The sequence below is a fragment of the Pseudooceanicola nanhaiensis DSM 18065 genome (assembly GCF_000688295.1).
Taxonomy (GTDB): Bacteria; Pseudomonadota; Alphaproteobacteria; order Rhodobacterales; family Rhodobacteraceae; genus Pseudooceanicola; species Pseudooceanicola nanhaiensis.
In genome coordinates, this window is record NZ_JHZF01000011.1 from 336,967 (window position 1) to 394,129 (window position 57,163).

Here is a 57,163-nt window from a genome sequence, read left to right on the forward strand (position 1 = left end):
CAGCAGCGCCAGCCCGCGGAAGGCGTCGATCCGGGGATCGCGCGGCCGCCGGAGCGGCTGCTTGGTGCCCTTCGGGAAGGACAGGAGCTTGGCGTCAGGCTGCGACATCGCGGGCCTCTCCTTGATCGGCGGTCGCGGGGGCGGTCCAGCGGTCGCGCACGGCACGGTAGGCCGCGACGACCTCGGGGCGGGCGCCTTCCTCGGGCACCCGGAAGAAGGCGAGCCCCGTCGGCTGCGAACTGGCCGCGATGATGAGCGGCGCCAGCATCATCGGCAGGCACACGGGCAGCAGCCACGGCGCGAGCGCGGGCGCGAACCAGAGCGTGGCGCCGAAGGTCACGACGCCGGTTACCGTCAGCCAGAGCCCCGCCCGCAGCGACTGGCCGAGCGTCAGCCGCCCTTCGCCGCGCGCGTTGGCAGGCCAGCCGCCGTCCTGTCCGGCGAGGACCTGCAGCACGGCGCGGCTCTGGTAGAGCATCATGATCGGGGCGAGGATCGAGGTCAGGATGATCTCGGTCACGACCGAGGCGAGCGCGCCGAAGACGCCGCCGAAGCCGCGCGCCCGTCCGGTCAGGGCCGCCTCGGCGAGGATGGCGAACTTGGGCAGGATCAGGAGCCCCACGATCCCGAGCGCCAGCGCCGTCAGCTCGCGGGTCCGGTCGTCGGGGAAGACGGGGAAGAGCTGATAGGCGTCGGGGAAATAATCGGGCTCGGTGATCGTGACCGCCGCCACGACGGAGGCGACGAGGAAGCCCGCCCAGAGCAGCGAGACGAGGTAGGCGAAGATGCCCTGCAGGAAGACGAAGCGGCTCCACGGGGCGAGGCCCGGCGCGAAGAGGAGCCGGGCGTGCTGCAGGTTGCCCTGGCACCAGCGGCGATCGCGCTTGGCGAAGGCGAGCACGTTTTCCGGGCCTTCCTCGTAGGAGCCCTCGATCGTGCCGTCGACCTCGACTTTCCAGCCGTTCCGGGCCAGAAGCGCCGCCTCGACGTAATCGTGGCTCAGGATGTGGCCGCCGAAGGGCGCGCGGCCCTTCAGCTCGGGCAGGGCGCAGCTCTGCGCGAAGGCGCGCACGCGCACGATGGCGTTGTGGCCCCAGAACGGGCCGGTGACGCCCTGCATCCGGGCCAGCCCGCGGGTGAAGACGGGTCCGTGGAAGGCGGCCGAGAACTGCATCGCGCGACCGAAGAACGACCGCGCGGCCACGATCCGGGGCAGGGTCTGGAGCAGCCCGAGCTCGGGGTCGGCCTGCATCCTCGCGATCATGGTGCGGATCGCGGCGCCTTCCATCAGGCTGTCCGCATCGAGGATCACGGCAAGGTCGTAGGCCGCGCCCGAAGTGCGGAAGAACTCCTCGACGTTGCCGGCCTTGCGGCCCCGGTTGTCCTCCCGGCGGCGATAGAAGATGCGGCCCGTCCCGCCGGTGGTCTCCAGCAGGCGCACGAAGGCGTCGCGCTCGCGCTTGGCGGCCAGCGCGTCGCGCGTGTCGGAGAGGATGGCGAAATCGGCCTCCACCCCCGCGGCCTGCACCGAGGCGTCCATCGCGGCGATCCGGGCGAAGGTCTCGACCGGGTCCTCGTTGCAGATCGGCACGAGGATCACGCTGCGCGGCTGCGGCAGCACCATCTCGGGCGGCGCGCGGCGCCGCGCGGGGGGCAGGCCGGTGAAGGCCAGCGCCGCACCCCATGCCAGCCAGGCGGTCGTCACGAAGATCAGGCTGCTCCGGACGAGGTCCATCGTGTCGAACCCGTCGAGGATCACCGCTTCGGCCAGCAGCCCCGCGGCAAGGCCCGCGGCCAGCACGGCGCAGACCAGCGCGATGGCGCGCAGGCGGCGTGTGGCAGCGGTCGGGGCGGGGCGGGCGGACATGGCCTCAGCCGCGCAGGGGCGTGAAGATCAGGCGGAAGAGGGTCGCGAGGACCCCTTCCGCGGCGCGTTCGCGCTCGAGCGCCTGCCGCGGCATCGCCAGCGGCGCCTCGGGCGGCAGCCACGCATCCGCCTCGGTCGAGGCCGCGGCGGGAGAGGATTGGACAGTGCTCATTCCTTGACCCATTGATAGACCCAGGTTTCCGTCAGCACCCGGCCGTAGCCGGTCAGCAGCGCCTTGAGTTCGACGGTCGCGCCCGCTTCGCCGCGGGCCTCGATCACCAGCCGCCAGACATCCGTGCCCGGCACGCGGGACAGGACCTTCTCGACGATCTCGCCTCGGGAGGCGCTCACTTCCGGCGTAACCTCGCCTTCCGCGGGAAGTTCCGCCAGCAGGCCGCCTTCGAAGTCGATCACGAATTTTCGCGTGTCGGTCTTGTCCTTGACCCCGGAAACGCCGCCTTTTCCGGCGCGCGTGCGCACGACGTGGGCATGTTGCGAAGACCCGTCACCCTGCGGCGCCGCGCCCCAGTGCTGGCGATACGAGATCTCGAGCTGGTCGCCCGCGCGGGCTGGCTTCTCGGGGATCCAGTAGGCCACGATGTTGTCGTTGCCTTCCAGATCCGAGGGGATCTCCATCAGCCGCACGATGCCGCGGCCCCACTGGCCGATCGGTTCGATCATCAGCGAGGGGCGCGTCTCGTAGCGGGCCTGCGCGTCGAGGTAGTTCTCGAAATCGCGCTCGCGCTGGACGAGCCCGAAGGAGACCGGGTTCTCGGCCGAGAAATACGACCCCGCCAGCCGCGGCGGGTTGTTGAGCGGACGGAAGAAGGTCTCGCCCGAGGCCATGTTGACCACCAGCGCCTCGCTGTCATGGACGGCGGGGCGGTAATCGTCGAACGGGCCCTGATCGGCGCCGCCGAAAAGGAACATCGAGGTCAGCGGCGCGATGCCGAGCTGTTCGATGTCGCTGCGGAAGAAGAGCCGTGCGGTCACGTCCACGGTGGTCGTCTCGCCGGGGTTCAGCACGAAGCGATAGGCGCCGGTCAGGCTCTCGCTGCGCAGGGCGGCGTAGATCGTCACCGTCTCGGATCCGGGGGCGGGACGTTCGAGCCAGAAGTCGGTGAAGACGGGGAATTCCTCGCCGTCGGGCTGGCCGGTGTTGACCGAGAGGCCGCGGGCCGACAGCCCGTAATGGGTGTCGCGGCCGAGCGCGCGGAAGTAGCTTGCGCCGAGGAAGGCCGCCACCTCGTCGTGGCGGTCGGCGCGGTTCAGCGGCGCGAGCACGCGGAAGCCCGCGACGCCCGGCAGGTCGAAATCCTCGGGGATCTCCTGCTCGAGCCCGTGATATTCGAAATCGGCCGTCGAGAAGCTCATCCCGTGCGCCTTGCCATCCTCGACCTCGTGCAGGTGCACCGGCTCCTTGAAGAGCCATCCGAGGTGGAAGGCGTTGACGCGGAAGCCGCCCTCGCCGGTGTCGGCCCAGCGGGTGCGGTCACGGTCGAAGGCGATGCGCTGGTAGCCGTCGTAATCGAGCTCGGCGAGGAAGCCGCCGACCTGTTCCGGCGTCTTCGGCTCGCCCTTGCTGGCGGCAAGCATCCACTCGCTCAGGATGTCGAAGGAAAACGCCTCGCCTTCCGGCGCGGTCGGCGCGGCGGCGTCCTGGGCGAACAGACGGGCGGGCGAAAGAAGCATGGGCAGCGTCAGGGACCCGCCGAGACCACCGAGGAAGGCACGGCGGTGCGGCGGGCGCGGGGAGCGCACGGGGTCGTGGGCTTTAGGCAAGTGAGTCTCCTGTCCGAAACTGGACAAGAGATGTGATTGCCGCGATGCGGAAATCAATGCTGCACGTGCAGCAAGGGCGAGCGCTCGCCAAAAAAAATCGTTTGATAGGCGGTGTTTCGCCCAAAGATCTGACGGAGGGCGCGAACCGGCGGAACCCGAAGGCTCCGCCGGGGATTGGTCAGGGTTTGGCCCTCCGCGGGCCGGTTCAGGCGTGGGTCTCGTCGGGCGCCTTGGGCAGCAGGGGCCGGACCAGCCTCAGGAAGCCGTCCACGTAGGTCAGCAGCACCGGCACCACCACCAGCGTCAGCAGCGAGGACGAGATCAGCCCGCCGATCACCGCGTGGGCCATCGGCGCGTTCTGCCCCGAACCACCGTGCAGGTTGAGTGCCAGGGGCAGCATCCCGAAGATCATCGCCAGCGTCGTCATCACGATGGGCCGGAACCGCGTGCCGCCCGCCTCGATCAGCGAATCGTAGAGGTCCATCCCCGCGCGCCGGTGCTGGTTCGAGTTGTCGACGAGCAGGATCGCGTTCTTCACCACGAGCCCCATCAGCATCACGAAGCCGATGATCGAGAACATGTTGAGGGTGGAGCCGCCGACCAGCAGCCCGCCCATCACGCCGATCAGGGCGAGGGGGAGGGAGGACATGATCGCGACCGGCTGGACGAAGCTGCCGAACTGCGAGGCAAGCACGAGGTAGATGAAGACCACCGCCAGCGTCAGGGCGGCCCCGGCCGAGGCGGCGGATTCGGCGATCTGCTCGGCGTCGCCCCCGGTGCCGAGGTGATAGCCCGGCGGCAGGGCGAGGCTGTCCTTGGCCTCGGTCAGCGCGGGGTCCACGGCGCGGATGTCGACGCCGTCCAGCCCCGCCGTCACGCTGACCGAGCGTTCGCGGTTCTCGCGGTTTATGACGCCCGGGCCCACCGAATGGGTCACGCTCGCCAGCTGGTCGAGCCGGACGACCCCGGTCCCGTCGGCATTCGCGGCCACGGGCAGCGAGCCGAAGACGGCCGGATCGTTGCGCGCCGCTTCGGGCAGCCGCAGCACGACGTCGTAGGTCTCGCCGTCGGGGGCGGTCCAGTCCGACACCGTCTGGCCCTGGATCATCGGCGACAGCGCGTTGCCGACCTGCGCCACGGTCACGCCGAGGTCCGAGGCCGCCTCGCGGTCGACCTGCACCCCGATCGTCGGCTGCGGATCGTCGAGCGAGGTGCGCACGTCCACCATCCCCTCGATCTGCGACATCTTCGCGGCAAGATCATCGGCGAGGCGTTCCAGCACGTCCAGATCCTCGCCGTAGATCTTCACCTCGATCGGCGTGGCGACACCGCCGCCGAAGCCGCCCGAGGCGCCGACGCGGAACTTGGCGCCGGGGATCGCCGCGAGCGCCTCGCGGATCGGCGCGGCAAGCTGGGTCGGGTTCTGCTCGCGCTCGGTCGGGCCGGTCAGCTTGACGATGATCGCGGCCGAGTTCTCGCCCGAGTTGGTGCCCGAGTTGACGGTGGCATAGGTGCCCAGCACGTAGGGGAAGCCTTCCAGCGCCGCATCCACCTGCGCGATCTTCTCGGCGGTCCGGGCGAGCGGCGTGCCGACCGGCATCTCCATGTCGATCTGGACCTCGGAATTGTCCTCTGGCGGGACGAATTCGGCGCCGATGAACGGGAACAGGGCGAGCCCGCCGACAAAGGCCAGCACGGCGACGAGCAGCGTCGTCTTGCGCCAGTTCAGGCACCAGACGAGCAGGGCGCGATAGCGCCGGCCGACCCAGTCGAAGAACCGTTCGAACTGTGCCACGGCACGGCCCAGGGGCCCGCGCTTCGCGTTCTCGTCCGCCGCCGGGTCGTACCAGACCGAGGACATCATCGGGTCGAGCGTGAAGGAGACGAAGAGCGAGATCATCACCGCGACCGAGACCGTCACCCCGAACTGCAGGAAGAAGCGGCCGAGGATGCCCTCCATGAAGGCCACGGGCAGGAACACCGCGACGACGGAGAGCGTGGTGGCGAGCACCGCGAGGCCGATCTCGTTGGTGCCGTCGAGCGCGGCCTGGTGGTGCGACTTGCCCATCTGGAGATGGCGCATGATGTTCTCGCGCACCACGATGGCGTCGTCGATCAGGATGCCGACGGCGAGCGACAGGGCCATCATCGTCATCATGTTGAGCGTGAAGCCGAGGAAGTAGATCGCCGCCATGGTGCCGATGATCGAGATCGGCAGCGTGAGCCCGGTGATGACGGTCGAGCGCCACGAGTTGAGGAACAGGAAGACGATGATCGTGGCCAGCAGCGCGCCCTCGATCAGCATCGACTGCACGGATTCGAAGCTCTCTTCGACCGGCACGGCATTGTCGCGGATGATCTGGAAGGTGATGCCCTCGTAGAGCGGGTCCTCGCCCAGCTTCACGATCTCCTCGCGGATCGCCTCGGCCACCGCGACGGTGTTGGCGCCCTGCGTCTTGACGATGTCGACCGCCAGCGCCGGCGCGCCGTCGAGCATGGCGAGGCTGTCCTGTTCGGCAAGCTCGGGGCCGGTCCGGGCGACGTCGCTCAGCCGCACCGGATAGCCGCCGCGGCGCGCGACGATGATGTCGTCGAAGGCGCGCACTTCCTTCAGGCGCCCCTCGACCTGCACCGATTGCTTGGCGCCGCCCTCGGTCACCGAGCCGGCGGGCAGGTCGGTGTTCTCGCTGGCCAGCGCCTGCGCGATCTCGGGCGCGCCGATGCCGAGCGCGGCCATGCGGTTCGGGTCCAGCAGAACATGGATCTCGCGCGGGATGCCGCCCACGACAGAGGCGCGGCCGACGCCGGTGATGTTCGACAGGCGCGTGGCCAGCTGGTCCTCGGCCAGCGCGGTCAGCGTGCCGGCGTCGTAGCGGTCCGAGACGACCGCAACCGACATGACGGGCAGCTCCGATGGGTCGAACCGCAGGATCTGCGGGTCTTCGGCATTGTCCGGCAGCGTGCCCGAGATCTGCGCGATCCGGTCGCGCACATCCTGCGCGGCGACCGAGCTGTCGACCTCGAGATCGAACTGGATCAGCACCATGGAGGAGCCGGTCTGCGCCGTCGAGGTGATCGTGTCGATGCCGGACAGGGTCGATATCCCGTCCTCGATCGGCTTGATGATGTCGGCCTCCACCGCCTCGGGCGTCGCCCCGGGGTAGGAGGTGACGACGGCCACGACCGGGAAGTCCACGTCGGGCAGCTGCTCGACCGGCAGGCGGGTGTAGGAGAACAGGCCGATCACGAAGATCGCCACCATCATCATCGTGGCGAAGACCGGCTGGCTGACGGAGATGCGGGTGAGGATCATCGGCCTAGTTCCCGATCACGGTGATGGTCGTGCCGGGGTCGAGCCGCTCGAGCGCGCTGGCGACGATCACGTCGCCCGCGGCGAGGCCCGAGGTCACCTGATAGACTTGGCCGCCGTCCCAGGTCCGCGCCAACTCGACCGGCTGGCGGACGACCTGATCGCCCTCGACCTTCAGCACGTATTGCCCCTCGTCATCCTCGCGCAGGGCCGCGACGGGGATGCCGATCGCGTCCTCTGCCGCGTCGAGGATCAGCACGCCCGAGGCGAACATGCCGCCGCGCAGGGTGCTGTTGGAATTCTCGACCGTCGCGTAGATCGGCAGCATCCGCGTTCCGGCCTTCGCCACCGGCGAGACGCGGTCCACGGTGCCGGTGAAGACCTGATCGCCCAGCCCGTCGACCGAAACCTCGCCGGTCTGCCCGACCCTGATCCGCGGCGCGTAGATCACCGGGACCACCCCCTCGAGCGTCAGCGACGACAGGTCCACGATGGTCATCAGCGGCGTGCCGGGGCTGACGTAGGTGCCCGGATCGACCGCGCGTTCCGACACGGTGCCGGCAAAGGGCGCGGTGATCGTCGCCTTCTCGAGCGATTGCTCGGCATTCGCGACCTGCCGTTCCTGAACGGCGAGATTGGCCTCGAGCTGCCGCACCTGCGCCGCCTGGCTGTCGAGGGTCGAGACGCTGGCGACGCCCCGGTTCACCAGGCTCTGCGTGCGTTCGTATTCCGATTGCGCCAGTTCGAGCTGGGCGCGCGTGGCCTCGGCACTGGCGCGCTGCTGCTCGAGCTGGTTGGTCAGCGTCTCGATGTCGATCCTGACCAGCACCTGCCCCTGCTCGACGGGATCGCCGGGCTGGAGCGTGACCTCGTCCACCCGGCCCGCGACCTCGGCCGGGATCTCGAGCTTGTTGGCCGGATCGAGCGAGCCGGTGATCCGCGTCGTCTCGCGCAATTCCCCGGCCTCGACTTCGTGGAGCTCGGTCGACAGGACCTGCATCACGACCTCGCGTGCCTCCGCGGGCTCGGCCGGCGCGGCGGTCTCGGGATCGGCGCCGGTCAGCGCGTCCTCGCGGCCGAGCACGAGGTAGGCGGCCACCGCGGCGACCGCCACCAGGATCAGCAGCGGGGCCAGCCAGCGCCGCCGCTTGCGATAGGGCGGGGCCGCGCCGGAGGCCTCGTCGGCGCCCGCGGCGCGCTGCGCCCATTTCGGTTTCCGGGGATCGTTCGTCATCCGTGTGCCGCTCTCAGTTTGTCTCGGGGGAGGGGTCGGCCATGGCGGTGAGCCGGGCGGACCATGCATCGAGGAACTCTGCCGAATCGTCGTAGAAGGCCGCGAACCGCGCGATCTTGGCACGTTTCGCTTCCTCTTCGGGCGGGAATGTCCTGGCGACGCCCTGCACCGCGCGGGCGTGTTCGCGGAACCGCTCCGCCAGCGCGGGCAGCACGCGGCTCTGCGGATCGGGGTCGGCCTCCCAGAAATCCTGCCGTCCGCCGCCCCGCGTCTTCGAGGCCATGCCGCGCCGTTCCAGCAGGCGCGTGTTGGTCGAGGCGGAGGCCTTCGAGATCCCGAGCCGCCCGGCGATCTCGGCCAGGCTCATCGGCCGGTCGGACATCAGCAGCAGCGCGAGGATCATCCCCGCAATGCGCGGCGCGCCCTCGGACTGGTAGATCAGGCCGAGGGTCTCGATGAAGCGGTCGGTGGGCGTTTCGGACATGCAGGGGCCTTGGGTCGTTTCCGTTCAATTTGGATTGAACGTGACGCCATGCAAGTTCCGTCGCGACGGTGACGTTGGGTCATGCGGCGGGCAGGCAGCCCCGCCGCCCGCCCGGCGCGTCAGGATCGTCCGCGGCCGATGTCCTGAAACGGGACGTCCTTGTCGACCCGCGGATCGCCGGGCAGGCCCAGCACCCGCTCCGCGATGATGTTGCGCAGGATCTCGGAGGTGCCGCCCGCGATCCGCTGTCCGGGGGCGGCCAGCAGCGATTGCTGGAAGCTGCCCGCGCGCAGCGCCGTCTCGGGGTCCGAGACCATGCCGCCCGCACCCATCAGTTCCAGCGCGAGCCGCGCGATCTCCTGCTGTTTCATCGCGTTCACCAGCCGCCCGATGGAGGCCTCGGGCCCCGGCGTCTCGCCCCGCGACAGCGCGGTGATGGCGCGGAACCGCGCGCTCTTCACCCCGGCGGAGCGGGCGTAGATATCGGCCAGCCGGTCGCGGACCACGGGCGTGCGGATGGCGGGCACGCCGTCGATCTCGAATTCCTCGAGGAAGGCGATCAGGTCCTCGACATCGGGCCGCGGCTCGTCCCCGACCGCGAGGCGTTCGTTCATCAGCGTGGTCAGCGCCACCCGCCAGCCGTCCCCGACCGCGCCGAGGCGATGCGCGTCGGGCACCCGCAGGTCGGTGAAGAAGACCTCGTTGAAATGCGAGGCGCCGGACATCTGGTGGATGGGCCGGACCTCGACGCCGGGGGCGTGCATGTCGATGAAGAACATCGTGAGCCCCTTGTGCTTCGGCACCGTCGGATCGGTCCGGGTCAGCAGGATGCCGTAATCCGACAGATGCGCGCCCGAGGTCCAGATCTTCTGCCCGTTGATGACCCATTCGTCGCCGTCCCTGACCGCGCGGGTCCGGAGCCCCGCGAGGTCCGAGCCCGAGGCGGGTTCGGAAAAGAGCTGGCACCAGACCTCCTCGCCGCGGAGCGCGGGGCCGGTGTAGCGTTCGAGCTGCTCCTTCGTGGCATAGGCGATCATCGTCGGCAGGCACATGCCGAGGCCGATCTCGAAGACGCCGCGGGGGACGGTGTATTTCGCCTCCTCCTGGGTATAGATCACCTCCTCGATCGGCCCGCCGCCCTGGCCGCCCCATTCCTCGGGCCAGCGGATGCCGGCAAAGCCCGCCTCGGCCTTCTTCGCCTGCCAGGCCTTCGCGCGGGTCAGAGCCTCCGCGTCGATCCCGCGCGAGGGCGCAGGGGCCGCGCCGCGCACCCGCTTCTCGGCATGGGCGTCCAGGAAGGCGCGGACCTTCGCGCGGTACTCGGCTTCCGCTTTCGTGTCTTCGAGATCCATGTCGTTCCTCCCCTCAGGCCGCGTCGCGGCGTTCGAGCGCCGTGACCAGCCGGTCCTTCCAGAACCCCAGCGTGCCGTTCGTGAGCGCCAGCGCCCCCGCCCGGCGGTAATAGAGCTGCGGATCCGCCTCCCAGGTGAAACCGATGCCGCCGTGGGTCTGGATGTTCTCGGACGCGGCCAGCGTGAACGCCTGGATCGAGGAGACCCGCGCGGTGGCCGCGGCCAGCGTCAGGTCCCGCTCGCCCGAGGTCAGGCCGAGCGCGCCCATGTAGGCGTTGGACCGCGCCAGCTCGAGCGCCACGAAGACATCCGCCAGCTTGTGCTTGATCGCCTGGTTCGATCCGATGGGCCGCCCGAAGGCCATCCGCTCCTTGGCATAGGCAGTCGCCATGTCGAGGCAGGCCTGCGCGCCGCCGACCTCTTCGAAGGCGGTCAGGATCGCGGCCCGGTCGAGGAGGGAGAGCACCGTCTCCCACGGATCCTCGTTGGACTGGAGCACCTGCGCCGGCGCGCCGTCGAAATCGAGCCGGGCCTGCGGGCGGGAGGGGTCGAGCGTGTCGAGCGTCCCGCGCGTCACACCCTCCGCGCCCAAGTCCACCAGCACCTGCACGATGCGGCCGTCCGCGTCCCGCGCGGCGACGATGGCGATGTCGGCGGTGTCGCCGTCGGGCACCGGCCACTTGGTCCCGCTGAGCCTGCCGTCCGCGAAGCGCGCCTTCACCGCGCCGGGGGCGATCGCGCCCGGCCCCTCGGACAGCGCGAAGGTGCCGGTGGCCTCTCCGGAGGCGAGTTTCGGCAGCCAGGCCTCTTTTTGCTCCTCGGAGCCCGCGAGCATCAGCGCCTCGGCGGCGAGGAAGGCGGTCGAGGCGAAGGGCACGGGGGCGAGGGACCGGCCCAGTTCCTCGGCGATGACGCAGAGCGCCTCGTAGCCGATGCCATGACCGCCGTATTCCTCCGGGATTGCCGCGCCGGTCCAGCCCTGGGCGACGATGCCCTGCCAGAGCGCGGCGTTGTCGATCCCGCCGCCGTCGAGCGCGGCGCGCACCTTGGGCAGGCAGGTCTGCCCGGCCAGGAACCTGCGCCCCTGGTCCCTGATCTCGAGGCTCTCCGCAGAGAATTCCAGGTTCATCCGATGACCTCCCGTCCGTGTCCCATGTCCCCGCTCAGGCGGGCGTCTGTTCCCAATAGGGCGCGCGGAGCACCTTCTTGTAGAGCTTGCCATTGTCGCCGCGCGGCATCTCGGCGATGAACTCCACGCTCCGCGGGCATTTCACGTGGCTGAGGTTGGCGCGGCAGAAGGCGCTGATCTCGGCCGCCAGCGCGTCCGAGGGCACGACCCCCGCCTTGGGCTGGACCACCGCCTTCACCTCCTCGCCGAAATCCTCGTTCGGCACGCCGAAGACGGCGGCGTCCTCGATGTCGGGATGGGTGAGCAGCAGCGCCTCGACCTCCTGCGGGTAGATGTTCACCCCGCCGGACAGGATCATGAAGCTCTTGCGGTCGGTGAGATAGAGGTAGCCCGCATCGTCCACGTATCCGACATCGCCGATGGTCGACCAGGTTTCGGTCGGATGCCGGGACTCGGCGGTCTTGCCGGGGTCGTTGTGGTATTCGAACGGCGCGCCGCCCTCGAAATAGATCGTGCCGATCTCACCGGCGGGCAATTCGCGCCCGTCCTCGTCGCAGATGTGGAGCGTGCCGACCTTGGCCTGCCCGACCGAGCCGGGGCGCTCGAGCCATTCCTCGGAGGTGATCGAGCACTGGCCGTTGCCTTCGCTGCCCGCGTAATATTCCTGGATCACCGGCCCCCACCAGTCGATCATCGCGCGCTTGACGTCATGCGGGCAGGGGGCCGCGGCGTGGATGGCGCATTGCAGGGTCGAGAGGTCGTAGCGGTGCCGGACCTCCTCGGGCAGCTTGAGCAGGCGGTTGAAATGCGTCGGCACCCACTGGCTGTGGGTCACGCCGTAGCGTTCGATGTTCGCGAGGCAGGCCTCGGCATCGAACTTCCGCATCACCACGATGCACCCGCCGAGCCGCCCGATCCGGATCGTGTAGCCCAGGGGCGCCGCATGGTAGAGCGGCGAGGGGTGGAGGTAGACCGTGCTCGTGTCGAAGCCGTAGCGCTCGGCGGTTTTCGTCAGCAGCGCGTTCGGCACGCCGAAGGGGCCCTGCGGCATCGGTTTGCGCACCCCCTTCGGGCGCCCCGTGGTGCCGGAGGAATAGAGCATGTCGATCCCCTCCTGCTGGTCCGGGATCGGCGTGTCGGGCAGCCCGGCGAGTTCCGCGTCGAGATCGGCGAACCCCGGGGCGGCGCCGTCCGTCATCAGCCGCGCTTCGGCGGGCATGCAGGACAGGTCGAGCTGGCCGGCCACCGGCGCCATGGCCTGCGAGGTCAGGAAGAGCTTCGCGTCGCAATCCGCGAGGATGTATTCGATTTCCGCCTTCGTCAGATGTGTCGGCATCGGCGTCACACGCAGCCCGGCGCGGATCAGCCCCCAGAAGAGCGGCAGGTAATCGTAGCGGTTCTCCAGCAGCACGACCGCGTGGTCATGCGGCCTGAGCCCGAGCGCCCGCGCGAGATGCGCGACGCGGTTCGACATCGCCTCATAGGCGCCGAAGGTGATCACGCGGCCCGTCTCGGCCTCGATCACGGCGGGGCGGTCCGGTGTCCGGGCGGCCCAGACGCCGATGTGCAGTTCCTGTTGGTCAGCTGTCGCCACGATCTCCTCCTGTCGTGTCGTGAAGTCTAGGCGTCCGGCGGCGGATCGGGATCCGCCGTTCCGGGCGGGATCGCGGCGCCCGTCGCTTCAAGCGCGGCGGCTCTGCGGCGTCCGATCACGGCTCTCGCGGGCGTCGGGTGCGGTGCCGCGCGGTCGCAGGCCGGCGGGCCGTGGCGGCGCCTGCCTGTGGCGGTCCGCCGGGGCAAGGCCATCCGGGCGCGTCCTGCCCGCGCGCAGGGCGCGTCTTCGGTCGTATTCATGCCGGTGCCTCCTCCGCTGCCGTGTCGGGCGCCCGTCACCGTGGGGCGGTTCATGTCGTGCCTCATCGAGCCTAGGCCGCGTCTGCCGGAGCTGACAAGGCGGGCGGGCGCGATGCTCTCCTTCTGTCAGGTCAGCACGCCCTCGGCCCTGAGCCGCGCGATCGTGTCCTCGTCGTAACCCGCGGCCCTCAGCGCGGCCTCGGTGTCCTGACCCGGGGCGGGGGGCGGGCGCGGCGCGTCGGCGGGGGTGCGGCTGAAGCGCGGCGCGGGGGCGGCCTGGGTGACGCCGTCCCGCACGACAAAGGTCCGCCGGGCGGCGAGGTGGGGGTGATCCGCGGCCTCGGACCATGTCAGCACCGGGGTCGCGCAGGCGTCGGTGCCGTCGAAGATCGCGGTCCATTCGTCGCGGGTCTTCTGCCGGAAGATTGCCGCGTAATCCTCGCGCCGCTCGGGCCACCGGGCGGGGTCGGTCTGGTCGGCGCGCTGCGCGTCGTCGATGCCGGCCCTCGCGATCATCTCGGCGAAGAACTGCGGCTCGAGCGGTCCGAGCGCGATGAACTTCCCGTCGGCGCAGGCGTAGGTCCGGTAATGCGGCGCGCCGCCGTCGAGCAGGTTGCTCTCGCGCGCTTCGCTCCAGCGGCCCATGGCGATCATCGAATGGACCAGCGCCATCAGCGCCGAGGCCCCGTCGACCATCGCCGCATCGATCACCTGGCCCTTGCCCGAGGTCTGGCGCTCCCAGAGCGCGGCCATGATGCCGAACAGCAGGAACATCGTGCCGCCCGCGTAATCCGCCCCGATGTTGAGCGGCGGGGTGGGCACGTCGTCCGCCCGGCCGATGGCATGCAGGAAGCCGGTCAGCCCGAGGTAGTTGATGTCGTGCCCCGCCATCTGCGCCATCGGACCGTCCTGGCCCCAGCCGGTCATCCGGCCATAGACCAGCCCGGGATTGCGCTCGGCGCATTCCGCGGGACCAAGCCCCATGCGCTCCATCACGCCGGGACGGAAGCCCTCGATCAGCACGTCCGCCCCCGCGATCAGCGCCATCGCCGCGGCCACCCCTTCGGGGTGCTTGAGGTTCAGCGCCACCGACCGCTTGCCGCGGTTGTTGATGTCGGCGGGATGCGCCGCGGCCGACTTGCGGGCGATCAGCGTGACCTCGGCGCCCAGGTCGGCCAGGAACTGGCCGGCCAGCGGCGCGGGGCCGATGCCCGCCATCTCCACCACCCGGAGGCCGGCGAGGGGCCCGCTCATGCCGCCTCTGCCGCGCTGTCGCGCAGCCGGTCGAAGGCCGCGTCGGGGATCGCGAACCGCTCGCCGTAGCGTTCGGCCAGGGCCTTCGCGCGGGCATTGAAGGCGTCCACGCCGATTCCGCGGATGAACTGGATCGCGCCGCCGGTATGGGCCGGGAAGCCGATGGCGAAGATGCCGCCGAGGTTGGCCTCCACCTCGGTGTTCAGCACGCCCTCGTCGAGGCAGCGCAGCGTCTCGATCGCCTGCCGGTAGAGGAGGCGGTCGATGGCGTCCTCCATCGGCACCTCCGCGTTGCCCTGTGCGAATTGCGACAGCCCCGGCCAGAGCGATTTCGTCCCGTCCGAGGCGTAATCGTAGAAGCCGCCGCCGTAGTGCCGCCCGCCGCGGCCCTGTGCGATCATCGCGTCGACGACCCTTGCGCTGGCGGTGTTGTGGTGGCCGAAGTCGCTCTCCACCCCGAGCCGCGCGTCGAGCGCCTCGTGCGTCCTGCGCACCTTCTGGGAGAGCACCTGCGAGACCTCGTCCGACACCGCGAGCGGCCCAACCGGCATCCCGGCCTTCCAGGCGGCACGCTCGATGGCGGCGGGGGACATGCCGTCCTGCAGAAGCTGCATCCCCTCGTCCATGAAGGTGCCGAAGACGCGGCTGGTGAAGAAGCCGCGGCTGTCGTTCACCACGATGGGCATGTAGCCGATCTGCTGGACGTAATCGTAGGCGCGGCGGAGGGTTTCGGCGCTCGTCTTCTCGCCCATGATGATCTCGACCACCTTCATCTTGTCGACCGGGCTGAAGAAATGCAGGCCGATGAAGCGGGTCGGATCGGGGCAGCTTTCCGCGAGGATCGAGATCGGCAGGGTCGAGGTGTTCGAGCCGTAGATCCCGTCATCGGCGAGCTGCTTCCAGGTCTCGGGGATGACCGTCTCCTTCAGGTCGATATCCTCGAACACCGCCTCGATGATGATGTCGGCGCCCTTGCAGGCGGCGTCGTCGGTGACGGGCGTGATCTTGTCCAGCAGGGCTGCCCTGGCCTCCTCGCTCATCCGCCCCCGCTTGATCGCCTTGTCGCAGAGGGCTTGCGAATAGGCCTTGCCCTTCTCGGCCCTGGCCATCTCCATGTCCTTGAGCGCGGTGGTCAGCCCCGCCCTGGCATGGGCATAGGCGATGCCCGATCCCATCATGCCCGCCCCCAGAACGGCGGCCTTGGAGGCCTTCCACTGCGGCCCCTCGGGGCGCACCTTGCCGGACCTGATCGCCTGCATCCCGAAGAAGAACGTCGTGATCGCGGCCTTGCACTCGGGCGTGGTCATCAGCGCGACGATCCCCCGGCTCTCCATCCTGAGCGCGGCGTCGAAGCTCATCCGCATGGAATTGACCGCGATGTCGAGGATCTTCTCGGGTGCGGGCAGGAGCCCTCGGGTCTTCTGGAAGAGCATGGCCGAGCTGACCTGGATGGTCTGCCGGATGCGCGGATGCAGCGCATCGCCATTCGGGTAGCGGAAGCCCTTCCGGTCCCAGGGCTGGGTTTGGCTGTCGGGGTTGGCCTTGATCCAGGCCCGGGCGGCGGGGATCAGTTCGTCCTTGGCGACGACCGCGTCGACCATGCCCTCGGAGAGGGCCTGCTGCGGCTTGGCCTGCTTGCCCTCGAGCAGGTAGGGCAGCGCCTTCTCCAGCCCGAGGAGCGCGGTCAGCCGGACCACGCCTCCGGCCCCCGGCAGCAGGCCGAGGGTCACCTCGGGCAGGCCGACGACCGCCTTCGGGTCATCCGCGACGATCCGGTGGTTGCAGGCGAGGCAGAGCTCGTAGCCGCCGCCGAGCGCCGCGCCGTTGATCGCGGCGACGACCGGGACGGGGAGGCGTTCGAGATCGCGGTAGACGGCCTTGTTCGCCTCGATATAGGCGAAGGTCTCGGCATCGGCCCGGGTGGTCGCGAGGATGTCGTTCAGATCGCCGCCCGCGAAGAAGGTCTTCTTGGCCGAGGCGAAGATCACGCCCCTGAGGTCCTCTTCCGCCCGAAGCTTCGCGATCACGTCCTGCATCCCCGGCACGAACCGGGCGTTCATCGTGTTGGCGGACTGGCCGGCCATGTCCATCGTCACGGTCACGATGCCGTCCGCGTCCTTCTCGTAGATGAAATCGCTCATGTGCCCCTCCCTCAGACGCGTTCGATGATCGAGGCGATGCCCATGCCGCCGCCCACGCACATGCAGATCAGCGCGCGCTTCAGTTTCCGCCGCTCCAGCTCGTCCAGCATCGTCGAGACGAGACAGCCCCCCGTCGCGCCCAGCGGATGCCCCATGGCGATGGCGCCGCCGACGACGTTCAGCTTCTCGTCCGGCACATCGAGATCGCGCTGCAGGCGCAGGGCAACGCTGGCGAAAGCCTCGTTGATCTCCACGAGGTCGATGTCCTCGATGGAAAGCCCGGCCTTGGCCAGCGCCTTTTCCGAGGCCGGCCCCGGCCCGGTCAGCATGATCGTCGGATCGGTCGAGGTCAGCGCGATGGAAACCACCCGCCCGCGCGGCGTGAGGCCGAGATCCTTGCCGGCCTGTTCGGAGCCCACCATCACCAGCGAGGCGCCGTCCACGATTCCGCTGGAATTGCCCGGCGTGTGGACATGGTTGATCCGCTCGACCTCGGGGTAGCGGGCGAGCGCCACGGTGTCGAAGCCCATGGCCCCGGGGCCCGCGAAGGAGGGCTTCAGCGCGCCCAGCTTCTGCATGTCGGTGTCGGGTTTGATGAAATCGTCCCGTTCCAGGATCGTGATGCCGTTCTCGTCCTTCACCGGCACGACCGAGCGGTCGAACCAGCCCGAATCCCGGGCGTGGGCCGCGCGTTTCTGGCTCTCCAGCGCGAAGGCGTCGACGTCGTCGCGGCTCCAGCCCTCGATGGTGGCGATCAGGTCGGCGCCGATGCCCTGCGGCACGAAGCCGGTCTGGATCGCGGTCGCCGGATCCTCGGCGAAGGGGCCGCCGTCGGCGCCCATGGGGACGCGGGACATCGACTCGAAGCCGCCCGCGCAGACCAGGTCCTCCCAGCCCGAGGCCACCTTGGCGGCGGCGGTGTTGAAGGTGTCGAGCCCGGAGGCGCAGAACCGGTTCACCTGCGCGCCGGGAACCTTGTCGGACCAGCCGGCCTTCTGCAACGCGATCTTGGGCAGCACCGCGCCCTGTTCCATCACCGGCATCACGCAGCCCAGCATCACGTCATCCACCCGGGCTGTATCGAGGTCGTGGCGCGACTGCATCTCGCCGAGGAGCGTGGTGACGAGGTCGATGGGTTTCACCTCGTGCAGCGTGCCGTCCGGCTTGCCCTTGGAGCGGGGCGTGCGGATCGCGTCGTAGATATAGGCGGTTTCGGCCATCGGTTTCCTCCCAGAATGCGATGTCGGTCTGTTTCGTCCTGTCTCCCGGGCCCTCCTCAGGCCGCGTCGAAAAGCGCCATGCGGGGCAGGGGCTCGAACTCCCTGGCGGCCAGCAGCCGAGCCTCGCGCCGCTCGATCCCGAGGGCGCGCAGCATCGCCTCGGCGGTGTCGCTGCCCGCTTCGCGCCATGTGCGGTGCCCGTTCAGCACCAGCGTCATCGCGCCGAAGGTGGCCCCGCCCATCATCCCGCAGATCGAGACGACCTGCTCGGGCCGGACGTCGAAGCGCCCGGTCTCGATCCCGCGGTTCAGCTCTTCGGCCGGCACCCGGCCCCAGAAGGCGCCGAGCTTCTGCTCGAGCATGGCATAGCGCGCGATGAAGCGGCCCCAGTGGGGTTCCTCGTGCACCCGGCGCACGCAGAGCCGCATGGCGTTGGAAATCCGCAGCGCGGGATCGGTCTCGGTGCCGAAGCTCTCCCGCACGGAGTGCAGGAATTCCTCGGCCATCATGTCGCAGACCGAGGCGAAGAGCCCCGAGGGCTCGGCGAGGTTGTTGTAGATCGTGCCGCGCGAGAGCCCCGCCTCCTTCGCCAGCTCGCTGACGGGAATCGTGGTCCCGCCGGTCTCGGCGAAGATGCGCATGGCAGCATGGTGGATGCGGAGGCTGGCGCTGTTCATCAGGGGAAGGGGGGTCCGAAATATGTGTTGACCGAAATTGAACACGTCTGTTTAAATCGTGTCAACAGCGTTCAGGCTCCGTCAGGAGGAGGCGGCAGAAGCGCTGCACACAGGGAGGCGCGCGGCCGGGTTCCGGCGCGCGAAAGGAGAGGTTCATGGAGCTTCTGCAGCTGCTGTTCGGCGGCGTGGCGAACGGCTGTATCTACGGGCTCGTCGCGCTCGGGTTCGTGCTCATCTACAAGGCCAGCGAAGGGGTGAACTTCGCCCAGGGCGACATGATGATGCTGGGCGCCTTCATCGCGCTCGGCTTCGGAAATGCGGACCAGATGGGCTGGCCCTTCTTCCTCGCGGTTCCCGCGGCCATGGCCTGCATGTTCGGGGTCGGCTGGGGGATCGAGCGGGTCTTCGTGCGCCGGATCTTCGGCCAGCCGCAATTCGCTCTGGTGATCCTGACCATCGCGCTCGGCTTCGTGCTGCGCTTCGTCGCCGGCTCGATCTGGGGCTACACGCCGCTGGTTCTGGAGACGCCCTTCTCCGGCGTGAACTTCTACTTCGGCGGCGTGGTGCTGGGGGCGGCGGACCTGGTGACCATCCTCGTCACCGCGGTCCTGACACTGCTGCTCTGGGCCTTCTTCGCCTTCACGCGGGTGGGGCTGGCCGCGCAGGCGGCCTCGCAGAACCAGATGGCGGCCTATATCGTCGGCGTCCCGGTGATGCGGCTGAACGGTCTGATCTGGGGCCTCTCGGGGGTCGTGGCGACCGTGGCGGGCGTGCTCTACGCCACCAAGGGGGCGATCGACCCGAACATCGGGCTGCTCGGCATCAAGGCCTTCGCGGCGGCCGTCATCGGCGGGATGGGCTCGCTCCCGGGCGCGCTGCTCGGCGGGCTCCTGATCGGCATCGTCGAGCCGCTGGCGGGCCGCTACGCGCCGGGCGAGTTCGCGCAGATGTCGCCCTACATCATCATGCTGGTGGTGCTGGTGACCCGGCCGGGCGGGCTGTTCTCGCAAATCCAGATGAAGAAGGTCTGAGCCCATGCGGATCGTCTTCAAGACCACCTACGACCGCGACATCGACATCCACGAGCACTGGGGCAAGCGGGGCGCCTACCTTGCGCTGCTGGCGGTCATGGCGGTGCTGCCTTTCCTCGTCGGCGAATACTACCTGGCCGAGGCGACCAACACGCTGATCTGGTCGCTCGCCGGGATGGGGCTGATGGTTCTGGTCGGGCACACGGGGCAGGTCTCGCTCGGCCACGCGGCCTTCCTCGCCATCGGGGCCTACACGGACGCGGCGCTGATGACGGCGGGGGTGCCGTTCCTGGTCTCCTTCCCCCTGGCGGGCATCGCCGCGGGGCTCTTCGGGGCGCTGATCGCGATCCCGGCGGTCAGGATGTCGGGCATCTACCTCGCCATCGCGACGCTCGCGGTCTTCGTCATCGTCGAGGAGATGGTGATCCTGCTCTCGCCCATCACCGGCGGGGTCGGCGGCATCTTCGCCCCCACGATCGAGATCCTCGGGATCAGCTTCGACCGCTACGCGGAGCTCGCCAACCTCTACTGGCTGGTCCTCGCCGTGGTCGTGCTGGTGACCTGGGGCTACGCCAACCTGATGCGCTCGCCCACGGGGCGGTCGTTTCTGGCGGTGCGCGACAGCGAGGTTTCGGCCCGCGCGCTCGGCATCAACGTGACGCGGACCCGGGCGCTGGCTTTCGGGCTATCCTCCGGGGTGACGGGCCTGGCGGGCGCGCTGATGGGCCATTACATCGGCTTCTTCAACTACGAGCTCTTCTCGATCTTCATCTCGATCAACCTGCTGCTCGTCGTCACCATCGGGGGCCTCGGCTTCATCCAGGGCGCCTTCCTCGGCGCGATCCTCATCACCGCCGTGCCGCAGGCCATCGCGATCTTCCGGGACTGGGCGAATGCCTCGCTCGGCGTCGATCTGGGCGGGATTCCCGGGCTCGACACGATGATCTTCTCGGCCGTGCTGATCGCCTTCATCATCTACGAACCCGCCGGGCTCTACGGCCGCTGGCTCAAGATCCGCACCTGGTGGGAGCTCTTCCCGCTGGCCCGCAAGGACATGTTCCGGCGGCAGAAATCCTACCTCAAGACGGAGCGCATGAGATGAGCCTGCTGAAAGCCGAGGACATCGCGGTGCATTTCGGCGGCGTGAAGGCCGTGGACGGCGTGTCGTTCGAGGTCGAGGCGGGCGAGGTCTTCGCCATCATCGGGCCGAACGGGGCGGGCAAGTCGACGATCTTCAACCTGATCTCGCGGATCTATCCGCTGACGAAGGGCCGGATCTGGTTCGACGGGCAGGAGATCACCGGCCTCAGGGCGCACCAGATCGCGCCGCTCGGGATTGCGCGGACCTTCCAGAACATCGAGCTCTTCGACCATTCGACGGTGCTCCAGAACCTCCTGATGGGACGGCACACGCACCGGCGGACGAATTTCCTGCAGGACATCCTCTTTTTGCCGAAGGTCCGGCGCGAGGAGCATCTTCACCGCCACCGGGTCGAGGAGGTGATCGAGTTCCTCGAGCTCGAAGCCTACCGCAACAAGATGATCGCGGGCCTGCCCTACGGCGTCCGCAAGGTGGTCGAGATCGGGCGCGCGCTCGCCCTCGGGCCGAAGCTGATCCTGCTGGACGAACCGGCCTCGGGCCTCTCGGTCGAGGAAAGCCAGGAGGTCGCCTTCTGGATCGAGGACATGCGCCGCGAAATGGGGCTGACCGTGCTGATGGTCGAACACGACATGGGGCTGGTCACGGCGGTGGCCGACCGGGTGCTGGCGGTGGCGAACGGACGGCCCCTCGCGCAAGGCACCCCGGCCGAGGTGCAGGCCGACCCGGAGGTCCAGGCCGCCTACCTCGGCACCACGGCGGAGGCGGCGGCATGAGCGTGCTCGCGGTCCGGAACGTGGAGACCTTCTACGGCGCGATCATGGCGCTGCGCGGGGTCAGCATCGACGTGGAGGAGGGCGAGATCGTCACCATCCTCGGCGCGAACGGGGCGGGCAAGACGACGCTGATGAAGACGATCTGCGGGCTGATGGACCCCGAGAAGGGCTCCGTCACCCTGCTGGGCGAGCGGATCGAGGGGATGGACCCGGACCGGATCGTCAAGAAGGGCCTCGCGCTGGTGCCCGAGGGGCGGGAGGTCTTTCCCTATCTCACCATCGAGGAGAACCTGAGGCTCGGCGCCTTCACCCGGCGCGATGCCATCGGCGGCGATCTCGAGCTTGTCTACCAGTACTTCCCGATCCTGAAGGAGCGCAGGAAACAGGCGGCCGGGTTCCTTTCGGGCGGACAGCAGCAGATGCTGGCCATCGGGCGGGGGCTGATGGCGCGGCCGAAGCTGATGCTCCTGGACGAGCCCAGCCTCGGGCTCTCGCCGCTGCTGACGCAGGAGATCTTCGGCATCATCGCCCGGCTCAATGCCGAGCAGGGGGTGACGATGCTGGTGGTCGAACAGAACGCCCATATCGCGCTTGCCACCGCCCACAAGGGCTACGTGCTCGAGACCGGGCGGATCGTCATGGCGGGCCCTGCCGAGACGCTGAGGAATTCGCCCGACATCCAGGAATTCTACCTCGGGAAATCGGGCGAGACGCAGCGCGGGCAGAAACGCTGGAAGAGGCGCAAGACATGGAGATGACCCGCTTCGACACCGCGCCGATCACCGTGGACGGCTGCGACACGGTCGTGAAACTGTGGAAGAACCGCTGCGAGGCATATGGCGACCGTCCCGCGCACCGCGAGAAGGAGCTCGGCGTCTGGCAGGAATATTCCTGGGCGGCGTATTACGACGGGGCGAAGCGGATCGGGCTGGCGCTGATGGCGCTTGGCGTGCGCAGGGGCGAGCCGGTGCTGATCCTTGCCGAGGACCGGCGGGAATGGCTCTACTGCGACCTGGGCGCGGCCGCGATCGGGGCGATCCCGACGGGGGTCTACACGACCGACAGCCCCTCGCAGCTCGCCTATCTCGCGCAGGATTCCGGCGCCCGGGTGCTCTTCGTCGAGAACGACGAGCAGCTCGACAAGTATCTCGAGGCGCGCGACCGGATGCCCGGCATCGAGAAGGTCGTTGTCTTCGACCGCGACGGGCTGGCCGAGTTCTCGGACCCGCAGGTGATGTTCCTCGACGAGCTGCTGGCGCTCGGCGGGACGGAGGCCGAGGCCCACCCGGCGCGCTTCGAAGACGCGCTCGCGGCGGTGCAGCCCGAGGATCCGCGGATGCTGATCTATACCTCCGGCACCACCGGCCCGCCGAAGGGCGCGATGGTCACGCACCGCAACATCCTCTTCCAGCACGTCGCGGGCGAGGAGATGCTGGAGTTTTACGAGAGCGACGAACTGCTGTGCTTCCTGCCGCTCTGCCATGTGCTCGAACGGCTGATCTCGGTGGAACTCCCGATCGGGCACGGCTGCACGGTGAACTTCGCCGAAAGCCCCGAGACGGTGTTCGAGAACCTGCAGGAGGTCTCGCCGCATTCCTTCTCGGGCGTGCCGCGGATCTGGGAGAAGATCCATTCCCGCGTGATGATCCTGCGGTCCGAGGCCGGCTGGCTGGGGCGGCACGCCTTCGACTGGGCGCTCGGCGTCGGCGAGAAGATGGCACGCGCGCGGGAAGAGGAAAAGCCGGTCGGGGCAGCGCTCAAGGCGCAGCACTGGCTCGCCGACCTTCTGGTCCTGTCGAACCTGCGGCGCATGGTCGGGCTCTCCCGCGCCCGCCGGGTGACCTCGGGCGCCGCCCCGATCTCGCCCGAGCTGATCCGCTGGTTCGCCGCGATCGGTGTGCCCCTGATCGAGGGCTACGGCATGACCGAGACCTCGGGCGTCGCCACGATCAACACCGTGAAGGCCAACCACATCGGCACCGTCGGGCCCGCGCTGCCGGGGGTGGGTCTCAGGATTTCGCCCGAGGGAGAAATCCAGGTGGGCGGCGCCTGCGTCTTCGGCGGCTACTGGAACAAGCCCGAGAAGACGGCCGAGACGATGACCGAGGACGGCTGGCTGAAAACCGGCGACGTCGGCCGGATCGACAACCGCGGCTGCCTGACGATCACCGGGCGGATGAAGGACATCATCATCACCGCGGGCGGCAAGAACATCACCCCCGCCGAGATCGAGAGCCGGCTGAAGTTCAGCCCCTACATCTCGGATGCGGTGGTGATCGGGGACAGGCGGAAATACCTGACCTGCCTCGTGATGATCGACCAGGAGAACGTCGAGAACTTCGCCCAGTCGAGGCAGATCCACTTCTCGGACTTCGCCTCTCTCACCCGGGCGCCGGAAGTGCGCGAGCTGATCGGACAGGTGGTGGCGGAGACCAACCGCCAGTTCGCCCAGGTCGAGCAGATCAAGGATTTCCGGCTGATCGACATTCTTCTGACGGCCGAGGACGAGGAGCTGACGCCGACCATGAAGCTGAAGCGGAATTTCGTGAACGAGCGCCACGCGGCGCTGATCGACGAGATGTACTGACCCGCGCCGGGAGGACGGCCGGGCAACCTAGGGAGGAAGACAATGACGACATTCAAGGCACTGGCCGCCACGGCCGTCCTTGCGCTGGCGGGTCCCGCCTGGGCGCAGACGCCCGGCGTCACCGACACGGAGATCAAGCTGGGGGGGGCGCATGACCTCTCGGGCATCTTCGCGCCGTTCTCGGTCCCCGCGGTCGCCGCCGCGAACGCCTATTTCGACAAGGTGAACGCGGAAGGCGGCATCCACGGGCGCAAGATCACCTACATCGTCGAGGATCACGGCTACCAGGTGCCGAAGGCCGTGCAGGCGGCCAACAAGCTGATCAATCGCGACGAGGTCTTCGCGATGTTCCTGAACCTCGGGACGCCGCACAACATCGCGATGTTCCAGCTGATGGGACCGAAGGGGATCCCCAACGTCTCGCCCATCACGGCCGCGCGCCAGATGATCGAGCCCTTCGAGCCGTGGAAGTTCGCGGGCACCTCGTCCTATTACGACGCGATCCTCGAGACCGTGAACTACATGTCCGAGAACGAGGGGACCGAGAAGGTCTGCCTGATGCTCCTGCCCACCGACTTCGGCAAGGAGATCGAGGCGGCGGTCTACCAGCTCCGCGACGAGGGCAAGATCGAGATGGGGGCCGAGATCGCCCACAAGCCGGACGAGAGCGACTTCACCGGCGCGCTCGGCAAGGTGAAGGAATCGGGCTGCGACACGATCGGCATGGCGCTCGGGATCAGCCAGATGATCAACGCGATCGCCACCGCGCGCAAGCTCGGGATGGATCAGAAGATCCTGCTGTCGAGCGCGGGCTTCCACACCGTCGTGGCCAAGGGCCTCGCCCAGCAGGGCGTGATGGACGGCGTCTATGCGGGCGCCGGCTGGCAGGACCTCGAAGCGCGGCTCGGCGAGCCCGAGGTGCAGGAATTCGTCGCCGCCTACAAGGAGGCCACCGGCGAGGAGTATCCCGGCACCGGCGCGCTTCTGGGCCATGCCGGCGCGCGGATCATGGTCGAGGCGCTGGAGGCAGCAGGTCCCGACCTGACCCGCGAGAGCTTCATCGCCGCGATGGAGGGTCTGAACTTCGAGGACAAGGTCGCGGGCAACACGGTCACCTTCTCGGCCGAGGATCACGCGGGCGCGGACGAGGTCTTCGTCTCGAAGATCGAGAACGGGTCCTGGGTGCTGGTCGACACCATCGAATGACACGTGACGCGGGGCGGCGCCTGGCCGCCCCGCCTTTCCAACCCGAGAGGCAGGCATGCTGCGACGCACGATCTACGACGAGGAACACGAGATTTTCCGCAAGAGCGTCCGGGCCTGGGCCGAGCGGGAGGTTTTCCCGAACTCCGAGACCTGGCGCGAGACCGGCGCCGTCTCGCGCGAGGCATGGCGCAGCGCGGGGGAACAGGGGTTTCTCTGCATGTATGCCGACGAGAAATACGGCGGGCTCGGCCTGCAGGATTTCCGCTACGACATGATCCTGAACGAGGAGCTGGGCGCGAAGGAACCGGGCTTCTTCCTCGGGCTGCACAACCGGATCGCCGGACCCTACATGCAGCACGTGGCCAGCGACGACCAGCGCGACCGCTACATGCCCGGGATCGTCTCGGGCGAGACCATCCTCGCCATCGCGATGACCGAACCGGGGACGGGCTCGGACCTGGCCGGGATCAGGACGCGCGCGGTCGAACAGGATGACCACTGGGTGCTGAACGGATCGAAGACCTACATCTCGAACGGTTTCCTTGCCGGGCTCGTCATCGTCGCCGCCCGCACCAATCCGGAAGCCAGCCACGAGATCGGGCTCTTCCTCGTCGAGGGCGATGCCGAGGGGCTGAGCCGGGGGCGGAACCTGTCGAAGATGGGCCTGCCGTCGCAGGACACGGCGGAGCTCTTCTTCGACAACGTGAAGGTCCCGAAGCGAGACGTGCTGGGCGATCCGAAGATGGGCTTCCGCATCATGATGAAGAACCTCGCTGAAGAGCGGCTGATCGGCGCCACGGGCTTCATGGCGCGGGCGGAATACGCCTTCGCCATCACGATGGACTACATCCTGGAGCGCCGGGCCTTCGGCAGGGCGATCGGCACGTTCCAGAATTCGCGCTTCAAGATGGCCTCGATGCGGACCGAGCTGGATGCCGCCTGGGCGCTCACCGACCATTGCGTGCGGGAACACCTGCAGGGCGAGCTCAGCGCCGAGATGGCGGCCGAGGTGAAGCTCTACACCTCCGAGGTCGAGGGCCGCGTGGTGGACGAATGCCTCCAGCTCCACGGCGGGGCGGGGTTCATGGACGAATACGAGATCTCGCGCCTCTACCGCGATGCCCGGATCAGCCGGATCTACGCCGGCACCTCCGAGATCATGCGCGAGATCATCGGCCGCGGCCTCGGGCTCGACGACCGGCAGAGGAACTGAGGCCCGGGAAGACCGGGGCCTTTGCGGCAACCCTCGCCGAACCGGACGCGTCACGCTGCGGGCGGCGGGACCGCGCGCCCGGGACTTGCCAAGTGACGCGGGCTTTGCCACCCTTCGTCCCATGCGGGAACTCACGACCGCCGAGGTATCCATGACCACCACGCACAGCAAACGCCGTGTGCAGATCGTCTGCGCGGCCTTCCTTCACATCCCGATCGTCGCCATCGCGGCCTATGCCGTGGCGTCGGGAAGCTGGCAGGGCGCGGGCACGCTTCTGCTCGTCGGCCTCGTGGCGACCGTGGCCGCGACGGTGCTGATCGTACCCTACGTCGGGCGCGTGCTCGACGGGCAGCGGCTTCAGCCGGCGGAATAGGCGTTCAGAGGAAGAGCCAGAGCAGCCAGGCCAGCAGCGCGACCTTGGCGACGGCCAGCAGCAGGAGCGTGTCGCGGTTCTCGGGCGCGCGCAGCACCTCGAGGTAATGCCGCCAGCCCCGCGCCGCGGGCGCGCCGAAGAGCCTCGCCTCGATCCCCGCGAAGACCCGGGCAGGGGGGGCGGCATCGGCGGCCATGTCGGCTTCGTGGATCAGCGAGAGATATTCGTTCCAGGACCGGAAGGCCCGCCGCAGCTCGGCATCCTCCTGCAGGGCCGCGAGCACGTCGCGACGCTTGGTCCCTTCGAGAAGGCCGAGTGCAAGTTCTCCGGCGCTGGCGATCTTCTCGTCGTCCAAGGTCGGCTCCGATCCGGGGCCCGGTCTGGGGACCCGCTGCAATCATCGTGCCGCATTCCCGGCGCCCTGGCAATGACCCGCCGCCGGCCACGCGGCGGTGACGGTCCGAAACGGCGCGACCGCCCAATCAGCCCCCCGCCGCCGCCATCTCGCGGGCCAGCCGTTTCTCCTCCTCGACCTTCGGGACGGAGAACCGGGCGAGCAGCAGGTAGACCACCGGGGTCAGGTAGAGGGTGGAGAGCGTGGCCAGCCCCAGCCCGCCCACGATGACCCAGCCGAGCGCCTCGCGCGCCTCGGCGCCCGCGCCCGAGGCGAAGATCAGCGGCACGCCGCCCAGCACGGTCGAGGTCATCGTCATCATCACCGGGCGCAGCCGGATGGTGGAGGCCTCGAAGATCGCCTCGCGCAGGGCAAAGCCCCGGTCGCGCAGCTGGTTGGCGAATTCCACGATCAGGATGCCGTTCTTGGCCATGATCCCTATGAGCATCACCAGCCCGATCTGGGAATAGACGTTCAGCGTCATCCCCGTCAGCACCATCGCCACCGCCGCGCAGGCGAGGCCAAGGGGCACGGTCGACATCACGACGATGGCCGAGATGAAGCTTTCGAACTGGGCCGAGAGCACGAGGAACACCACCACGATCGCGAAGCCGAAGGTCAGGAACATGCCGGCCGAGGTCTGGTCGAGCGTCGCGGCCTCGGCCAGCGGCACGATGCGGTTCTCCTCGGAGAGGACCTCCGCGCCCAGCCGTTCGACCTCCGCCATCGCGCTGCCGAGCGACATCGCCGGGGTCAGGCCCGCCGAGATCTCGACCGAACGGTTCTGCCCCTCGCGGTTCAGCTCGGGCGCCACGGCGCGTTCCGAGAGCGTGACGAAGGTCGACATCGGGATCATCTGCCCGTCGCCCGCCCGGATGAAGACGTTCTCGAGGTCGGAGGGGTCGTTGACCGGGTTCGAGGTCGACAGCATCTGGATGTCGTAGCTCTTGTCGTCGATGAAGAGCTCGCCCACCGACCGCCCGTCCAGCACGGCGCGGAGCGCGTCGCCCAGCCCCGTGATGTCGACGCCGAGGTCCGAGGCGCGGCGGCGGTCGATTTCGATGAAGAGCTGCGGCATGGTCGTCTCGAACTCGAGCCGGACCTGCCCGAAATCCGGGTTCTCGGACATCCGCGCGACAAGCCGGTCGGCGACCTCGGCAAGCTGGGCGTAGTTGTTGCCGGTCACCGCGAAGGCCAGCCCGCGGCCCGCGCCGCGGATGCCCAGGGAATTGGGCTGGATCGCGAAGGCCCGCACGCCCACGACGTTGCCGAGCGCGCGGTTGATGTCGCCCACGATCGCGTCCTGCGCGCGGTCGCGTTCGTCCCAGGGGGCCAGCGACATCACCATGAAGCCGCGCGAATTGTTGCCGCCGAAGCCGGTGATCGAGAAGACCGACACGATCTCTCCGCTGTCCTTGAGCGGCTGGATCGCGTCCTCGATCTCGGCCATCTTCCCGGTGGTGTAATTCAGCGCCACCCCCTGCGGGGCGGTCACGGAGAGGAGCGCGACGGCGCGGTCCTCGCGCGGGGTGAGCTCCTGCTTGATGCCGCCCGACATCATCACCGCGGTCAGCGCGAAGAGCACGGCGATCAAGAGGACCACGAAGGGGGCGGCGAGCGCCCAGTCGAGCGTCGCGCGGTAGAGGCCGGCCAGCCGGTTGCCCAACCAGACGACCGGCCCGCGCGGGTCCGGGTCCACCGGTTTCGTGAGCAGGCGGCTGGCCAGCACCGGGCAGAGCGTCAGCGCCACGACGGAGGAGAGCGAGACGGCGATCGCGAGCGTGAAGCCGAATTCGCGGAACAGCCCGCCGACCTGGCCGGGCAGGAAGGACAGCGGCACGAACACCGCCGCCAGCGTCGCGGTGGTGGTGACGACGGCGAAGAACACCTCCTGCGTGCCGATCACGGCGGCGGCGCGGGGGCCGGTGCCCATGGCGCGGTGCCGCACGATGTTCTCGAGCACGACGATGGCATCGTCGACCACCATGCCGGTGGCGAGCACGAGCGCCAGCAGGGTGAGGATGTTGACCGAGAACCCCGCGAGGTAGAGCGCGGCGATGGTGCCGATCAGCGCGACCGGCATGGTCAGCGCCGGGATCAGCGTGGCGCGGATGTCGCGCAGGAAGAGGTAGATGATCGCGATGACGATGGCCACGGCAAGGCCGAGGGTCACCAGCACCTCGCGGATCGAGCCGTTGATGAAGTTCGCATCGTCCGAGGTGATGAAGATGTCCACGTCCTCGGGCAGGGTCCGGGAGAGCTGGGCGACGACGGCGCGGACGTTTTCCGAGATCTCCAGCGTGTTCGACGTCGCCTGCCGGATCACCCCGATGCCGATCCCGGTCTGCCCGTTCGCCCGCAGCACCGTTTCGTTCGGGGCCGGTCCGAGCGAGACGCGGGCCACGTCGCCCAGCACCACGTTGTCGGCGATCTCGAGCGCCTCGAAGGCCTCGGCGGTGGCCACCAGCGCCGTGGTGCGCACGTTGATCGTCTGGCGCTCGCCCGACAGATCGCCCGCGGGCACGTCGTAGGCCACGGTGCCGAGCGCGGTGCGGAGATTGGCGAGCGTCAGGCCGCGGGCGGCGAGTTTCCTCTGGTCGATGTCGACGCGGAAGATCGGCTCCCGGTCGCCGTAGACCTGCAGGTCGGCGACGCCCTCGACCGAGATCAGCCGGTCCTCCACGCGGTCGGCGACGATCTGCGTCAGCTCCTGCGGCGAGCGCGAGGGCGAGGTGACGGCGAGGCGGATCACCGGCTGGGCATTGGCGTCGGCCTTGACGATGCGCGGATCCTCGGCGTTCTCGGGCAGCTGGTTGGTGATCCGCGCGATGGCGTCGCGGGTGTCGGTGGCGGCCACGTCGAGATCGACGTCATCGCCGAATTCCAGCGTCACCCGGCTGCGGCCGTAGCGCGAGCTGGACGAGATCGCGCGGATGCCCGAGACCCGGCCGACCGCACCCTCGACGCGGGAGGTGACCTCCTGGTCGACGGTCTCGGGCGAGGCGCCGGCATAATCGGTGGTCACGGTCACGACGGGGCGGTCGACATCGGGAAGCTCGCGTATCTCGACCCCGGCGAGGCCGGCGATGCCCGCGATGACGATGAGCGAGGAGAGCACGAAGGCCAGGATCGGACGCCGGACGAAAAGGCCGAGGCCGCCGCTGGCACCCGGGGGCAGGGCGGGCTCGTCCGCCGTCCGCGCGGCGGTGTCCCGCGCCGCCACGGCCGTGGGTTCCGGGATCTCCGGGGTCGCGGCGGACCGCCGGTCGGTGGCTCCGGGATTGGCGGGCACCTCGAGGTCGGGCAGGACCGGCGCCCGTCCGTCCGCGGGCGCCTTGCCCTTGCTCCGGTTCCACCAGCCCCGGGCCATCGCGCGCCTCAGGACTTGCGCGGCGTCGAGGCGGTCGCTTCCAGCGCCGCCTTCTCGCCCTCGATCGTGACCTCGGCGCCGGGGCGCAGGGTCTGCACGCCCTCGATCACCACCTTTTCGCCCGGCTCCAGCGCGCCTTCGACCAGAACGGCCGCGGCGTTGCGCTGGCGGATCTCGACCGGCACGCGGGCGACCTTGCCCTCGCGCACCAACCAGACGAAGGCGCCGTCGCTCGACCATTGCACCGCCAGCGGGTCGACGGTGGGGTGGGCGTCGCCGGTGAAGGCCAGCGTCACCGACAGCGCCATGCCGTCGCGCAGGCGGTCGCCTTCGTTCTCGAGCTGGCCGAGCAGGCGGATCGTGCGGCTGTTGCGGTCGACCTGGTTGTCGATGGCGACGATGCGGCCGTCGATCCGGGTGCCGGGCATCGCGAGCGGTTCGGCAACGAGGTCCATGCCCGGCGCCAGCTTCGCCAGCAGACGCTCGGGCACGCGAAAGTCGATCTGGATCTCGCTGCGGTCCGAAATCACCGCCAGCTCGTCCTGCGCGGCGACGCGGTCGCCGACCTCGTTCTCCACAAGGCCCATCCAGCCCGCGATCGGCGCCACGACCTCGCGCTGCGCCAGATCGAACTCGGCCTGGCGCACGGCAAGCTCGGCGGTGCGCAACGCAAGCTCCGCCTCGCGCAGCGCGACGGCGCTGGCCGTGCCGGCCTGGCGCAGGCGGTCGAGCCGTCCGGCGTTCTCCTGCGCGTCGGTCAGCATGAGGCGGGCGCGGTCGAGCGCGATCTGCTCGGCCTGGTCGTCGAGGCGGAAGATCACCGTGCCCTCCTCGACGTATTCGCCGGCGCGGAAGCCGATCTCGGTGATCCGGCCGCTCGCCTCGGGCCGGACCGAGACGGAGCGCAGCGCGCGGCCGTCGCCGATGGAAGTTACACGGTCGTTCAGCGTGCCGGTGCCGACCTCGGCCACGACCACCTTCGATGCGCCACCCCCGCCGTAGCCGCGGGGCCCCTCGGCGGCTTCGGCCGCCTCGGCCGGCGTCAGCCCGAGCGCGTCGTAGACGCCTGCGCGTTCCAGCCACGGCCGGGCGGAGGGGACGTATTCGATCCAGAGCGCCACGGTGCCCCCGATGACGATGGCCGCCAGGAGGAGCTGGCTGAGCGCGGATTTGAACCAATTGAGCCACATGGGCGATGCGTACCTAGCTTGCGCCGCGAAGGGCGCGTCACGGGACGGAGAGGAGGGGCCACCCCTGCCGCAGCGAAATCTATCAGCAGACACGCATTTGGCGCCAGAGACCTTGCGCTCTCCCGCGCCGAATTCCAGCCACCTGCCGGTTTCCCGGTCAAGCTAGGGCCTGCGGGCGCGGCTGTCGCATAATATTACGGTGAAGTCGCCTTGCGACCGGGGCCCGGTGGCCCGGTCCGGGCCGAGGATCAGGCCGCGGCGCGCGCGGGTTCCGTCCTGCCGTCCTCGGGCCGATGCTGATCGTGCGGAATGTCGAAGGTGAAGCAGGAGCCGCGCCCGACGATGGAGGAGGCCGAGATCGTCCCGCCATGCAGTTCGACCAGCTGCCGCGTGATCGCGAGGCCCAGCCCGAAACCGCCGTGAGCGCGCGCATCCGAGCCGTCGACCTGCTGGAAGCGTTCGAAGATCCGTTCGAGGTATTCCTCGGGCACGCCGCAGCCGGTGTCGGTGACGCTGAAGACGGTGCGGTCCTCGAAATTCTCGGCCCGCACGGTGACCGAGCCGCTGTCGGTGAACTTGATCGCGTTGCCGACGAGGTTGTAGAGCACCTGCTTCAGCCGCTGCGGATCGGCGTTGACGGGCGTGTCGGTGCAGTCGAAGTCCAGCTTCAGCGACTTGCTCTCGGCCTGCTGGCGCAGCTCTTCCAGCGCGTCCTCGGTGATCTGCGCGGGCGAGACGGGTTCGGGCGCGAGCTGGATATGCCCGCGTTCGACCTCGGCCCAGTCGAGCAGCTCGTTCACCATCGCCAGCATGTGACGGGCCGATCCGCCGATGCGACGGCTCTGCTCGGCCACCGCGGCGGCGTATTCGTCGGCCGCCTTGCGGGCCTTCACGGCGTCGAGGTCGGGACCTGAAAGCGCCTCGGTCAGGCGGATGAGCTGCGGGAAGAAGCTCTTTTCGCCGAGCAGCTGCGCATAGCCCGAGATCACCGTGAGCGGCGTGCGCAGCTCGTGGGTGACGTTGGACAGGAACTCGGACTTCTGCCGGTTCGCGGCCTCGGCCTGCAGGCGGCCGTTGATCTGGTCGGTCACGTCCGAATGCACGCCCACGGTATAGCCCTCGGGCGTCCGGCTTTCGGTGACCTTGAGCGTGCGGCCATCCTCGAGCGGCTCCAGCAGGACCGTGCCGTTGCGGTGCGCGTCCATCCGCTCTTCGATCCACGCGTCCTCGCGGCCGACGCCTTCGACGAACTGGCCGTTCCTGGCGGCGATCCGGATCAGGGTCCTGAAGCGGACGCCCAGCAGGAGGTTGCGGTCGGTCTTGTAATATTCGGCAAAGCGCGAGTTACACAGGGTCAGGCGGTCGTTCTCGTCATAGAGCACGAAGCCCTCGTCCAGCGCCTCGACCGCGTGGGCGAGCAGCCGGCGCGAGCGTTCGATCTGCAGCGCAAGGCGGCGGATCAGGAAGATCACCCCGCCCAGCACCATTGCCGCGCCGGCAACCGCGAGCACGATCTTCAGGGCGTTCGGGCCGATGGTGGGCCAGCCCTGCGCCGGGCGGGCGGCCAGCTGCCAGCGACTCTTGAGGAAACGGGTCGTCTGGACCACCGCGTCCGTCTCGAAGAGCGCCTCGTCGCCGAACAGCACGTTGCGCGTGCGGCCGTTGCCGTCGATCTCGCGCAGGGCGAAGTTCAGCCCGCTCCCGTAATGATGGCCGGCGAGGTCGGTGCCCAGAAGGCCCTTCTCGGACAGCACGACCGAGATCACGCCCCAGAAGCTCTGGCCGGCGAAGGAGACGCTGGGCACGAAGACGGGATAGCGCAGGACATAGCCGCGGCCGCCCTGCACCAGCTCGGTGGGCCCCGTCAGGACGGGCGCCCCGTCGCGATAGGCGCGGGCGACGCTGGCCAGCTGGTTCGGCACGTCGCGATAATCCAGGCCCAGCACAGCCTCGTTGCCGCGCCGGGGCGCGACATGGCTGACGCGCAGGCCGGGAGCCAGCGCGATCGACTTGATCTCGGGATGCCGCTCGACCAGCTTGGCGGCGGTGTCGGCGACGAGGTTTTCCGGGATGTCGGGGGAGACCGCAATGAAGGTCGCGAGCCGGTTGGCCACCAGCTCCATCGCGAAGATGCGTGATTCGAGCGCCATGAGCGCCGATTTCGCATCCTCGGCGGTATCTGCACGCGCCTGGTGGAGATGGTCGCGGTAGTCCTGACGGACGAGCTGGATTCCGAATGCCAGCAGCATGACACCGGCCATGATCGCGAGGAAGATATGCGCGCGGGAAATCGCGACGGCCATCTTCTTCTTCATTGCGACGCGCCTCTCTACTCTCACCAAACCCGTCTTTGCGCCGGGCACCCTGCTCGTTCCGGAGCGCGCAACGAACGCCCCGCCTGTTCCAGTGACGGAAGATTTGGACGGAAATATGACCGGACCGGCATATTCGACCGCCGTCCCGCGTCCTTCGAGAGTGTGAAAAGTGTCAGGAATTGAAGGCGTTGCGGGGGCGCGGAACTTCCTGCGTCGGATCTCGTTCACGTTTCGCGCCCCCCGCGAGGAGCGCGCGACAGGGTTCAACCACCGGAGAGACCGACCATGCCCGAAGGCGTCTTCTGCCTCGTCCTCATCGCGGCCTTCACCGTCGCCGCGGCGTTCTGAGCGATCGGCTCCGGGCCTCGCGACGCCGGCCCCGTCACGCTCCCAGATACCCGAATTCGCGCCCCCGCAGCTTTGCGGGGGAGGGGCGCCTGCTATGGTCGTGCGAAAGCTCTGGAAGAGGAGACGAGAGCGATGCTGAAGACGCGGTTCACCGAGATGATGGGCATCGAGCACCCGATCGTGCAGGGCGGGATGCAATGGGTGGCGCGGGCCGAACTGGCGGCCGGGGTCTCCAACGCGGGCGGGCTCGGCATCATGACGGCGCTCACCCAGCCCACGCCCGACGATCTGCTGAAGGAGATCGAGCGCTGCCGGAGCATGACCGACAAGCCGTTCGGGGTGAACCTGACGATCCTGCCCTCGCTGCGGCCGATCCCGCACAAGGACTATGCCCAGGCGATCATCGACGGCGGCGTGAAGATCGTCGAGACGGCGGGCAACAACCCGGGCGAGTTCATCGGCATGTTCAAGGATGCGGGCTGCAAGGTGCTCCACAAGTGCACGGCGATCCGCCATGCGCTGACGGCGCAGCGGCTCGGGGTCGACGTGATCTCGATCGACGGGTTCGAATGTGCGGGCCACGTGGGCGAGGACGACATCACCAACCAGCTTCTGGTGCCGCTGGCGGTCGACGCGCTCGACATCTGCGTGATCGCCTCGGGGGGCTTCGGCGAGGGGCGGCAGCTCGCCTCGGCGCTCGCGCTCGGGGCCGAGGGCATCAACATGGGCACGCGTTTCATGGCCACGAAGGAGGCGCCGATCCACGACGCGGTGAAGCAGCGGCTGGTCGAGGCGGGCGAGCGGGATTCCGTCCTGATCATGCGCGCGCTCCGCAACACGAGCCGGGTGTTCCGCAACGAGGTCGCGGAAGAGGTCGCCCGGATCGAGAAGGAGAAGGGCACCGACTTCCGGATCGAGGACGTCTCCGAGCTTGTCGCGGGCGCGCGCGGCAGGAACGTCTATGCCAGCGGTGACGTGCAGGAGGGGCTCTGGTCCGCCGGCATGGTCGCAGGTGTCATCAGGGACGTGCCGAGCTGCAAGGAGCTGATCGAGCGCATCGTGGCCGATGCCGAGGCGGTCATCCGCGGTCGTCTCCAGACCCTCGTCGCCTGACCGAAAGGCGCGCCGCAAGCGGCGCACACGATTTCATGGCGATCCGGCAAGGCCGGATCGCGGGCCTCCGGCGGGAGTATTTCACGAAAGGTGAAGCCGCGTGGGTGTCTGCGGCGTCACCGGCCCGAAATGGCTCCGGGGTCCGGGTCCGCGTCCCGGAGCCCGCGACCCAGAGCCCGATCGCCAAGGGAAAAGGCCCCGCAAGCATGTGCTTGCGGGGCCTTTCTCAAGGTGTCCCATGGGCTCAGGACACGTCCTTGTAGGAGATCTCCCGCGTGTCCGAGCCGGTCTTGCCGCGGCGGACGAGCAGTCGGTTCAGCGCGTGGATATAGGCCTTGACGCTCGCGACGACCGTGTCGGTGTCGGCTGATTGCCCGGTGACGATGCGGCCGTCCTCTTCCAGCCGGACCGAGACGGTGGCCTGCGCGTCGGTGCCTTCCGTCACCGCGTGCACCTGGTAGAGCTGCAGCCGGACGTCATGCGGGAAGATCGCCTTGATGCAGTTGAAGGCGGCGTCCACGGGGCCGTCCCCGGTGGAGGAGACCTCCTTCTCCGCGCCGTCGACGAGCATGGTCATCTCGGCCTCCTGGCCCTCGGTCCCGCAGACCACGCGGAGCCGCTTGAGCGCCAGCCGGTCGGCGCCCGCATCGTCGGACATCTGGACGAGGGCGATGAGGTCCTCGTCATAGACCTCCTTCTTGCGGTCGGCGAGATCCTTGAAGCGGACGAAGACGTCCTTGAGCTGGTTCTCCCCCATCTCGATCCCGAGGCCCTTGAGCTTGGAGCGGAGCGCCGCGCGGCCCGAGTGCTTGCCGAGGACGATGTTGTCCTCGTTCAGACCGATGTCGGCGGGCTTCATGATCTCGAAGGTCTCGACGTTCTTCAGCACGCCGTCCTGGTGGATGCCAGACTCGTGAAGGAAGGCGTTCTTGCCGACGATCGCCTTGTTGAACTGGACCGCGAAGCCCGAGACGGTGGCGACCCGGCGCGAGAGGTTCATGATCTTCGTGGTGTCGATGCCGGTGCGGTAGGGCATGATGTCGTTGCGCACGCGCAGCGCCATCACCACCTCTTCGAGCGCGGTGTTGCCGGCGCGTTCGCCCAGGCCGTTGATCGTGCATTCGATCTGGCGGGCGCCGGCCTCGACCGCGGCGAGGCTGTTCGCCGTCGCCATGCCGAGGTCGTTGTGGCAGTGCGTCGAGAAGACCACCTCGTCGGCGCCGGGGACGCGTTCGAGGAGCATGCGGATGATCTCGGCGCTTTCGCGGGGCGCGGTGTAGCCCACCGTGTCGGGGATGTTGATCGTCGTGGCGCCGGCCTTGATCGCGATCTCGACCACGCGGCAGAGATAGTCGCGCTCGGTCCGGGTGGCGTCCATCGGCGACCATTGCACGTCATCGCAGAGGTTGCGGGCGTGGGTCACGGTCTCGTGGATCCGTTCGGCCATCTGGTCCATGTCGAGGTTCGGGATCGCCCGGTGCAGCGGGGAGGTGCCGATGAAGGTGTGGATCCGCGGCCGTTTCGCGTGCTGGATCGCTTCCCAGTTCCGGTCGATGTCGGGGATCTGGGCGCGGGACAGCCCGCAGATCACTGAGTTCCGCGCGTTCTTCGCGATCTCGGACACGGCGCGGAAATCGCCTTCCGAGGCGATCGGGAAGCCGGCCTCGATGATGTCGACGCCCATCTCGTCGAGCAGGCCCGCGATCTCGAGCTTTTCCTCGTGGGACATGGTCGCGCCCGGGCTCTGTTCGCCGTCGCGGAGGGTCGTGTCGAAGATGACGACGCGGTCCTGGTCTTTGGTCTGTGTCATGTGATGTCTCTCTTTTCTCCTGAAGCCATGGCGCGAAGGCTTGTCCCCTGAGCGGTCGCGCCGAACGGCACGCTCAGAGGCGGATTAGGAGAATCAGGACAGCGGCGGACAGCGCAGCCCGCGGGGCGCCGGAACGGCGCGCGTCGGATGCGATATGGCCCAAGGTCGTCATGGCGTTTCTATACGACGCCGCGTCAGGGATGAAAACCCGGGAATTTCGCGGCGTTGCAGCATGCGGTTTTTGTGATCTTTGACCGGCCGTCGCGCGTAGACGGTCCATGAACAGAACACTCCTGATCGGGGCGACCGGCGGCATCGGCAACGCTCTCTTGCAGGCGCTGCGCGACCGCGGCGCCGATGTGACCGCCCTGTCCCGCAGCGGTGACGGGCTCGACGTGACCGACGAACGGAGCGTGGAGGACCATCTCGGGGCGCTCGAGCCGGGCTTCGACGCGGTGCTTGTCGCGACCGGCGCGCTCGAGATCGGGGGCCGCAGGCCCGAGAAGAGCCTGCGCGAGATCGACGCCGCGGCGATGGCCGAGCAATATGCGCTGAACTGCATCGGTCCCGCGCTCGTGCTGAAGCATTCGGTCCGCCTGCTGCCGCGCGACCGGCGCTCGGTCTTCGCGGCGCTTTCGGCCCGGGTGGGCAGCATCGGCGACAACGGGCTTGGCGGCTGGTACGGGTATCGGAGCGCGAAGGCGGCGCTGAACCAGGTGCTCCACACCGGCGCGATCGAACTGGCGCGCAGCCATCCGCTGGCGATCTGCGTCGCGCTGCATCCGGGCACGGTGCAGACGGCGCTGACGCAGCGCTATCTCTTCCGGCACCCCTCCGTCGCGCCGGACGAAGCCGCGGGGCACCTGCTGGGCGTGATCGACGGGCTGAAGGTCACCGACACCGGCGGCTTCTTCGACTGGCGCGGCACGGCGGTGCCGTGGTGAGACGCCTCGTCCTCGTCCTGGGCGACCAGCTGTCGCCCGCGCTGTCGGCGCTGCGCGCGGCGGACAGGGCGCGGGACCGGGTGGTGATGGCCGAGGTCCGGAGCGAGGCCAGCTATGTGCCGCACCACCCCAAGAAGATCGCGCTGATCTTCGCCGCGATGCGCCATTTCGCGGCGGAGTTGCAGGCCGACGGCTGGGACGTGGCCTACACCCGCTATGACGATCCGGAAAACGCGGGCTCGATTCCCGCCGAGCTGATGCGCCGCGCCATGGAGACGGGCGCGCGGCAGGTGCTGCTCACCGAGCCGGGTGAATGGCGCCTGATCGAGGCGCTCGAGGACTGCCCGCTCGCCACGTCGACCCTGCCGGACGACCGCTTCCTCTGTGCCCGGCCCGCGTTCGAGGCCTGGGCCGAGGGCCGCAAGGAATTGCGGATGGAGTGGTTCTACCGCGAGATGCGGCGGCGGACCGGCTACCTGATGAAGGGCAGGGAGCCCGCGGGCGGGAAATGGAACTTCGATGCCTCGAACCGGAAGCCCGCCGCGCGCGACCTGCTGCGCAGCGCGCCCATGCAGTTCACCCCGGATGCGGTGACAGAGGAGGTTCTGGACCTGGTCGCGGCCGAGTTCGGCGAGAATTTCGGCACGCTCCGCCCCTTCGGCTTCGCCGTGACGCGGAGCCAGGCGCGCCGCGCGCTGGCCCATTTCGTGCGTCACCAGCTGCCCGGATTCGGTCCCTCCCAGGACGGGATGCTGGAGAACGAGCCCTATCTCGAACATGCGCTGATCTCGGGGTACATGAACATCGGCCTGCTCTGCCCGCGCGAGGTCTGCGACGCCGTGCAGGCCGCGTGGGAGGCGGGCGAGGTGCCGATCAGCTCGGCCGAAGGCTTCATCCGGCAGGTCATCGGCTGGCGGGAATTCGTGCGCGGGGTCTATTTCCTCGAAGGCCCCGACTACCCGCGTCGCAACGCGCTGAACCACCGGCGCAAGCTGCCGCCGCTCTACTGGGGGGCGGAGACCGGGATGAACTGCCTCGCACAGGTCGTGGCCCAGACCCGTGATCTCGCCTATGCGCATCATATCCAGCGGCTGATGATCACCGGAAATTTCGCGCTGCTCGCCGGGATCGACCCAGCCGAGGTGCATGGATGGTATCTTTCGGTCTATTTCGACGCCTTCGAATGGGTCGAGGCGCCGAACACCGTGGGGATGAGCCAGTTCGCGGACGGGGGCGTGGTCGGCTCGAAACCCTATGTCTCGTCGGCCAATTACATCGACCGGATGTCGGATTACTGCACCGGCTGCCGCTACGATCCCAAGACCAGGACGGGCGAGGGGGCCTGTCCCTTCAACCTGCTCTACTGGGCCTTCATGGAGCGTCACCGGGCGAGGTTCGCGTCGAACCATCGCATGGGGCAGGTCTATGCCACCTGGGACCGCATGGAGCCCGGGCACCGCGAGACGGTGCTGGCCGGGGCCGAGACCTTCCTGACGGATCTGTCGGCGGGGAAGCCGGTCTGAGCGCTTGACGCGCCGCGCCCGCTCCCCCACCTTCCGCCGCAATCACAACCGGAGAGCAGCATGGCCGGCCGCACGCCCCCCTTCGCGCCGTTCGAATTCCTGATCGCCTGGCGCTACCTGCGGGCGCGCCGTTCCGAGGGCGGCGTCTCGGTCATGACCTGGATCTCGCTGGTCGGGATCGCGCTGGCGGTCTTCGCCCTGATCGCGACGCTTGCCGTAAGGTCCGGGTTCCGCGCGGAATTTGTCGACACGATCCTTGGCTCGAACGCCCATGTCACGCTCTATCCGCAGGCGGTGCAGGACGAGAACGGCCGCGTCACCCGCGCCATCACCGATTACGAGGCGCTGGCCGGGCAGGTCGCCACCGTCGAGGGCGTGAGCCGTGCCGCGCCGCTCATCAAGGGGCAGGTGATGGCCAATGCCAACGGCCGGAACTCGGGCGTCGAGGTCTTCGGCATCACCGAGGAGGACCTGCTCGCCATCCCCCGGATCGCGGATCCCGAAACCAGCTATGGCGACATCGCGCGCTTCGGCGAGGGCGTGGCGATCGGATCGGGCGTGGCGCGGGAACTGGGCGTCACGACGGGCGACAGGATCCGGCTGATCTCGCCCGACGGGGTGAAGACCGCCTTCGGCACCAGCCCGCGGGTGAACGCCTACGAGGTCGTCTATGTCTTCACCGCCGGTCGCTACGACATCGACCGGACCCGCGTCTACCTGCCCTTCGCCGAGGCGCAGAGCTATTTCAACCGCGAGGGCACGGCGGACGAGATCGAGATCATGATCGACGATCCCGAGAACGTGCAGGACATGGTCCGCCCGATCGCGCTTGCGGCCGGTGACGGCTACATGATCTGGACCTGGCGGGACGCCAGCGGCGCCTTCCTGCGCGCGCTCGACATCGAGGACAACGTGATGTTCGTGATCCTCTCGATCCTGGTGCTGATCGCGGCGATGAACATCGTCTCGGGCCTCATCATGCTGGTGAAGAACAAGGGCCGCGACATCGGCATCCTGCGCACGATGGGCCTGACGGAAGGCTCGGTCCTGCGCGTCTTCTTCATCTGCGGCGCCTTCACGGGGATCATCGGCACTCTGGCCGGCGTGATCCTCGGCTGCGCCTTCGCGATCTGGATCGACCCGATCTTCTCGGCGGTGAACTACGTGGCGGGGGGCGGCGTCTGGGACCCTTCGGTCCGTGGTCTCTACAACCTGCCCGCAAAGCTGCAGCTGCAGGACGTCCTGTCGGCGGTCGGGCTCTCGCTCGGGCTGTCGTTCATCGTCACCATATTCCCCGCACGCCGCGCCGCGCGGATGAACCCCGTGGAGGCGCTCCGCTATGAGTGATCCGGTTCTGGCCCTGTCGGGCATCGCCAAGACCTACAACCAGGGCCTGCCGGGCGAGATCCGCGTGCTGCGCGACATCGACCTCGCCATCGCACCGGGCGAGGTCGTGGCCCTCGTCGCGCCCTCGGGGGCCGGCAAATCGACGCTGCTGCACATCGCGGGGCTGCTGGACACGGCCGACACCGGCTCGGTCCGGATCGGCGGCGAGGATGTCACGGGCCTGTCGGACCGCCGCCGCACGGCAGTGCGGCGGTCGGACGTGGGCTTCGTCTACCAGTTCCACCACCTGCTGCCGGAGTTCACCGCGCTCGAGAACGTCGTCCTGCCGCAGCTCGCCGACGGCAAGCCGAAGCGCGAGGCCGAGGCGCGCGCGCAGGAGCTTCTGGCCCGCGTCGGCATCGCCGAACGGGCAGGGCACCGGCCGGCGCAGATGTCGGGCGGCGAACAGCAGCGGGTGGCCTTCTGCCGGGCGCTCGCCAATGCGCCGCGGCTTCTGCTGGCGGACGAGCCGACGGGGAACCTCGATCCCGAGACCTCGGACCGGGTCTTCGGCGCGCTGATGGAGCTGGTCCGCGACACCGGCCTCTCGGCGCTGATCGCGACCCACAACCTCGAGCTCGCCCGGCGGATGGACCGCGTCCTGCGGCTGGATGCCGGGGAGCTGACGGCGGCCTGACGGGTCCCGCCATGCGCCTGAAAGCCGGGACCGCGCGGCCGGTATGAGAGAAACCGCGCGGCCCCGAACGGCCCGCGGGTGACGGACCGTTTGCCGTGGGAGTTCAGAGCGCGAGGCGGAAGTAGGGCGCTTCGTAATTGCCCTCCATCCCCGTGCCGCAGAAACCCATGTCCATGTTCGACGTGCCGCTGATTTCCTGCCCCGAGATCAGCGAGGCGCCCTGGATCCCGTTCGCATTGGCGCTGAAGGTGATGTCGCCGAGCGCGATGATCTGACCGCCGTAGACCCGCAGGTCCGCCGCCACATCGACGCCGCCCCGCGTGATCAGCTGGGCGCCGCCCCCGGGGGCGCAACCGTCGTCCAGTCCGACCGAGAGCCCGGAGGGGGCCGTGAAGCTTTTCGCGTCGGTGCTCTCGTTGAAGACCACCACGTTTTCCAGCAGCACGCCCTGGCCGAAGGCGACCGGGCAATCCGTGATGATCCCGAGGTTCTTCAGGTGGGAGTCCTGCTCGATCGTGACCTTGGTGCCGGAACAGGAAATGCGGTGGATCCGGTTCGGCGTGAAATCCTCGGCCGTGAACTTCGATCCCGTCAGGTAGACGGTCACGCCGCGCAGGTAGTCCGGCACGTAGTGACCGTAACCGGTCAGGAGGTCGTCGTGGATCGCGTCGATCTTGTTGAGCACCCGCAGCCGGTAATAGCCGCGGCGCAGCGCGATCTGCAGCCCCTCGTTGGTCTCGAAGCCCGATTTCGGCAGGTCGAGTTGCGAGAGATCGGGCATCGAGACCACGGTGCCCGGTTCGAAGGTGTTGTTCGAGTTCAGCGAGACATAGGTGTTGGAATGCACGCAGAACCCGTTCGAGAAGCCGTTGTTCGACTGGATGTCCACGATGCCGTCCGCGACGAAACCTTCGCGCAGGCAGGGCGGCTGGAAGGTGGTGAAGACGGCCTCGGCCGCGATGTCCCAGTCCCCGTGGTCGAGCAGCCGGAAGATGTAGGTCTTGACCGGATTGCCGCCCGCGCCGGTCCGGGACGGACGGACCCGCACGGCCGAGACGGCAGTCGGGTCCGACACGAAGCTGCGTGCGGCCGCGTCCCAGACACCGAATTCCACGTTCTCGGCGGTGAGCACCGCGCCGTAGGCGGCGGGGGGCATGTCATGCAGCGCGACCGCGGCGGCCCGCGCCTTGGCCTCCTCGGGACCCATCGTCTCTCGGTTGTAGAGTGCCGCGTGGGCCGCGCTGTCGGCGGCGACCTGAAGCTGGGTGCGGGCGGATTGGAGATAGGCGAATTCCACCGCGAAGGCGCTCGCCAGCAGCGTCGCGGCCAGAAGGTAGACGGCAAGGATGGTGATGGCCCCGTCCTCGGTCCGGGCGAAGTCTTTCAGGCGGACAGGCGGCATCGTCAGTACTCCACGAAATGCTGGGAGGAGACGCGGATCCAGATATTCGCCAGATCGACGAGGGCCTGCGGCACCAGCAGATCGGTGACGCGATAGGCCAGTTCGCTCGTCACGACGCCGTTCTCGATCCGCGTGGTGACCACGGCCTCGGGGGCGATGTGGGAGATCTTCTGGCGGATGTAGGCCTCGGTCTCGGCCTCGGACTGGATGTAGCCGGTGCTGAGGATGCGGTTCGCGTTCTGCAGGACGCGGTAGGCCTGGTTCTTTTCGAAGACGATCATCGAGACGTTGATGACCAGGGCGAGCATCCACACGAAGATGGGCAGCCAGATCACGGATTCCACGGTGGCGGTGCCGCTATCGTCCCGACAAAACCGACTGACTCTTCCGCGTGGCTGGCGCATGGCTGGCTCCGTGACAACAACCATTGCAAAGTCTTGCTGAAACGGGGCGGGAATACGGCACGAACCGGCTCGTCCGGAGGCGAGGTGATGCCCGACTTTGGGCAATCGCATTCAAGTTCCCTAATGTTGGCGGATTTCCGCCGATGACGCAGGGACCGCCCAAGCCGCTTGCACCACGGGGGGGCCGTGCCGGTGCAGAGCGATTCGCCTGCGCCCGGCGCCTTGCAGGGCGGCGCCCGTTCAGACGTCGATATCCTCGACGAACTTGGCGTTCTCCTGGATGTACTGGAACCGCAGCTCGGGCTTCTTGCCCATCAGCCGCTCCACGAGGTCGCTGGTCTGGCCCGGCTCCTCGTCGTCGATGGTCACGCGGATGAGCTTCCGCGAATTGGGGTCCATCGTGGTTTCCTTCAGGTCCTTCGCATCCATCTCGCCCAGACCCTTGAAGCGCGAGACCTCGATCTTGCCCTTGCCGCCCAGCCCCTTGGCCAGCCAGACGTCGCGCTCGGCCTCGTCCTGGACATAGACCCGCTGCGCCCCCTGCGTCAGCCGGAAGAGCGGCGGGCAGGCGAGGTAGAGGTGGCCGTGGTCGATCAGCGGCCGCATCTGGGTGAAGAAGAAGGTCATCAGCAGCGAGGCGATATGCGCCCCGTCGACGTCGGCGTCCGTCATGATGATGATCTTGTCGTAGCGCAGGTCGTCGATGTTGAACCTGGTCCCGAGGCCGACGCCCATGGCCTGGCAGAGGTCCTGGATCTCGGCATTGGTGCCGATCTTGTTCGACGCCGCGCCCAGCACGTTCAGGATCTTGCCGCGGAGCGGCAGCAGCGCCTGCAGCTTCCGGTCCCGCGCCATCTTGGCCGACCCGCCGGCGCTGTCGCCCTCGACGAGGAACAGCTCGGTCCCGTCGCGTGCGCTCGCGGTGCAGTCGGTCAGCTTGCCGGGCAGGCGGAGCTTCTTGGTGGCCGATTTGCGCTGTGTCTCCTTCTCCTGCCGGCGGCGGAGGCGTTCCTCGGCCCGCAGCACGAGGAAGTCGAGGATGGCGCCCGCCGACTTGGTATCGGCGGCCAGCCAGTTGTCGAAATGGTCGCGCACCGCGCCCTCGACCAGCCGCTGCGCCTCGGTCGTGGCGAGGCGGTCCTTGGTCTGGCCGACGAATTCCGGCTCGGAGATGAAGCAGGACACCAGCGCACAGCCGCCCGTCAGCAGGTCGTCCCGGGTGATCTGCGCGGCCTTGCGGTTGTTCACCAGCTCGCCATAGGCCTTGATCCCCTTCAGGATCGCGGCCCAGAAGCCCGCGACATGGGTGCCGCCCTCGGGGGTGGGGACCGTGTTGCAGTAGGACTGGATGAAGCCGTCGCGCGAGGGCGTCCAGTTGATCGCCCATTCGACCCGGCCCGGCACGCCGAAGCGCTCGCGGAATTCGACCCGGCCCGAGAACGGCGCCTCGGCATAGGTGGAGGATTTGCCCAGCGTCTCGGTGAGGTAGTCCGAGAGGCCGCCGGGGAAGTGGAAGACGGCCTCCGTCGGGGTCTCGCCGTCGTCGATGGCGGTCTTCCAGCGGATCTCGACGCCCGAGAAGAGGTAGGCCTTGGACCGGATCGACTTGAAGAGCCGGGCGGGCTTGAAGCGGTGATGGCCGAAGATCTGCTCGTCGGCATGGAAGGTCGTCGTGGTGCCGCGCCGGTTCGGGGCGGCGCCGATCTCTTCCAGCGGGCCGAGGGGAACCCCGCGGGAGAAGCGCTGTTCCACCAGCTTGCGGTCGCGGGCGACCTGCACGACCATCGAATCCGACAGGGCGTTGACCACCGAGGCGCCGACGCCGTGCAGACCGCCCGAGGTCTCGTAGGCCTTGCCCGAGAACTTGCCGCCGGCGTGCAGCGTGCAGAGGATGACCTCGAGCGCGGACTTGCCGGGGAATTTCGGATGCGGGTCGAAGGGCATGCCCCGGCCGTTGTCGCGGATGGTCACGGAGTAATCGTCGTGCAGCTCCACCTCGATCCGGTTGGCATGGCCCGCGACGGCCTCGTCCATGGAGTTGTCGAGCACCTCGGCCACGAGGTGATGCAGCGCCCGCTCATCGGTGCCGCCGATATACATGCCGGGCCGCTTGCGGACGGGTTCCAGCCCTTCGAGGACCTCGATGCTGTCGGCGTTGTAGTCGGATTGCGGCACGGCCGCGAGGAGGTCGTCTGCCATGGTGTCTGCTCTGTCTTTGGTTGTCGGTCACTATGGCAAATCATCGGGACCGGGGAAAGGGCATGGTTCGCTTTGTCCACAAGATAAGGGTGTCTCCGGGGTGTGCATCGCAAGATCCGGGCAGGTGCCTCGCCGGGACGGGGCGAAGGCGCGCGCGGGGGGGGCCGGGGGGCGTGCCGGGCTCAGGCCCGGCCGACGGAGACAGGGGGCTGCGCGCCGGTCCCGGACGCCGCGGTGAATGGCGGGCGGTTTTCGGCGCTCCCGGCCATCCGTCGGGAGGCGGGCGTCCCCTCCGCCAGCTCCGGCAGGCCGGGGGACGGGCCGCCGTCGTCTCCCGTCACGACCTCCAGCCGCCCGCCCGCGACCCGCCAGATCCGCGGCGGGTCGGTCCGGGCGCGCAGCCGTTCCAGCCGCCAGGCCTCGCCCTCCGGCGCGCTGTCGCCGGGGCAGGGCGGGTGCGCGGCGTCCATCCGCCAGCGGCTCTCCACCCCCGGGGCGCCGCCCGCGCCCTCGGTCAGGATCAGCCCCAGGGGCAGGACGCGCCCTCCCTCGGCCCCCGTCTCGGCGGCGAGGTGCATCCGCCGCACCGCGGTGAGCGAGGGCAGGCCCGGCAGGTCCGCCACCATCATCGGCGCGGCGCCCGCGCGCAGCACCTCCTCGGCGGTCCAGAGGATGTCCTCGGCCCGCACGGCGTGCACGAAGATCACCGCGGCGGGCGACAGGAACCGCGCCATCCCGTCGCCGTTCAGCCGGTCCGGGCTCCAGGCGGGGGCGATCCAGAACAGGGGGCGCTGCGGGGTCACCCCGATCCGGGCCGCGAGCCGCAGCGCGAGGGTGCGGCGGGCATTGCCGCAGGCCTCGTGCAGCCGGCCGAGCCGCAGCGACGCGCCCGCCCCCAGATCGAGCGTGGGGGCGGGGCGGTGCGGGGCGTTGCGCAGCAGGGTGGAGGCGGGGGCGGGCATGCGTCCCTTCTAGCATGTTCTCATTTTGTTCTCAATCATGCTCCCGGGGGGGGCGCGTTCGAATTTCAGTAACTTCCTGCCGGTATGACCGTGTCACCGGCACGGGAGCGCGCATGCAGACGAACAGACTTGGCCACAGCGGGATAGAGGTCAGCCGCTACTGTCTCGGCTCGATCACATGGGGCGGGCCGACGCCGCTGACCGAGGCGCATGCCCAGATCGACCGGGCGCTCGCCCACGGGATCAACTTCATCGACACGGCGGAACTTTACCCCGTCACCCCGATCCGGGCCGAGACCGTGGGCCGCACCGAACGGATCATCGGCCTCTGGTTCGCACAGAACGGCCGGCGCGGCGACGTGGTGCTCGCCACACAGCATGCCGGCGGCGGACAGAGGATGGTGCGGCAGGGCGCCGCCATCACGCCCGAGACGATCCGCACCGCGGTGGAAGGCTCGCTCCGGCGCCTGAAGACCGATTACATCGACCTCTACCAGTTCCACTGGCCCAACCGGCCGACCTGGCGCGACCCACATTTCCCCGACGATGGCCACCGCGCCGATCCCCGCGCGGTGATCGCCAACATGGAGGCGTGCCTGGGCGCGCTGGAGGCGGAACGCAAACGCGGCACCATCCGGCAGTTCGGCCTTTCGAACGAAACCGCCTGGGGCATGGCGCAATGGCTGCGGCTGGCCGAGGCCGGGGCAGGGCCGCGGCCGGTCTCGGTCCAGAACGAGTACTCGCTGCTCTGCCGTCACCCGGACGCCGACATGGCCGAGGTCTTCGTGAACGAGGAGGTCGGCCTCCTGGCCTATGCGCCGCTGGCCCTCGGGCTGCTGACGGGCAAGTACCAGGGCGGGGCCCGGCCCAAGGCGTCGCGCCTCGCGATGATGCCCGACCTCGGCGGCCGCAAGACGGCGCTCGCCCTCCGCGCGGTGGACGATTACCTCGACGTGGCCCTCAAGCACGACATCGACGTGGTGGGACTTGCCCTCAACTGGGTCGCCTCGCGCCGGATCACCACCTCGGTCGTCTTCGGCGCCACCACGACCGAGCAGCTCGACCGGATCCTGGGCCAGATCGACCTCGAGCTTTCGCCCGAGGTCCTCGCGGACGTGGAGGCCGTCCGCCGCGCCTGGCCCATGCCCTTCTGACAACACCCGGCGGTAATTCGTCCGCTGACCGAATTTGACCGTTGCCACCGACCGGGCCGGCGCCTTCCATCGGCGACAGGCATTCGCCGCGCTGCCACGCGGAACAAGGGGGAGTCATGCCACTCACCGGATCACGGGACGGCACCGTCTCGCGCAGGGGCGCGGGCTGATGGCGCGTGTCGCGGCGATCATCGGCGGCGGGGTCGTCGGCGCGGGCTGGGCGGCGCGCTTCCTGCTGAACGGCTGGGACGTGCGGCTGTTCGATCCGGACCCCGCGACGCCCGACAGGGTCGGGGCGGTGCTGGCCCGCGCCCGCCGGGCGCTGGCCGGGCTGGGCGACGTCGCGCTGCCAGCCGAAGGCACGCTGTCCTTCTGCGGCCTGATCTCCGAGACGGTGACCGGCGCGGACTGGATCCAGGAAAGCGTGCCGGAGCGGCTGGAGCTGAAGCAGACCCTTTTCCGCAAGCTGCAGGAACACGCGGACGAAGGGGCGATCCTCGCCTCATCGACCTCCGGCCTGACGCCGTCCGAACTGCAGGCGGGTCTGAGCGATCCGGGCCGGATTCTCGTCTGCCACCCGCTCGACCCGGTCTACCTCCTGCCGCTGGTCGAGGTGGTGCATTCGGACAAGAACCATCCCGACCTGATCGACCGGGCGCGCGACACGCTCGCCGAGCTCGGCATGTTCGCGCTGCGGGTGCGGGGCGAGATCACCGCCCATGTGGCCGACCGCCTGCAGGAGGCGCTCTGGCGCGAGGCGCTCTGGCTGGTGCGCGACGAGGTGGCCCAGGTGGGCGAGGTCGACGAGGCGCTGCGCATGGGCCCCGGCCTTCGCTGGGCTCAGATGGGGCCCTTCGAATCCGCCCGGATCGCGGCCGGGGAGGAGGGGATGGAGGCCTTCCTGCGGCGCATCGGACCCGCGCTGAACTGGTCCCGCAGCAAGCTCACCGAGGTGCCGGAGCTCGACCCCGCCCTGATCGCCCGGATCGTCGAACAATCCGACGACGCCTCGGGCCACATGACGCTGGACGAGCTGCGCGACCAGCGCGACCGCACCCTCGTGGCGCTGCTGCGCAGCCTCTCGGCCGACAGCCGGGGCGCCGGCGCGGTGCTGCGGCGTCGCGACAAGGCCCGCGCCGAGGGGCGCGCGATGCCGCGCCGGATCGCGGATCTCGCCGACCCGTCGCAGCCGATCCTGACCGTCGATCGCGCGGTGCCGCTCGACTGGCTCGACGACCACGACCGGATGACCGGGGCGCGCCATCTCGAGGCGTTCGGACAGGCCACCGACAGGTTGCTCGAGATCCTCGGCTGCACGCCGGAGTACATCGCCGCCGGCAAGGGCTTCCTCGTGACCGAAAGCCACATCCGCCAGCTCGACGCGGCGCAGGCGGGCGCGCCGCTGCGGATCTGCAGCCGCGTGCTCGGGGCCGGGGACGGGCGCCTGCACCTCTGGCACGAGATGATGTCGGGGGCGCGGCTCCTTGCGAGTGCGGAACATCTGCTGGAGCACGCGGATCTGGACACGCGGCAGACCTGCGCGCCCGACCCCGCGCTGGCCGAGGCGATGCGGCAGCTCGCCCGCGCGCAGGCCAGGACCCCGGCGCCCGAAGGGGCGGGCCGGGTCCGTCCCGGCTAGATATCCCGCGCCAGCCGGGCGAGGAACGGCTTGATCTCGCGGTCCGGCACGCTCGCCTCGCGGACCAGATTGTCGAAATGCTCGGTGAAGGCCTGCACACGGAGCGAATCCCGGAAGGCGAGGTAGTGCCGCCCGGCGTAGACCACCGCCAGGAGGGGGCCGAAGACGGTCACCGGCGCCGAGAAGATGCGCCGCGCGTCGAAGAGATAGAGCCGGAGGCGGGGATAGAGCGTGTCGTTCAGCTCGATGAAGCGCTCAACCTGCCGCTTGCGCAGCGCCCGCGGGAGGCCGCGATAATAGCTCTCGCCATGGGCGAAGCTGACCATCTCGTGCAGCGGCATGGCGATCTCGTAATCCGAGCGCGCCTCGCGCATCCAGCGCAGCCGGTCCTCCGAGGCGCCGATCGCCTGCGAGGTCGTCCGGCCCAGATGCGGGGAATATTCCCATTCCAGCACCTCGCGCAGCTTCAGCATGTCGGGCAGCGCGGCGGGGACATGGCGCACCTTGTAGCCCGCCGCCTCCCGGTGCCATTCGAAGATCTGCTGGTCGACGAGCGCGCGCGGCGCCTCGGTCAGGGTGAGCGAGGTGGCCAGCAGGTCGGTCGCCGTCTCGGGCCGGTCCGAGAGCGACAGCAGCCAGTCCGCCGAGACACCGAGCGCGCCGGCGCATTCCCCGATCACCTGCGCATTCGGCAGCCGGGCGCCTTCGTCCTTCAGCAGCTGCGAAACGGTCGAGCGGTCCACCCCGATCGCGCGCGCAAGGCCGCTCTGGCTCATGCCGGCGGTCTGCATCGCCCGCTCCAGCCTCTGCCGGAAGGCGCGCGCCCGGGCGCGTTTGTCGATGATTCCACCCATACGGTGACAACTATCACCAATTGCGGCGTTTGTTAATCACATCCGGGCTGCCGCAGCGACGCCCCCCGTGTGACAACCGCATGACAAGACGCCGGCACCTACCGGCGCGAAGAGGGGACATTCCGGCATGGACACAGGTGCACGCACGTTCGTGACATCACTTCTATGGGCGCTCGGCGGCCTGCTCGTCATGGCGGGGGCGGGCCTTGCCTTCACCGGCGCGCTGACGATCGGTGGCGGCCTGGCGGCGGTCAACGCCGTCCCGGGGCGGATCGGCCACGCGGCCTGCGAACGCCTCGGGGCGACTATCGGATGGGGGCGTCATGTCTGATCCGAAACGCTCCGCTCCGACCGAATGGCCGACGCTCCTTCTGCTGGCGGGGTGCTACGCGGCCTGGGCGCTGGCCACGACATGGCTCGCGGCGCTCTGGCTGCCCGCCGGGATCGCGCTCACGACGCTGGCCATCGCGCTGCATTCCTCGCTCAGCCACGAGATGATCCACGGCCACCCGTTCCCCGACCGCCGGGTGAACGAGGCGCTGGTCTTCCCGGCGCTGACGCTCGTCGTGCCGTATCGGCGCTTCCGTGACACGCATCTCGAACATCACCGGGATTCGCTGCTGACCGATCCCTATGACGACCCCGAGAGCAATTACTGGGACCCGGCCGTCTGGCAGAGGCTGAAGCCATGGCAGCAGGCGATCCTGCGGGTGAACAATACGCTGGCCGGGCGTCTTCTGATCGGCCCCGCGGTCGGGACCTGGGCCTTCACCCTGTCGGACCTGCGGGCGATCCGCGCGGGGCGGGCGGGGGTTCTCTCGGGCTGGCTCTGGCACCTGCCGGCGCTCGTGCCGGTGGCGCTCTGGCTGGGCCACGTCGCGCAGATGCCGGTCTGGGCCTATCTCCTGTCCGCCTACATGGGGCTGTCGATCCTCAAGATCCGCACCTTCCTGGAACATCAGGCGCATGAGCGGGCGCGCGGCCGCACCGTGATCATCGAGGACCGCGGGATCCTCGCCTTCCTGTTCCTCAACAACAACCTGCACGTCGTCCACCACATGCATCCGCGCATGCCGTGGTACCGTCTGCCCGGGCTCTACCAGGAGAACCGGGCGCGCTACCTCGGGCGGAACGGCGGCTACCGCTATGGCTCCTATGGAGAAATCTTCCGCCGCTATTTCCTGAAGGCCAAGGACCCGGTGCCCCATCCGCTCTGGCACTCTCCGGAATAAAGGCGCATAGGCGCAGGGTATGGAACCCTGGGTCTTGCTCACATTCGGCGCGGTCGTCTTCCAGACCGCGCGCTTCATGCTTCAGAAACAGCTCTCGGCCGCGGCGCTCTCGGCGAGCGGCGCGACCTTCGCGCGGTTTCTCTATTCCGCCCCGCTGGTGCTGGCCGCGGTGCCGCTGCTGCTGGCGGCGAAGGGGCTCGACTGGCCGGCCATGCCGCCGCTCTTCTGGCTCTATGCCTGGATCGGCGGGGCCACGCAGATCTTCGCGACGGTCTTCGTGCTGCTGATCTTCCGCAGCCGCAACTTCGCCGTCGGGATCACCCTGAAGAAGACCGAGGTGCTGCTGACTGCGCTGGTCTCGCTCGTGGTGCTGGGCGAGGGCGTCTCGATCCCCGCGCTGGTCGCGATCGTCGTCGGCATGACCGGCGTGCTGATCCTGTCGAACATGCCCGAGGGCCAGGGCGCATGGTGGCGCCGGCTCGACAGCCGGGCGGCGATTCTGGGCATCGGCTCGGGCGTGTTCTTCGCGGTCTCGGGCGTGTGCTACCGCGGCGCGACCCTGCAGATCGCGGTCGACGATCCGCTGACGCGGGCCGTCGTGACGCTGGCGGCGGTCGGGATCTCGCAGCTGATCGGGATGGGGCTCTGGATGCACCTCAGGGAGCGCGGCCAGATCGGCAAGGTCGTCGCGGCATGGCGGACGGCCGGGCTGATCGGGCTTGCCTCGCTCGGCGGGTCGGTCTGCTGGTTCACCGCCTTCACGCTGCAGAACGCGACCTATGTCTACGCCGTCGGACAGAGCGAGGTGATCCTGAGCCTGCTCGCCTCCTACGTCATCTTCCGCGAACGGCTGTCATGGCGCGAAGGCACCGGCATCGCGCTTGTCAGCGTCTCGGTGCTGTCGCTCATCCTGCTGGTCTGAGGCTCAGTCGGCCCGCTCGCCGCGCGCGATCTCGCCCTTCAGCCGAGCGAAGGCGCGGTTCTCGTCCTCGTTCGAGAAGAAGGGCACGCTCTCGGGCGGGGTCGGGTCGGCCGCGCGCTGCGCGACCTCGGCTAGCACCACCTCGGTGATGAAGGGCAGGTCGAACTCGCGCGCCTTCTCGAGCGGGATCCACTGGAGCAGCGTCAGCTCGTCGGAGGCGCGGGAGAAATCGTCCGGATCGCTCTGCAGCGCGTCGGTGTCGGTCAGGAAGAACCGCGCATCGAACCGGCGGGGCCGGCCCGGAGGGGTGATCGCGCGAAAGACGAATTGCAGCGAGCTCGGGTCCGGCACATGGCCGGTGGCCGCGAAATCGACCCAGTCGGCATGCGGCGTGCCGGGCCAGTCGCCCTTGGTGCCGAGGATCTGGCCGGTCTCTTCCCAGAGCTCGCGGATCGCGGCGGCGGCCAGCGCATGGGTCAGGTCCTCGTCGCAATTCTCGCGGATGCGGCCGGCGCAGAGGTCGGGCAGGGCGCCCGCAAGCGGCGTGTCGCCGTCGTCGGGATCGACCGCGCCGCCGGGAAAGACGAACATCGACGGCATGAAGACGGCCTTCGCGCCGCGCTGGCCCATCAGCACCTTGGGCGCGGTGTCGCGGTCCCGCAGAACGATGATGGTGGCGGCGTTGCGGATGGCTGTCTTGTCGATCATGGCTGCTCTTTGTCCTTGTTCAGCGCGCGTGCCCGCGTCGCCTGTCGGGCGAGACTACCGGGCGGCCCGGGGGGTGCCAAGCCGCATCGGGCGATCCGTCAAGGATGTGGGGAAGGCGCGCACCGGAAAGCCCGCCCGATGCGCAGCCGCCTGACAGCGCGTGGCTCAGGTGGCCCTGCCGCTCTCGAATCCGTGCATGTAGCGCGCCCACTGGAACGCCACGAGACCGCCCTTGAACCGCGGCAGCAGGAAGAGCGACAGGCCGACCGTGCCGACGAGGAAGCCGAGGAACAGCATCATCGGTTCGGGCCGGAAGGCCGTGTAGACCGCCAGCAGCAGCGGCGCCATCAGGTGGCCGACGATGAGGATCGTCAGGTAGGCCGGGCCGTCGTCGGCGCGGTGGTAATGGAAGGGTTCCTGGCACTCCGGGCAATGGTCGCGCACCTGCAGGAAGCCCTTCATCAGCGGGCCTGAGCCGCAGTTCGGGCAGCGCCCGCAGAAGCCTTTCCACGTGGCGCGCAGCGTGTCGCGTTCGGAGTTCATGTCGGTCTGGGTCATCGGCAATGCCTTCGTGGTCTGCGCCAGGTGCGTCTGACGCCTGTCATGGAGGCCAGATGCGCGCGCCCCTGTCATCTAGGCCTTTTCGACGGCGAATAAACCGTGCCCTCTCGCCGCACCGGCGGGGGCGGGAAAAAAATCGTGCCCCGCGGCGACGGAATGGCGGTGGCCCGGCGTATGAGCCTTTGAAAGCGGATGACGAGGCCGGTTTCGAGAGCAACGACACAAGAACCACCCAAGGAGAACCCCCATGAACCGCAAGACCCTCATGTCGGGCCTGGTCCTGCTGGCCGTCACGGCCGGCGCCGTGACCGCGCAGGACAGCACCTCCCCGGGGCCCCAGAGCGGGCCGAAGTCCGGCCGTTTCGCCGCCATGGACACGAATGGCGACGGACAGATTTCCCCCGAAGAGATGCGCGCCCAGGCCGAGAAGCGCTTCGGCGCCGCGGATGCCGACGGCGACGGCAAGGTGACGGTCGAGGAGATGGTCGCCCACATGGAAGCCCGCGAGGAGGCCCGCAGGGCCGAACGCCGCCAGCGCATGGCGGAGCGGATGCTCGAGCGGGCGGACGACGACAAGGACGGCGCGCTCAGCCTGGCCGAGATGATGCCGCCCGAGCGCACGCAGGCGCGGCGGTTCGACCGGATGGACGCCAATGACGACGGCATGATCTCGGAAGAGGAATTCGCCCGGGCGCGCCACCACGGCCGGCGCGGCGACGGCGAGCATCACGGCCGCATGGGCAAGCGCTTCGGCGGGCATCACCGCGACTCGCATGACGGCGGCCATGGCTGGATGAAGCCGCCCTTCGCCGAACGCGGGGCGGATGCCCCCGCAGAGGCGCCGGCCAACGACTGACCGGGCCGGGGGCCGGCGCGGACCGTCGCGGCCGGCCCCCCTCCCGGACCGCGCGGTGCCGGCGCGATTGCCCGGCGTCGCTTTAAGGGATACGCCCGCGGGACCATGACCGATATGGCTTTCGACGCCCTGAGCGAGCTGGAAGACGACGCGCTGCTTGTGCTGTATGCCAACGGCGACCGCGATGCCGCGCGCCTGCTGACGGCACGTCTGGCGCCGCGGCTCCTCGGCCATGCGCAGCGCCTGCTGGGCGACAGGGCCGAGGCGGAGGACGTGGCCCAGGAGGCCATGCTGCGGCTCTGGCGGATCGCGCCGGACTGGCGGCCGGGCGAGGCGAAGGTCACGACCTGGCTCTACCGGGTGACGGCGAACCTCTGCACCGACCGGCTGCGCAAGGCGCGCGGCGGACACAGGGGCCTCGACGAGGCGGCCGAGCCCGAGGACGACCGTCCCGGCCCGGTCGAACGGATGCAGCAGGCGGCGCGGATGGACGCGCTGCAACAGGCGCTCGACAGCCTGCCGGAGAGGCAGCGGCAGGCGGTCGTGCTGCGCCACATCGAGGGCCTCGCCAATCCCGAGATTGCCGAGGTCATGGAGATCAGCACCGAGGCGGTGGAATCGCTCACCGCCCGGGGCAAGCGAGCGCTGTCGGCCGCCCTGGCCGGACGGCGCGAGGAGTTGGGTTATGCCGAAGAGTGAGACCACCGGAATTCCGAGCGACGACCAGCTCGAGGCGCTTTTCGCGGAGGCGCGCGCCGCCGCGCCCGACCTGCCGGAGGGGCTGGCCGCGCGGATGCTGGCCGATGCCGACGCCGTGCAGGAGGGCTTTGCCGCGGCCCCTCTGCCGCAGGGGCCCGATACGGCGCCGCGCCCCGGGTGGTTCGCGCGGGCCTTCGCCGGGATCGGCGGCTGGCCCGCGCTGGCGGGCTTCGCCACCGCCACCGTGGCCGGGGTCTGGATCGGAATGAGCCCGCCCGCGCTGGTCGCGAGCGAGGCGGCCTATTACACCTCGGGCGGGGGCACCGCGGAGGATCTTTACCTGGTCGACACGATGCCGGCCTTCGACCAGCTGGCCCAGGAAGGCTAGGAGCAGCGCATGAGCGAGACCAAGACCCACCACGCCCCGATGCGCAGATGGCAGAAGGTGCTGCTGGCGCTGTCGCTGGCGGTGAACCTTCTGATCGTCGTGGCCGTGGCGAGCTTCGTGCTGACCCATGACGGCGACCGCCGGCACCGCCCGCCGCGGGTGGACCAGATGGGCGGCCCTCTGACCGGCGCGCTGAGCCGCGAGGACCGGCGCGAGATCGGGCGCGCGCTGTGGCGCTCCTACCGCGACGGCCGCCCCTCGCGGGCGGACATGCGCGCCGAACTGGCCGACGTGATCGCGGCCCTCAGGCGCGAGCCCTACGACCCTGCGGTGGTGGAACAGAGCCTGCAGAAGCAGCTCGAATTCGCGGTCGAGCGGCAGGAGCTGGGCCAGCGCCTGCTGCGCGAACGGCTCGCGGCGATGACGCCCGCGGAGCGCGCGGCCTTCGCTGACCGGCTCGAGGAGGGGCTGGAAAGAATGCGCGAGCACGAGCGGCGCCGCGCCGACGAGAAGGACTAGCGGAGGCCCGGTCTTCAGGCCGGTTCCCGGTCCGCTCCTTTCAGACCGGGTCCTCGGCCGGGGCGAGCGCCACCTTGTTGCGCCCCGCGTTCTTCGCCGCATAGAGCGCCCGGTCCGCGCGGTCGATCATCCGTTCGATCAGCGCGGGGACCGCGGCCTCCGGCGGGGTGGTCTCCACACAGGCGCCCATCGAGATGGTGACCTGGATCCGCGCCTCCCGGCCCGGCACGGCGATCGGCGCCTCGGCCAGCCGGACCCGCAGACGGTCGGCCACGATCCGTGCCTCGCCCGCGCCGGTGTCGGGCATGACGATCAGGAATTCCTCGCCTCCGAAGCGCGCGACCAGATCGCGCGCCCGCAGGTTGTCGCGCAGCAGGTCCGCCACCATCATCAGCACCGCATCGCCGGCCGGGTGGCCGTAGGTGTCGTTCACCTGCTTGAAATGGTCGATATCGGCGAGGACCAGCGCGAAGGGCCGGCCCGCGTGGCGCGAGTCCTCGGCCAGCCGCTCGAGGTAGGGTTCGGCGTAGCGGCGGTTGTAGAGCCCGGTCAGCGAATCCGTCACCGAATCGCGCAGCCCGTCGTGCAGGCGGCGGCGCATCCGGTCGGCGATCTGCTTGCGCCGGACCAGCGTCTCCATCCGCAGCAGCGCCTCGCGCGGGTCGAAGCCGAAGGTCATCACCGCGCTCGCCCCGTGGTCGAGCGCATCCGACAGGACCGGGGCGTTGTGATCGCCGGTGATCAGCAGGATCTCGGAATGGCGCGAGGCGGGGCGGGACCGGACCTCGACGATCAGGCGGATGACGGCCTTCGGATCGCAGGAATCGGTGTCGATCGCGATCACGTCCGAAGCACCGCCCGACTGGAACCAGCGCAGCGCCTCGCTCATCGGGAAGGGGCGGAAGACGTGGCGGCTGAGCCGCGTCAGGGCGTGGTGCCAGTCGAGCGCCGCGGCCGAGCGCTGCGTGACCAGCGCGACGTTGGCCGGCTGCTCGAAATGCGCCGCCGCCTCGGCCAGGCCGAAGGCGCGCCCGGTGGTCTCGCG

Annotated in this window: 49 protein-coding genes (2 of these 49 running past the window's edge); 22 read left to right on the plus strand and 27 right to left on the minus strand. The window is 69.2% G+C overall.

What is annotated here, in order from left to right; genetic code table 11:
- The 14 genes from Q344_RS0102560 to Q344_RS0102625 all read right to left on the minus strand — a co-directional run.
- Positions 1-108, minus strand: partial view of an OpgC family protein gene (locus tag Q344_RS0102560; protein ID WP_028285277.1) — the 5' portion only. It extends 1,134 nt beyond the left edge of the window; only the first 108 of its 1,242 coding nucleotides appear in the window; the start codon lies at positions 106-108; its stop codon lies beyond the left edge, outside the window.
- On the minus strand, positions 95-1,867 hold the full coding sequence (gene mdoH, locus Q344_RS22950) for a glucans biosynthesis glucosyltransferase MdoH (RefSeq protein ID WP_051630215.1): 1,773 nt from the start codon (positions 1,865-1,867) through the stop codon (positions 95-97). The genes Q344_RS0102560 and mdoH overlap by 14 nt, the downstream gene beginning before the upstream one ends.
- A gap of 4 nt (positions 1,868-1,871) precedes the next feature.
- Complete coding sequence (locus Q344_RS26015; protein WP_156954618.1) at positions 1,872-2,039, minus strand: hypothetical protein; 168 nt, start codon at positions 2,037-2,039, stop codon at positions 1,872-1,874.
- On the minus strand, positions 2,036-3,649 hold the full coding sequence (locus tag Q344_RS0102575; protein WP_336042111.1) for an OpgD/OpgG family glucan biosynthesis protein: 1,614 nt from the start codon (positions 3,647-3,649) through the stop codon (positions 2,036-2,038). Before Q344_RS0102575 ends, Q344_RS26015 begins: the two co-directional genes overlap by 4 nt.
- Before the next feature lie 205 nt (positions 3,650-3,854).
- On the minus strand, positions 3,855-6,962 hold the full coding sequence (locus Q344_RS0102580) for an efflux RND transporter permease subunit (protein ID WP_028285279.1): 3,108 nt from the start codon (positions 6,960-6,962) through the stop codon (positions 3,855-3,857).
- 4 nt (positions 6,963-6,966) lie between these two features.
- Positions 6,967-8,193, minus strand: a complete 1,227-nt coding sequence (locus Q344_RS0102585) for an efflux RND transporter periplasmic adaptor subunit (RefSeq protein WP_028285280.1) — start codon at positions 8,191-8,193, stop codon at positions 6,967-6,969.
- Positions 8,194-8,206: 13 nt separating this feature from the next.
- Positions 8,207-8,677: a GbsR/MarR family transcriptional regulator gene (locus Q344_RS0102590; RefSeq protein WP_028285281.1), complete on the minus strand. Its 471-nt coding sequence runs from the start codon at positions 8,675-8,677 to the stop codon at positions 8,207-8,209.
- A gap of 119 nt (positions 8,678-8,796) precedes the next feature.
- Positions 8,797-10,029 carry an acyl-CoA dehydrogenase family protein gene (locus tag Q344_RS0102595; protein ID WP_028285282.1) on the minus strand — a complete coding sequence of 411 codons (1,233 nt, stop codon included), beginning with the start codon at positions 10,027-10,029 and terminating at the stop codon, positions 8,797-8,799.
- 13 nt (positions 10,030-10,042) lie between these two features.
- Complete coding sequence (locus Q344_RS0102600; RefSeq protein WP_028285283.1) at positions 10,043-11,158, minus strand: acyl-CoA dehydrogenase family protein; 1,116 nt, start codon at positions 11,156-11,158, stop codon at positions 10,043-10,045.
- Between the two features lie 34 nt (positions 11,159-11,192).
- On the minus strand, positions 11,193-12,752 hold the full coding sequence (locus Q344_RS0102605) for an AMP-binding protein (protein ID WP_229669123.1): 1,560 nt from the start codon (positions 12,750-12,752) through the stop codon (positions 11,193-11,195).
- A 386-nt stretch (positions 12,753-13,138) separates the two neighbouring features.
- Positions 13,139-14,266: a CaiB/BaiF CoA transferase family protein gene (locus tag Q344_RS0102610; RefSeq protein WP_028285285.1), complete on the minus strand. Its 1,128-nt coding sequence runs from the start codon at positions 14,264-14,266 to the stop codon at positions 13,139-13,141.
- Positions 14,263-16,407, minus strand: coding sequence for a 3-hydroxyacyl-CoA dehydrogenase NAD-binding domain-containing protein (locus Q344_RS0102615; protein WP_028285286.1), 2,145 nt, complete (start codon positions 16,405-16,407; stop codon positions 14,263-14,265). The genes Q344_RS0102610 and Q344_RS0102615 overlap by 4 nt, the downstream gene beginning before the upstream one ends.
- 11 nt (positions 16,408-16,418) lie before the next feature.
- Complete coding sequence (locus Q344_RS0102620) at positions 16,419-17,627, minus strand: acetyl-CoA C-acetyltransferase (RefSeq protein ID WP_028285287.1); 1,209 nt, start codon at positions 17,625-17,627, stop codon at positions 16,419-16,421.
- 56 nt (positions 17,628-17,683) lie between these two features.
- Complete coding sequence (locus tag Q344_RS0102625) at positions 17,684-18,304, minus strand: TetR/AcrR family transcriptional regulator (protein WP_028285288.1); 621 nt, start codon at positions 18,302-18,304, stop codon at positions 17,684-17,686.
- A 155-nt stretch (positions 18,305-18,459) separates the two neighbouring features.
- Between Q344_RS0102625 and Q344_RS0102630 the strand changes: the two genes are divergently transcribed.
- The 8 genes from Q344_RS0102630 (at position 18,460) to Q344_RS0102665 (ending at position 26,589) form a co-directional block, all read left to right on the plus strand.
- On the plus strand, positions 18,460-19,335 hold the full coding sequence (locus tag Q344_RS0102630; RefSeq protein WP_028285289.1) for a branched-chain amino acid ABC transporter permease: 876 nt from the start codon (positions 18,460-18,462) through the stop codon (positions 19,333-19,335).
- 4 nt (positions 19,336-19,339) lie between these two features.
- A complete protein-coding gene (locus Q344_RS0102635) occupies positions 19,340-20,437 on the plus strand; it encodes a branched-chain amino acid ABC transporter permease (RefSeq protein WP_028285290.1) in 1,098 nt (365 codons plus the stop codon).
- On the plus strand, positions 20,434-21,210 hold the full coding sequence (locus Q344_RS0102640; protein WP_028285291.1) for an ABC transporter ATP-binding protein: 777 nt from the start codon (positions 20,434-20,436) through the stop codon (positions 21,208-21,210). Before Q344_RS0102635 ends, Q344_RS0102640 begins: the two co-directional genes overlap by 4 nt.
- Positions 21,207-21,968: an ABC transporter ATP-binding protein gene (locus Q344_RS0102645; protein WP_028285292.1), complete on the plus strand. Its 762-nt coding sequence runs from the start codon at positions 21,207-21,209 to the stop codon at positions 21,966-21,968. The genes Q344_RS0102640 and Q344_RS0102645 overlap by 4 nt, the downstream gene beginning before the upstream one ends.
- The gene (locus Q344_RS0102650) at positions 21,959-23,797 is read left to right on the plus strand and encodes an AMP-dependent synthetase/ligase (protein WP_028285293.1); all 1,839 of its coding nucleotides are present in this window, start codon (positions 21,959-21,961) and stop codon (positions 23,795-23,797) included. Before Q344_RS0102645 ends, Q344_RS0102650 begins: the two co-directional genes overlap by 10 nt.
- 42 nt (positions 23,798-23,839) lie before the next feature.
- The gene (locus Q344_RS0102655; RefSeq protein WP_028285294.1) at positions 23,840-25,003 is read left to right on the plus strand and encodes an ABC transporter substrate-binding protein; all 1,164 of its coding nucleotides are present in this window, start codon (positions 23,840-23,842) and stop codon (positions 25,001-25,003) included.
- 55 nt (positions 25,004-25,058) lie between these two features.
- Positions 25,059-26,216 carry an acyl-CoA dehydrogenase family protein gene (locus tag Q344_RS0102660; RefSeq protein ID WP_156954619.1) on the plus strand — a complete coding sequence of 386 codons (1,158 nt, stop codon included), beginning with the start codon at positions 25,059-25,061 and terminating at the stop codon, positions 26,214-26,216.
- 151 nt (positions 26,217-26,367) lie between these two features.
- Complete coding sequence (locus Q344_RS0102665) at positions 26,368-26,589, plus strand: hypothetical protein (RefSeq protein ID WP_156954620.1); 222 nt, start codon at positions 26,368-26,370, stop codon at positions 26,587-26,589.
- Positions 26,590-26,593: 4 nt separating this feature from the next.
- Here Q344_RS0102665 and Q344_RS0102670 read toward each other — a convergent pair whose 3' ends face one another.
- From Q344_RS0102670 to Q344_RS0102685, 4 genes are all read right to left on the minus strand, one after another.
- Positions 26,594-26,944, minus strand: coding sequence for a hypothetical protein (locus Q344_RS0102670; protein ID WP_028285297.1), 351 nt, complete (start codon positions 26,942-26,944; stop codon positions 26,594-26,596).
- Between the two features lie 127 nt (positions 26,945-27,071).
- A complete protein-coding gene (locus tag Q344_RS0102675; protein ID WP_229669124.1) occupies positions 27,072-30,353 on the minus strand; it encodes an efflux RND transporter permease subunit in 3,282 nt (1,093 codons plus the stop codon).
- Positions 30,354-30,361: 8 nt separating this feature from the next.
- Complete coding sequence (locus Q344_RS0102680; RefSeq protein WP_028285299.1) at positions 30,362-31,543, minus strand: efflux RND transporter periplasmic adaptor subunit; 1,182 nt, start codon at positions 31,541-31,543, stop codon at positions 30,362-30,364.
- 248 nt (positions 31,544-31,791) lie between these two features.
- Positions 31,792-33,858, minus strand: a complete 2,067-nt coding sequence (locus tag Q344_RS0102685) for an ATP-binding protein (RefSeq protein ID WP_028285300.1) — start codon at positions 33,856-33,858, stop codon at positions 31,792-31,794.
- A gap of 480 nt (positions 33,859-34,338) precedes the next feature.
- On the opposite strand from Q344_RS0102685, the gene Q344_RS0102690 reads away from it, so the two are divergent.
- Positions 34,339-35,319, plus strand: a complete 981-nt coding sequence (locus tag Q344_RS0102690) for an NAD(P)H-dependent flavin oxidoreductase (protein ID WP_028285301.1) — start codon at positions 34,339-34,341, stop codon at positions 35,317-35,319.
- Between the two features lie 244 nt (positions 35,320-35,563).
- Here Q344_RS0102690 and Q344_RS0102695 read toward each other — a convergent pair whose 3' ends face one another.
- Entirely contained in the window at positions 35,564-37,129 is a 1,566-nt protein-coding gene (locus Q344_RS0102695) for a 2-isopropylmalate synthase (protein WP_028285302.1), read from the minus strand.
- 278 nt (positions 37,130-37,407) lie between these two features.
- On the opposite strand from Q344_RS0102695, the gene Q344_RS0102700 reads away from it, so the two are divergent.
- From Q344_RS0102700 to Q344_RS0102715, 4 genes are read left to right on the plus strand one after another with little or no spacing between them, the layout of a single operon-like run.
- Positions 37,408-38,073 (plus strand): SDR family oxidoreductase, encoded by a 666-nt coding sequence (locus Q344_RS0102700; protein ID WP_028285303.1) that lies wholly within the window; start codon positions 37,408-37,410, stop codon positions 38,071-38,073.
- Positions 38,070-39,596: a cryptochrome/photolyase family protein gene (locus Q344_RS0102705; protein WP_028285304.1), complete on the plus strand. Its 1,527-nt coding sequence runs from the start codon at positions 38,070-38,072 to the stop codon at positions 39,594-39,596. The genes Q344_RS0102700 and Q344_RS0102705 overlap by 4 nt, the downstream gene beginning before the upstream one ends.
- Before the next feature lie 60 nt (positions 39,597-39,656).
- A complete protein-coding gene (locus Q344_RS0102710; RefSeq protein WP_028285305.1) occupies positions 39,657-40,943 on the plus strand; it encodes a lipoprotein-releasing ABC transporter permease subunit in 1,287 nt (428 codons plus the stop codon).
- Complete coding sequence (locus Q344_RS0102715; RefSeq protein ID WP_028285306.1) at positions 40,936-41,619, plus strand: ABC transporter ATP-binding protein; 684 nt, start codon at positions 40,936-40,938, stop codon at positions 41,617-41,619. Before Q344_RS0102710 ends, Q344_RS0102715 begins: the two co-directional genes overlap by 8 nt.
- 103 nt (positions 41,620-41,722) lie before the next feature.
- On the opposite strand, the gene Q344_RS0102720 is transcribed toward Q344_RS0102715, so the two are convergent.
- The 4 genes from Q344_RS0102720 to Q344_RS22955 all read right to left on the minus strand — a co-directional run bounded on the left by Q344_RS0102720 (position 41,723) and on the right by Q344_RS22955 (position 46,586).
- Positions 41,723-43,021, minus strand: coding sequence for a pilus assembly protein TadG-related protein (locus Q344_RS0102720; RefSeq protein WP_051630216.1), 1,299 nt, complete (start codon positions 43,019-43,021; stop codon positions 41,723-41,725).
- A gap of 2 nt (positions 43,022-43,023) precedes the next feature.
- Positions 43,024-43,356 (minus strand): hypothetical protein, encoded by a 333-nt coding sequence (locus Q344_RS26300; RefSeq protein WP_169739171.1) that lies wholly within the window; start codon positions 43,354-43,356, stop codon positions 43,024-43,026.
- A 309-nt stretch (positions 43,357-43,665) separates the two neighbouring features.
- A complete protein-coding gene (parE, locus tag Q344_RS0102730) occupies positions 43,666-45,624 on the minus strand; it encodes a DNA topoisomerase IV subunit B (protein WP_028285309.1) in 1,959 nt (652 codons plus the stop codon).
- Between the two features lie 182 nt (positions 45,625-45,806).
- Positions 45,807-46,586 carry an ImuA family protein gene (locus Q344_RS22955; protein WP_188781482.1) on the minus strand — a complete coding sequence of 260 codons (780 nt, stop codon included), beginning with the start codon at positions 46,584-46,586 and terminating at the stop codon, positions 45,807-45,809.
- Between the two features lie 113 nt (positions 46,587-46,699).
- On the opposite strand from Q344_RS22955, the gene Q344_RS0102740 reads away from it, so the two are divergent.
- Both Q344_RS0102740 and Q344_RS0102745 read left to right on the plus strand, forming a co-directional pair.
- Entirely contained in the window at positions 46,700-47,740 is a 1,041-nt protein-coding gene (locus tag Q344_RS0102740) for an aldo/keto reductase (RefSeq protein ID WP_028285310.1), read from the plus strand.
- 169 nt (positions 47,741-47,909) lie between these two features.
- Entirely contained in the window at positions 47,910-49,379 is a 1,470-nt protein-coding gene (locus Q344_RS0102745) for a 3-hydroxyacyl-CoA dehydrogenase NAD-binding domain-containing protein (protein WP_028285311.1), read from the plus strand.
- Here Q344_RS0102745 and Q344_RS0102750 read toward each other — a convergent pair.
- Entirely contained in the window at positions 49,376-50,233 is an 858-nt protein-coding gene (locus Q344_RS0102750) for a helix-turn-helix domain-containing protein (RefSeq protein WP_028285312.1), read from the minus strand. The two genes, Q344_RS0102745 and Q344_RS0102750, sit on opposite strands and share 4 nt — an antisense overlap.
- A 127-nt stretch (positions 50,234-50,360) precedes the next feature.
- On the opposite strand from Q344_RS0102750, the gene Q344_RS0102755 reads away from it, so the two are divergent.
- From Q344_RS0102755 to Q344_RS0102765, 3 genes are read left to right on the plus strand one after another with little or no spacing between them, the layout of a single operon-like run.
- Complete coding sequence (locus Q344_RS0102755) at positions 50,361-50,564, plus strand: hypothetical protein (RefSeq protein WP_028285313.1); 204 nt, start codon at positions 50,361-50,363, stop codon at positions 50,562-50,564.
- A complete protein-coding gene (locus Q344_RS0102760; RefSeq protein WP_028285314.1) occupies positions 50,557-51,465 on the plus strand; it encodes a fatty acid desaturase in 909 nt (302 codons plus the stop codon). The genes Q344_RS0102755 and Q344_RS0102760 overlap by 8 nt, the downstream gene beginning before the upstream one ends.
- A gap of 19 nt (positions 51,466-51,484) precedes the next feature.
- A complete protein-coding gene (locus tag Q344_RS0102765; RefSeq protein ID WP_028285315.1) occupies positions 51,485-52,387 on the plus strand; it encodes a DMT family transporter in 903 nt (300 codons plus the stop codon).
- A gap of 3 nt (positions 52,388-52,390) precedes the next feature.
- Here Q344_RS0102765 and Q344_RS0102770 read toward each other — a convergent pair whose 3' ends face one another.
- Positions 52,391-53,095 carry an NUDIX hydrolase gene (locus tag Q344_RS0102770; protein WP_028285316.1) on the minus strand — a complete coding sequence of 235 codons (705 nt, stop codon included), beginning with the start codon at positions 53,093-53,095 and terminating at the stop codon, positions 52,391-52,393.
- Positions 53,096-53,260: 165 nt separating this feature from the next.
- Positions 53,261-53,653: a DUF983 domain-containing protein gene (locus tag Q344_RS0102775; RefSeq protein WP_028285317.1), complete on the minus strand. Its 393-nt coding sequence runs from the start codon at positions 53,651-53,653 to the stop codon at positions 53,261-53,263.
- A 250-nt stretch (positions 53,654-53,903) separates the two neighbouring features.
- Between Q344_RS0102775 and Q344_RS22960 the strand changes: the two genes are divergently transcribed.
- The 4 genes from Q344_RS22960 (at position 53,904) to Q344_RS0102795 (ending at position 56,118) form a co-directional block, all read left to right on the plus strand.
- Positions 53,904-54,512 (plus strand): EF-hand domain-containing protein, encoded by a 609-nt coding sequence (locus Q344_RS22960; RefSeq protein ID WP_051630218.1) that lies wholly within the window; start codon positions 53,904-53,906, stop codon positions 54,510-54,512.
- A gap of 105 nt (positions 54,513-54,617) precedes the next feature.
- The gene (locus Q344_RS0102785) at positions 54,618-55,211 is read left to right on the plus strand and encodes an RNA polymerase sigma factor (RefSeq protein ID WP_028285318.1); all 594 of its coding nucleotides are present in this window, start codon (positions 54,618-54,620) and stop codon (positions 55,209-55,211) included.
- Positions 55,198-55,599 carry a hypothetical protein gene (locus Q344_RS0102790; protein WP_051630220.1) on the plus strand — a complete coding sequence of 134 codons (402 nt, stop codon included), beginning with the start codon at positions 55,198-55,200 and terminating at the stop codon, positions 55,597-55,599. Before Q344_RS0102785 ends, Q344_RS0102790 begins: the two co-directional genes overlap by 14 nt.
- A gap of 9 nt (positions 55,600-55,608) precedes the next feature.
- Positions 55,609-56,118 (plus strand): periplasmic heavy metal sensor, encoded by a 510-nt coding sequence (locus tag Q344_RS0102795; RefSeq protein ID WP_028285320.1) that lies wholly within the window; start codon positions 55,609-55,611, stop codon positions 56,116-56,118.
- A gap of 40 nt (positions 56,119-56,158) precedes the next feature.
- Here Q344_RS0102795 and Q344_RS0102800 read toward each other — a convergent pair whose 3' ends face one another.
- On the minus strand, positions 56,159-57,163 hold the 3' portion of the coding sequence (locus Q344_RS0102800) for a diguanylate cyclase (RefSeq protein WP_028285321.1). The gene runs 393 nt beyond the window's last position; only the last 1,005 of its 1,398 coding nucleotides appear in the window; its start codon lies off the right edge, out of view — the gene reads right to left on this strand; the stop codon is at positions 56,159-56,161.

Coding starts and splice junctions, on each gene's coding strand:
- Q344_RS22960 (WP_051630218.1), top strand. CDS start 53,904: ATGAACCGCAAGACCCTCATGTCGGGCCTGGTCCTGCTGGCCGTCACG.
- mdoH (WP_051630215.1), bottom strand. CDS start 1,867: ATGTCCGCCCGCCCCGCCCCGACCGCTGCCACACGCCGCCTGCGCGCC.
- Q344_RS0102620 (WP_028285287.1), bottom strand. CDS start 17,627: ATGGCCGAAACCGCCTATATCTACGACGCGATCCGCACGCCCCGCTCC.
- Q344_RS0102720 (WP_051630216.1), bottom strand. CDS start 43,021: ATGCCGCCTGTCCGCCTGAAAGACTTCGCCCGGACCGAGGACGGGGCC.
- Q344_RS0102740 (WP_028285310.1), top strand. CDS start 46,700: ATGCAGACGAACAGACTTGGCCACAGCGGGATAGAGGTCAGCCGCTAC.
- Q344_RS0102690 (WP_028285301.1), top strand. CDS start 34,339: ATGCTGAAGACGCGGTTCACCGAGATGATGGGCATCGAGCACCCGATC.
- Q344_RS0102580 (WP_028285279.1), bottom strand. CDS start 6,962: ATGATCCTCACCCGCATCTCCGTCAGCCAGCCGGTCTTCGCCACGATG.
- Q344_RS0102655 (WP_028285294.1), top strand. CDS start 23,840: ATGACGACATTCAAGGCACTGGCCGCCACGGCCGTCCTTGCGCTGGCG.
- Q344_RS0102755 (WP_028285313.1), top strand. CDS start 50,361: ATGGACACAGGTGCACGCACGTTCGTGACATCACTTCTATGGGCGCTC.
- Q344_RS0102600 (WP_028285283.1), bottom strand. CDS start 11,158: ATGAACCTGGAATTCTCTGCGGAGAGCCTCGAGATCAGGGACCAGGGG.
- Q344_RS0102650 (WP_028285293.1), top strand. CDS start 21,959: ATGGAGATGACCCGCTTCGACACCGCGCCGATCACCGTGGACGGCTGC.
- Q344_RS0102645 (WP_028285292.1), top strand. CDS start 21,207: ATGAGCGTGCTCGCGGTCCGGAACGTGGAGACCTTCTACGGCGCGATC.
- Q344_RS0102760 (WP_028285314.1), top strand. CDS start 50,557: ATGTCTGATCCGAAACGCTCCGCTCCGACCGAATGGCCGACGCTCCTT.
- Q344_RS0102685 (WP_028285300.1), bottom strand. CDS start 33,858: ATGAAGAAGAAGATGGCCGTCGCGATTTCCCGCGCGCATATCTTCCTC.
- Q344_RS0102680 (WP_028285299.1), bottom strand. CDS start 31,543: ATGTGGCTCAATTGGTTCAAATCCGCGCTCAGCCAGCTCCTCCTGGCG.
- Q344_RS0102630 (WP_028285289.1), top strand. CDS start 18,460: ATGGAGCTTCTGCAGCTGCTGTTCGGCGGCGTGGCGAACGGCTGTATC.
- Q344_RS0102790 (WP_051630220.1), top strand. CDS start 55,198: ATGCCGAAGAGTGAGACCACCGGAATTCCGAGCGACGACCAGCTCGAG.
- Q344_RS0102615 (WP_028285286.1), bottom strand. CDS start 16,407: ATGAGCGATTTCATCTACGAGAAGGACGCGGACGGCATCGTGACCGTG.
- Q344_RS0102590 (WP_028285281.1), bottom strand. CDS start 8,677: ATGTCCGAAACGCCCACCGACCGCTTCATCGAGACCCTCGGCCTGATC.
- Q344_RS0102610 (WP_028285285.1), bottom strand. CDS start 14,266: ATGAGCGGGCCCCTCGCCGGCCTCCGGGTGGTGGAGATGGCGGGCATC.
- Q344_RS0102770 (WP_028285316.1), bottom strand. CDS start 53,095: ATGATCGACAAGACAGCCATCCGCAACGCCGCCACCATCATCGTTCTG.
- Q344_RS0102785 (WP_028285318.1), top strand. CDS start 54,618: ATGACCGATATGGCTTTCGACGCCCTGAGCGAGCTGGAAGACGACGCG.
- Q344_RS0102750 (WP_028285312.1), bottom strand. CDS start 50,233: ATGGGTGGAATCATCGACAAACGCGCCCGGGCGCGCGCCTTCCGGCAG.
- parE (WP_028285309.1), bottom strand. CDS start 45,624: ATGGCAGACGACCTCCTCGCGGCCGTGCCGCAATCCGACTACAACGCC.
- Q344_RS0102765 (WP_028285315.1), top strand. CDS start 51,485: ATGGAACCCTGGGTCTTGCTCACATTCGGCGCGGTCGTCTTCCAGACC.
- Q344_RS0102715 (WP_028285306.1), top strand. CDS start 40,936: ATGAGTGATCCGGTTCTGGCCCTGTCGGGCATCGCCAAGACCTACAAC.
- Q344_RS0102660 (WP_156954619.1), top strand. CDS start 25,059: ATGCTGCGACGCACGATCTACGACGAGGAACACGAGATTTTCCGCAAG.
- Q344_RS0102745 (WP_028285311.1), top strand. CDS start 47,910: ATGGCGCGTGTCGCGGCGATCATCGGCGGCGGGGTCGTCGGCGCGGGC.
- Q344_RS0102700 (WP_028285303.1), top strand. CDS start 37,408: ATGAACAGAACACTCCTGATCGGGGCGACCGGCGGCATCGGCAACGCT.
- Q344_RS0102775 (WP_028285317.1), bottom strand. CDS start 53,653: ATGACCCAGACCGACATGAACTCCGAACGCGACACGCTGCGCGCCACG.
- Q344_RS0102665 (WP_156954620.1), top strand. CDS start 26,368: ATGACCACCACGCACAGCAAACGCCGTGTGCAGATCGTCTGCGCGGCC.
- Q344_RS0102795 (WP_028285320.1), top strand. CDS start 55,609: ATGAGCGAGACCAAGACCCACCACGCCCCGATGCGCAGATGGCAGAAG.
- Q344_RS26015 (WP_156954618.1), bottom strand. CDS start 2,039: ATGAGCACTGTCCAATCCTCTCCCGCCGCGGCCTCGACCGAGGCGGAT.
- Q344_RS0102675 (WP_229669124.1), bottom strand. CDS start 30,353: ATGGCCCGGGGCTGGTGGAACCGGAGCAAGGGCAAGGCGCCCGCGGAC.
- Q344_RS0102625 (WP_028285288.1), bottom strand. CDS start 18,304: ATGAACAGCGCCAGCCTCCGCATCCACCATGCTGCCATGCGCATCTTC.
- Q344_RS0102635 (WP_028285290.1), top strand. CDS start 19,340: ATGCGGATCGTCTTCAAGACCACCTACGACCGCGACATCGACATCCAC.
- Q344_RS0102585 (WP_028285280.1), bottom strand. CDS start 8,193: ATGACGAACGATCCCCGGAAACCGAAATGGGCGCAGCGCGCCGCGGGC.
- Q344_RS0102710 (WP_028285305.1), top strand. CDS start 39,657: ATGGCCGGCCGCACGCCCCCCTTCGCGCCGTTCGAATTCCTGATCGCC.
- Q344_RS0102595 (WP_028285282.1), bottom strand. CDS start 10,029: ATGGATCTCGAAGACACGAAAGCGGAAGCCGAGTACCGCGCGAAGGTC.
- Q344_RS0102640 (WP_028285291.1), top strand. CDS start 20,434: ATGAGCCTGCTGAAAGCCGAGGACATCGCGGTGCATTTCGGCGGCGTG.
- Q344_RS22955 (WP_188781482.1), bottom strand. CDS start 46,586: ATGCCCGCCCCCGCCTCCACCCTGCTGCGCAACGCCCCGCACCGCCCC.
- Q344_RS0102695 (WP_028285302.1), bottom strand. CDS start 37,129: ATGACACAGACCAAAGACCAGGACCGCGTCGTCATCTTCGACACGACC.